The organism is [Bacillus] caldolyticus, assembly GCF_003595605.1.
Classification (GTDB): domain Bacteria; phylum Bacillota; class Bacilli; order Bacillales; family Anoxybacillaceae; genus Geobacillus; species Geobacillus thermoleovorans.
In genome coordinates this window covers 2,622,150-2,679,820 of the sequence record NZ_CP025074.1, presented here as the reverse complement: position 1 = coordinate 2,679,820, position 57,671 = coordinate 2,622,150, and the positions used below count along the sequence as shown (strand labels likewise).

The window sequence follows — 57,671 nt, the reverse complement described above, 5'->3', positions numbered from 1 at the left end:
TTCCGTCGCGTCGAGCGCGTCCTTCATGGCTTCTTCCAACAAATCAATGATCTCGTCCACGGTCGGCGAGCCGCTCACGACAAGATAAAACCCAGTTTGGCAGCCCATCGGCGAGATGTCGATAATGTCGAAATGATCATATTTCGCCGCATGTCGGCGCAGCGTATACGCCAACAAATGTTCGAGCGTATGAATCGCGGCCGGGTCCATCGCTTCTTTGTTCGGCTGGCAAAAGCGAATGTCAAACTTATTGACGACGCCGTCGCTGCCGACTTTGTGAACGCCGCAATGCCGAACGTACGGCGCTTTGACCGCGCAATGGTCCAATTCAAAGCTTTCCACCGGTGAAGGCATGTCAATCACTCCTAGGTTATTTATTCTCTTTTTTATCATAACCAAAACGAGGAACGTCCCGCATCTTTTTTGCCTCTCGTTCGGCTTGGCGTCTATGCCCAAAAAGCAAGGCTGGGTCGGCGCCCCCATTCCGAGCGAACGACAGTCGTTTTTCTTGAACAAAAGAACGGTTTGTTCTATTGTAATCATGATGATCACAGAAAGGAGAACTCCACATGGGCCAATGGCTGATTTGGTGCATCCGCTTTTATCAACGCTTCCTTTCTCCGCTCAAGCCGCCGACATGCCGCTTTTATCCGACCTGCTCGAACTACGGCATCGAAGCGATCCGGCGCTTTGGCGCGCTCAAAGGGGGATGGCTGACGGTCAAGCGCATTTTGAAGTGCCACCCGTTCCATCCGGGCGGTTTTGACCCCGTTCCTGAACCTTCTCGGCGTCTGAAAAAAACAAAATAGTCGTCTCTTTGCCACAAATTGTCCTTGACCGATCACGCCCAAAATCAACACAGCCTGTTTTCTTTTGCCCCCGCCGTTTGCTCAATACGGCGATCATGTTTGTCTTTACAAGTCGAACACATCTTTTGATGAGGAGCCACAAAATCACTTCCCTCTTGCCATTTGGTTCATTTTTTTTGTACAATCGATCTTGTTAAATCGTAATGATTACTATTTTCAAAAAATGAGGTGGGACAGATGAACAAAATTCCTGTCACGGTATTAAGCGGTTATTTAGGGGCTGGAAAAACAACCTTGCTTCATCATATTTTGCACAATCGCGAAGGGAAAAAAATTGCCGTCATTGTCAACGACATGAGCGAAATCAATGTGGATGCCGAGCTGATTCGGCAAAACGACTTTTTCCGCACCGAGGAAAAGCTTGTGCAAATCCAAAACGGCTGTATTTGCTGCACTTTGAGAGAGGATTTAATCAAAGCGGTCGATCAGCTCGTTGAAAACGGGGAGATCGACTATATTGTCATTGAATCTTCCGGAATTAGTGAGCCGATTCCCGTCGCTCAAACCTTTACTTATTTAGACGAAGAGCTGGGAATCGACTTGTCGAAAAAATGCCGTTTAGACACGATGGTGACGATGGTCGACGCCAATCGTTTTTGGGCGGACTTTTCCTCGGGCGAAACCTTGCTTGACCGTCAACAGGCCGTCGATGAAACGGACAGCCGCGAAATTGCGGATTTGCTCATTGAACAAATCGAATTCGCTAATGTCATCATTGTCAATAAAATCGATCTTGTCTCGCCAGAGGAAGTGCAAAAATTACAAACCGTGCTTCACAAGCTCAATCCGGAAGCCGTCATCATCCCGGCAACTTTCGGCCAAGTGCCGCTTGATTCCATTTTAAACACCCACTTATTTGATTTTGAAAAAGCGAGCCAATCAGCCGGCTGGATCAAAGAGCTGAATGAAGAGCACACACCCGAGACTGAACAATACGGCATCTCTTCCTTTGTTTATCGAAGAAAACGGCCGTTTCATCCGGAACGTTTGATGAATTGGCTTGAAAACTGGCCCACAGAAGTGGTTCGCGCGAAAGGCTTTCTTTGGCTTGCGCCTTGGAATGACGTATGCGTTCTCCTATCCCAAGCGGGAACATCCGTCTCCATCCAAGCGGCAGGCCGATGGATCGCCTCCTATCCAGAGGAAGATAGACAACTGTTCTTGCAAGAAGAGGAGACATGGCGGGAAAAATGGGATGAGACCTACGGCGATCGCATGACCGAACTCGTGTTAATCGGTATTGACATGAATGCGGATGACATCGCACGCTCGTTAGATCAATGCTTGCTGACCGATGAGGAGATGAAGGAAGATTGGACGCTGTTGCCCAATCCGTTTCCTTCATTGATTCCTTCGGCCTAAACGGTGATCCTTCATTTTCAAATCGTAATGATTACGATATAATAAATGCGGACATCTTTATTCCAGAAAGGAGTTCAACATGAGAGCAACGTCCATCATTTTGTCTTTCCTTTTGGCGACGAGCGCCTTGCTATACGGCTGTCAATCGAAGCCAGAGGCAAAAGAGGGCCAAACATCGAACGATCAGCTAACGATTTATACAACCGTCTATCCGCTTGAAGACTTTACGAAAAAAATCGGCGGCGACGCTGTGAACGTCAAAAGTGTTTACCCGCCGGGAGTGGAAGCCCATACGTTCGAACCGACAACCAGAACCGTGCAGCAGATTGCCGATGCGGACGCCTTCATTTACATTGGCCACGGGATGGAACCGTTCGCCGAAAAACTGCAGGAAACATTACAAAATGAGCACGTCCGATTTCTCGTTGCCACAAACGGCATCGAATTGCTTGAATCGAACCATGAACAGGAGCATGCGCATGGCGAAGGGCACAAAGACGAACACGGAGAGGGACATGAGGAAGAACATGGCCATGAACACGGAGACAAAGATCCTCACGTATGGCTTGACCCCATCCGATCCATTGCGATCGCCGAGAACATCCGCGATTTGCTGATTGAACTGAAACCTGACAAAAAAGACCTGTTTATGCAAAACTTTGAAACGTTAAAGATGAAACTCGAGCGCCTTGACGGGCAATTCCGTTCAACAGTGGAGAAAGCTCCCAGAAAAGAGATGCTCGTTTCCCATCAAGCCTACGGATATTGGGAAGACCGCTACGGAATCAAACAGCTGAGCGTTTCCGGGCTTTCTCCGAGCAACGAACCATCGCAAAAAGAGCTGACTCAGCTCATCCAGACAGCCAAACAGCATCACATCCGCTATGTCATTTTCGAACAAAATGTTCATCCCAAAACGGCGGAAGTGATTCAGAACGAAATCGGCGCCAAGCCGCTCCGTCTGCATAACTTGGAATCGCTGACCGATGAAGATCGAAAAGCCCACAAAGATTACTTTGCTCTTATGGCCGAGAATCTCCGCGTGCTGCAAAAAGCCCTTTATTAAAATACAACCGCCTGTCTCTTTCGATTCGTGGGCTTTCTCATTTTGTTTCCCGGCTTCGTCTATTTCTGGCGTTTGTTTATGCACGATAAGCGCTATGTACGGCCAAAATAACAAGGAAAAAGGTGTCCCCAACGAGCGTGGGACACCTTCCTTTATGACGTGCGATCTTCTGCCCTGCAGAAAGAAAAGCACCCTTTTCCTCACCCATCACTCTCACTATTGCAGCGAGCGGACATAGGCCGCAATGGCCGCAATTTCTCCCGGCGTCAATGTTTGCACTTCTTTCGTCCGATGGCGCCGGATTGCTTCCTCGATCGTTTTCGCGCTGCCGTCATGCAAATACGGGGCTGTCGCCCATACGCCGCGCAGCGTCGGCGTATCCCACTGTTTGGGCGTCCGCGGGTTTGTGAACCGGGCGCGGGCGTCGCCTTTGGAGGCGCGGTCCTTCGGATTGGCCGTGCCGATATCGTGCAAGTAGGCGGTATTGGCAGTCGTCAATTTCCCGTCCGGCCCGACCGCCTTGACGCTGTCGGTGAAATACTCGCCCTCATGGCAGCTTAAGCAATTCCCTTTCCCGTTAAACAGGCGCTCCCCTTCCTTCGCTTCCGCCGTCAAGCTGCCGTCCGCCTTTCGATACGGGCTTTTCGGCACGGGGAACGAACGCGGGTCGTTCAAGTAGGCGAGAATGGCGTCAAACATATGCTGGACTTTCGGCGGCAGCGGCTTGGACGGGTCGATCGCCGTCATGCCGCCCATCTCGCCTTGCACCGTATGAATGTAGTCGGTAAAATCGTCGCGCGAACCATCCCACATAAACAGCCCAGTTTTCGTCGCCAAAATATTGCTCGGCACGTTGCGCGGCCCTTTCGCCGTCATGAGCGTCAAGCCGTTGATGTCGCCGTCGCTATGGCACGAAGCGCAGCTCATCCAATTGTTTCCTGTAATGTTGATGGCAAACTCGTCGCTGTTGGCGCTGTAAAAGATCGTTTTTCCTTCACGCACGAGCGGGGAGAGCGAATCTTTCGCAATGAGGCGGATCGTGCCGCTCTCCTGCTTCGCTTTCGCATATGGGCTTTTTCCTCCGGTTTTGATCACGGCCAAATCATGGCTCATGGCGTTGTGGACGTAAAGCGTCTTCCCATCCGGCGAAATCGCGATCCCGCGCGGATTGTTGCCGTGGATGCGTCGCAAAATTTGCGTCGCCTTGCCGCCGCGGCGCAAGTCAAAGACGACGAGGTCCTCGCTTCCAGACATGACCGCGTACGCTTTGCCGCCGTCCGGGGAAAACGCCACATCGTACGGATTGGAGACGATGATCGTCTCGTTATGAACATCAGTGACATTGATCGCGGCAAACAGCTCTTTCCGCTCGTCCGGCAACTCAACGTCGTTCGTCACATCAATGACCGAGATGGCCGGAAACACCGTTTCCTCAAATTGGATCGGCGTATCGATGTTCGTCAATAAGTGCGGAATATACGCTTTTTTGCCGTCCGGGGCGATGACGATTTGCTCAAGCGTGTTCGGAATGCCTTGGCTCTTTTTTCGATCGGCTTTGTCCGGCGACGGGGCGAGGGCGATTTCCTTGACCGCCCGCCGTTTCTTTGTGTCAATCACGGTGACTTTAGCCGCCAAATATTGCGTCACGTACAGCTTCCTTCCGTCCGCTGTCAGCGCCAGCGCCCGCGGCCGATCGCCCGCTTGGATGTCTTTGGTCCGCTTCCCGCTCTCAGCGTCAAACACCGAGACCGTGCCCGAGCGGTAGTTGGCGACATATACTTCCTCCCCATCTGGACTGGTGACGATGCCGAACGGCTCGATCCCCGTTTTCCAACGGTCGACGACTGTCCGCTTGTCAAGCGATACGACGTCCACTTCATCATCGTACATGCAGGAAACATACAGCGTCCGTCCATCCGGGCTGAGCGCCAGCTGGCGCGGTTCGCGGCCGACGGGAATTTCCGCTTCCTTCGTTTTGGTTTTCGCGTTGATGATTGTCACTGTATCCACATCGATGTTGGCGGTGTAGACATAGCGCCCGTCGCTGCTTACGGCGATGTTGTCGCCGTGCGCCGGGGCGTGTCTGACCACTTTCGGCTGCTCATGCCATGCCTTTTCGTCCTGACAGCCGGCCAACAGCGCGGCGATCGCCGCGGCGAACCACCATTTTCGCATTTCAATATTCCCCCGTTTTTTCACGAAAATGATAACCATCCTCAATTTTACAAAGAAAAGCGGCGAATCTCAATCGTATTCGCCGCTTTCTTTCTGTTATTTGTTGCCGGATCCAACATTGACCTTGACCGTCCGCAACACCGGCGCCACGCCGTATGGGCCGCCGGCCGCCTGCACTTGCGGCACATGGTCGCGGTCAGTGTTGCCCAATTTTTTCCCTTTGATGTAGACATCTCCCGTATCCCAAAACTCGCTTGCCTGCATCCCTTCCTGAAGCGTCGGGCCATCGACGATCCGGTCGTAAAAGTCGACGTAGCGGGAGATGATCGTTTCGCGGTCAAGGGATTTCGCCGTCTCATCCGCTTGGTCGTTGTTCAAGTTTTGCAGCGCCACGCGGAACACCCCCGACAACGCGCCGGCGAGCCACGGGGTGTACTTGTCCTCTGTTTCTCCCGTATGGTACACGTGCCATTTTTGATCCCAAAAATGGCGGTCCATCGCCTCATAAACAAGGCGCGCCGCATCGCGGTACGCTTCGTCTTTCGTCGCCAAAAACGCCGCCGTCAGCCCGCGGATCGCACCAAGCTGGGCAAGAAGCGTCGGCTCGTCTTGATCCGGCCCTTGGCCGATCGTATAGCCGTTGGCGACAAGCCCGTCTTTTCGCATCAAGTTGTGCATGATAAAATCCGCTTGCCGGCGGATGAGCTCAAGCGCCCGCTTTCCTTCCGGCGTGCCAAGCCCTTTGGCGCTCTCTCCGCTCGCATAGCCGACCGGCATCCCGTCAATCGCCCGTTCGAAGATGCGGAGCGCTTCCATTGTATAGCCGGCTTGGAACGTATCGACCCGATTTCCTTGCGTTCGCCCGTCATGTTCTGTCACAAACGCGCCCGCTTTTTCATTGAAATGCATGGCATCGATGTTGCGGAACACTTGCAGCAGCACGTCGCGGTTGACGGAATACGGGTCGTCGGCCACACGGTCGTTGGCTGGATCGGCATCCACATTTTCTTTTGCCGCTTTCGGGAACGGTTTTCCGTCAAACACGGCCAAAAACGCGGGGTTTTGATTTTTGTTTTCCGGCCGCTGGTCGGTCATGCCGAAAAACTCCGCCGCCGGCCATAGCATGAGCCATTGGTCCTCAAGCAAGCTGCGGGGATCTTTGACGACCAACTTCGCGGCATCCGGCGCCAGCTCGCTTCCCCTTTCAGCCACTTCCACCGCGTGCGGCAAATAGACGAATCCTCCGCTTGGGTCGTAACGGCTGCCGGCTGCCTTCGTCAACGCCTGCTGCTTCGCATCATAAAATAAATGGTCACGGATAAAAGCCAGCTTGTTCCATATTTGTTCCGTCAAAATCATCCCTTGCATCCCGTCGGCGGAGCTGACGCCAAGAGCGACGTTCCCGCTTTGATCGTCGTTTGGCGTTTTCGCCTCCACCTCTTCATCGCTGTCTTTTTGATGAAAATTGCCCAAAAAGTCGCCGGCCCAAAGCGCTTGCTTCAAAAAGACACCGCCGTAAGCCGATGGCGTGAGCACTTTGTCCATTTTTCCGCGATCCCAGCGAAGCGATTGGAAATCGACTTGATAGACGGGAACGTATGTACCGTCGTCATTTTCCGCGTACACGTCCGTGTCAACCTTTTGCGCATAATGCGGATCGCCGCCGGCGTACTCGATGAAGGTCGGGAACATGTTGCGGAAAATTTCCTCGCGCGGATAGCCGACGCTGTCCGCAAGCTCATAAAAACGGTCGGCGAGTGCTTCATCGGCTGGCTTATGCCGCTGTTCGGCCCGTTGCTTGGCGATCGGGCCGTTTATGAGATGGAGCCCGAGCCCTGACTTTTCCGTCACCTCATACATGGCTTCTTCGGAATACTCGTATGACTCGATGCCGGCCGTATAGTCAAATTTCGTCGGCTCATCCGGCTTTCTCGCGTCAAGGGTGTCCAAATCAAGCCCGAGCCCTTCCGCCAACGGCTCTCCGGACAGCTCAAATTCGGAGTAGGCAAACATATTGCCGGCCGTATCAAAATGATCGTCCGCCACCGGCACGTGCAGGCGCGGCGCTTCCGCTGAACGGCCGTTCTCTTTCTCCCCGACGGCGGAACAGCCGGACGCCAAAAGCAGCGAGGCCGCCGCCGACGTGGCCATGACTTTCCAAGGCATGCGTTTCATGACTTGCTCCCCCATTTTATTTAAAAATAACGATTTTCATTTTCAACCTATTTCATTATACGCCGGCGATCCCCTTCATTCAAGCCGGAATCCGTTCCATCACATTCCACCCGAGAAAGACGCTTTTCATGCCTCTTTTCTCCTTCCCTTAAGCCGGAATCCACTCAATGCGGCGTCCGCCCGTCCATAAAAAGCAGCATTCCAGTTCGTTCGGACAACGTCCGATTGTTTTGCGGCATAAGGACGACGCCGTTTCTTTGCATCGCCGAATGGCTTCCTCTTCCTCACACCACAGCAGCACACGAACCCGGTCGCGGTAAACGATGTACAACTCCCGATCCGCTTCTTCGCCCAATCCGCCGTCCGCCAGCAGCAGCGGCTTGCATGCCGCCTCTTCCATCGAACCGAAAAACTGCAGCAAATGATCCGTCACCTTGGCCAGCACAAGTCCGTAATGCAACGGCGTCGGAAACATCGACAAAGGAAGGAGCGAACGGTGCTGATCAATCAACCGAAGCAAGCAAAGCGGCGACCGCAGCGAAGGAGCGGTGTCGCAATACGCTTGAATGACGCGGCGAAGAAACCGGCGCAGCGCATACGGCCAGACATCCAACGTCTCGTGATGGATAGGCACCATGGCTCGCCTCCTGTTTGTTCATGCATGTTTTTCCAGCTGCTCCAATACAGCGTTTATCGAGCTCCATGACCGTTTCGCAAAATAAATAGGCTTGTCTTTGCTTTTCGCCTTCTCTTTCACTTTCTTCGCCAAATTATGGTTCACGTAATCGATCATGACCAATATGGCGTCGACATGCTCCGGAATGTCACGTCTCACCATATTCACTTTTCGTCCATTGAGATGAATGATTTCCCGGAATCCGGAACGCTCCAATTTATCGGTAATATGGCCTAAATGATCGGCTCCGACAACAAGCAGTGATGCCATCACGAAAGCCTCCTTTGCTCGCTTCTTTCTTTTTTATTTTAATTGAGAATGATTTTCTATGTCAATTATAACAAGAGATATTTTCATCATTTTTTGGGGCGATGAGCCCCCGCTTCAACGATGGTAAAGAAGGAAACGCCATTTCTGCGCGAAGTCCTTCTTTTATATTTGGGGCGGCGTGGGAGAACAACCATGATGGAAGCCGCCGATTACCCCTGCTTCCGTTGATCATGGAAGCGGGAGTCTTCTCGGTTAGAGATGGATAAAATGCCTGCAAATGCGTCAAACTATAGAGGCGGGCGATTTCATCACGACAAGGGGGATGACCATGGCGAAAGATGTTCTTTGCGAAGTGCACAACTGCCGTTATTGGGCAGAAGGGAATCGCTGCAGCGCTGAAGCCATTTACGTGGTCAGCCATGCAGGAAAAATGGCGTCTGATTCAACGGAAACAGACTGCAAAACGTTTGTTCCGGCCCATAAAGCATGATGCGAGACCAACGAGGCGCTGCCCGGCCAACCGGGCGGCGCTTGCATCGTTCGAGGGGGATGACGATGGACAAACGCGCCAGCCTCATTCAAGCGCTGCAAACGGAAATGAAGCGGGCCGCTTTAGGAACATACCCAGCTTGCATCGACTCCTTCGCCCGTTTGTGGGATTATGAGTTCGGTTCGTTTGATCAACTCCCACCTGAGATTGAACGGCTCATCGCCCATCGGGCCGCTGAACTCGGGTGGATGGATGACGTTTGAGGGCCGTCCATTTCGGAACAAACGCCAGGTGGAGCAAAAAACGACGTTGGATGGCCATCCCTATGTTTCCATCTGCGCGATGGAAATCGGCCGTGCAAGGAATGACGTTTGACTGCCGTCCTCCAACAGGGGACAAAGCGGACGGATGAAGCTGGATCGCAGCGGTCTAAAAGCAAGGGCTTCGATTCGGCGAACGCCATGCCTCCCGGTCGGAACGCCGCGGGAATGGCAGCGGCAAAAAGGCAGGAACCTCGACTTAGGCGAGGCCCTGCCTTTTCTGCTTCCGAACAGGTGTTTCTACTCCTATCAAAAGGTTTGTTCCGTTTTTGGAATGAGCCTTTTCAGTTCGCGTCGCAGCAGTTTTTGCGCGGCGTTGCGCGGCAGTTCGTCGACGAAGTAAATGCGGGCCGGCACTTTATATTTCGCCAGCCGCTCGCGGCAAAACGCGCGAAGGGCCGCTTCGTCTGGCGACGCTCCGCGTTTCAGGCGGACGAACGCATACGGCACTTGCCCCCACGTTTCATTCTCGACGCCCGTCACCCCGGCTTCTTCCACATCGGGATGCGACAGCAGCACCGCCTCCACCTCAGCGGGATAGACGTTTTCGCCGCCGGAAATGATCAAGTCAGAACGGCGGTCAAGGACGTACAAAAATCCGTCTTCATCAAGATAGCCGATATCGCCGGTAAAAAACCAGCCGCCGCGGATCGCTTGCGCCGTCGCTTCCGGGCGTTGCCAATATCCTTTTGTCACATTCGGCCCTTTGACGACAATTTCCCCCGCTTCATGCGGCGCAGCCGGCTTTCCGTCTTTTAGGATGCAAAGCTCCGCCGGAAAAAGCGGCTTGCCGGCCGAACCGAGCTTCGTCAAACTGTATTCCGGCGCGAGTGTTGCGATTTGCGACGCCGTTTCCGTCATCCCGTATGTCTGGTACACCGGGATGCCCTTTTCTTTGCATGCCTCAAGCAGCGGGCGCGGCGCCGGCCCGCCCCCCAGCAGCATGCAGCGGAACGTATCGGGGTAGCGCGCTTCCCCGAGCTCGGCCACCATCCGCTGAAGCATGGCAGCCACGACCGACATGATCGTCACGTCGCCGCGCATGATCCATTCGTTCGCTTCCTTTGGGTCGAATGACGTTTGCAGCCGCATCGGCATGCCATAAATGACGCTGCGCATGGCGATCGACAGGCCGCTGATATGAAACAGCGGCACGGCGGCCAGCCAGCAGTCGCGCTCATGCAAGCCTAAATTGAGCGCCGAACCGACCGCGCTCCACCAATGGTTGCCGTACGTTTGCAAGACGCCTTTCGGAGTGCCGGTCGTCCCGGACGTATACATGATCGTGGCGACTTCCTCCAAATCGCACGTTTCTTTTAAGGAGACGTCCACTTCCGGAAGCGCGGCAACCGCGCCCACAGTCAGAACGCGTCCATCGCCGTCAAGGCTCCCGGCTAGCTCCTCATCGGCGATGGCAAGCCGCGCGCCGCTGTCATCAAGCTGCCAGCCAAGCTCATAGGACGTAAGGCGCACGTTTTGCAGCAGGACGCGGGCGCCGAGAAAAAACAACGCATGGATGATCTCGATCATCTCGATGCGATTTTTCATCAGCAAGGCGACAATATCTCCTTCCTTGACGCCTGCTTGAGCGAGGCGCCGCGCCCAGACGGCAGCCGCTTCATACAATTCGGCAAACGTTTTTGTCCGCCGCCCGTCGCTCACGGCGATTCGCTCCGGGGTTAAAAACGCCCGCTGCTTCAGCCAGTTTGGCATCGTTGTCATCTAGCGTCCTCCTTTCTTGCCCCCTCCTCCGCCGACGGCCAGCGAAAGGATTCCTCCCTTCGGAAAAGCGACAAAAAGCAGCTTGACGCGCCATCAAGCTGCTTCTTCGTTCTCATCACGGGAAGCGCGGGAATTGGCTGAAGTCCGGCTTCCGTTTTTCTTTGAACGCCCGCATTCCTTCCTTCGCCTCTTCGGTCGTGTAGAAGAGAAGCGTCGCGTCGCCGGCGAGCTGTTGGATGCCGGCCAAGCCGTCGGAGTCGGCGTTGAACGCCGCTTTTAAGAAGCGAATGGCCGTCGGGCTTTTTTCCAAAATTTCTTGCGCCCATTTGACCGTTTCTTCTTCAAGCTGCTCAAGCGGCACGACTTTGTTGACCAGCCCCATTTCGAGCGCTTCTTGCGCCGTGTACTGACGGCATAAATACCAAATTTCCCGCGCCTTTTTATGGCCGACGATGCGGGCCAAATAACCGGCGCCATAGCCGCCGTCAAAGCTTCCCACTTTCGGCCCGGTTTGGCCGAAGATGGCGTTGTCCGCGGCGATCGTCAAATCGCATACGACATGAAGCACATGCCCACCGCCGATGGCATAGCCGGCGACCATCGCAATGACCGGCTTCGGAATGACGCGGATGAGCCGCTGCAAATCAAGCACATTGAGGCGCGGAATTTCATCCTCGCCGACATAGCCGCCATGGCCGCGCACTTTTTGGTCCCCGCCCGAGCAAAACGCCTTGCCGCCGGCGCCGGTCAAAATGATGACGCCGATATTCGAATCATCGCGCGCTTTCGTAAACGCATCGATCATCTCGTTCACCGTTTTCGGCCGAAACGCGTTATGTACTTCCGGACGGTTGATCGTAATTTTGGCGATGCCGTTGTACGTTTCGTAAATAATATCCTCATAGTCGTACTGCTTCACCCATTCAAACGGCATTTACACTTCCCCCTTTGTCATGAATTCACTTACTATTTTAGCAAAAATGCCGGGCTGTTCCACGTGAATTGCATGTCCGGCTCCTTTTACACAGATAAGTTCGCTGTTGGGCAGCCGCTCGTGCATTTGGGCGGCGATGCGGCAAAACTTCTCATCGCGCTCCCCGCAAACAAGGAGCACAGGCATGGCAAGTTCGCCAAGCCGTTCCCAAAACGACGGCTGCACGCCGGTCCCCATCCCGCGCAAACTGTTGGCAAGCCCCGTTGCCGTATGGCGGAGCCGCTCGCGGCGAATCGCCGCTCGCACCGGATCCGGGAGCGTCTGCTGAGTGGCAAACAGCGGGATTTTTTCCCAATCATCGACAAAAGCACGGACGCCTTCCGTTTCGATCTTTCGCGCCAACGCCTCATCCGCTTCCCGCCGCGCGCGCCGCTCCTCCTCTGTCTCCAAGCCGGGCGAACTGCTTTCCAGCACTAAGCGGCGAACGCGGCGCGGATGCCAAACGGCGAACGCCAACGCGAGCCGGCCGCCCATCGAGTAGCCGAGCACGTTCACTTGTTCGACGCCCCATTCGTCAAGGAGCGCCGCCAAGTCAGCCGCCGCGTGTTCGATCCGATACCGTCGGGCGTCCTTTGGCGCCTCGGTCCGCCCATGGCCCAACAAGTCGACGGCCATCACACGGAAGTCCGGCCAAAACGGGGCGAGCGGCCGCCACGTGTCCGCGCTGCCCGTAAACCCGTGAAGCAACAGAAGCGGCTCTCCTTCTCCGTATTGTTCCACATGGTAACAAACCCCATTCACCATCATGGTCATGCCAATCCTCTTCATTCGAGACATTTCGCGATTTCCCGAGCAACCTCGTTCCACAACAATCGATGCATTCGGACATTTTCCGCGCGCGACGTGCGCACTTCAATGACATGAAGCCCGCCTGACGACAGCGATTCCGATACATGGCGGCGGAACTCCGCCCAATTGTGCGGCACCGTATGGCGGCCGCCGTACATCTCGACGGCGTGGGCAAACGACAAATCCGTCGGCGTGCCAAACAGCGTTTCAAACGCCCCTTTATGGCGCGCCTGCGGCAAAAACGAGAAAATGCCGCCGCCGTTGTTGTTCAACAACACAATGGTAGCTGACAACGAATGCATCTTCGCCGCCAACAAGCCATTTACATCGTGGTAAAACGACAAGTCGCCGATCACCAGCACAAGCGGGTTCGCGGCAACGCTTGCGCCCAAGGCGCTCGAGACGACTCCGTCAATGCCGTTGGCGCCGCGGTTGGCCAAAACGCGAAGCGGCTTGTCCGTCGCAAAGAGAAACGTATCCGCATCGCGAATCGGCATGCTGTTGCCGACAAACAGCGCCGCCCCGGCTGGAAGCAAATCGGCAAGCTCCGTGAACACTTTCCCTTCAAACCATTCTTCTTTTGGCAGATGGCGCTCAAGCGCCGCGCGGGCGATCGCGTTCATCTCTAGCCATATCGCCGACCACGCGCTTTTGTTTTCTTTCGGTTTCGCCCATTCAAGAAGCTGGCGGCAAAGAATCAGTTCATCACTCTGAACGAAGCTGTCCGCGGACAACGTTGGATCGCGCCAGCCGCCGTCGTCGACAACAATTTGACGAATCGCGCGATGGCGCTTGAGCCATAAAAAGAGCGGCTTCGACACCGGCATGGCGCCGAACCGAAGCACCACATCCGGCACAAGCTTGGAAGCGGCGGTTTCCTCCCGCAATATGGCGTCATAGCTGTCCAGCACGTACGTTTTGTCATGCGTACCGGCGCGCAACTGGGAAAGCGGATCAGCCAAAATCGGAAAATCAAGCGCCCGCGCCAACTCGGTGACCGCCTCGGCAAACCCAGGGCGATCGAGCGGCCCGCAGACGATCAACCCGCGTTCCGCCGCCGACAGCTGCTCATACAGCGCCGATACGCTTTCTTGCGGCAGCGCTGGGCGGCCGTGCCACACTTGCGGCGCTCTCGAAACAGACCGCACCCGCTCCCAAACCGCCTCATCGATATGCGGGACAAGCGGCTCGCGAAACGGCGCGTTCACATGCACAGGCCCGCACGGTGCACCGGCGGCCGTTTGGACGGCTCTTGCCGCCATCGTCCGCGCGTATCGCAACATATCATCCGCCTCTTCCGGCAGCGCCAAGTCCACAAACCACTTGGCGTAGCGTCCGTATAAGTGCAGCTGATCAATCGCCTGCGGCGCCCCGACATCGCGCAGTTCATGCGGCCGGTCGGCCGTCAGCACCACGAGCGGCACGCGCGAATAGTATGCCTCGACAACCGCGGGCCCATAGTTGGCCGCCGCCGTTCCGGACGTGCATACGAGCGCGACCGGACGCTGCTTCGCTTTCGCCAAGCCGAGGGCGAAAAACGCGGCCGACCGCTCATCGATATTCATATATAGTCGAAGGCCAGGGTGGGCCGCCATCGCCATCGCAAGCGGCGTCGAGCGCGAACCGGGGCTGATCACCGCCTCCGTCACCCCGGCCTGCGCCAATCCGTCCACCAATGCCGCTGCATAAACAGACAAGGCATCAGCCATCGTTCATCACTCCCAACGCCGATAACATCGGGGCCATTTTCACATTTGTCTCTTCATATTCGCTGTTTGGGTCGGAATCGGCGACAATGCCGCAGCCGGCAAACAGCATGGCTTCCTTCCCGGCGAGCAAGGCGGAGCGAATGGCGACCGCCCATTCCCCATTGCCTTCGCCATCCACCCAGCCGATCGGCGCTGCATACCATCCGCGGTCAAGCGGCTCAAGGGCGCGGATCACCTCCAGCGCTCGATCGCGCGGCGTTCCGCCGAGCGCGGGTGTCGGATGCATCATTTCCACTAAGCGGAGCACCGAGCGCTCGCGGCAGCCACGGCCGACAACCGGAGTGCATAAATGCTGGATGTGCGGCAGCTTGAGCAGCTGCGGTGCGGGCGGCATCTCGACCGTCTCGCAGACGGAAGAAAACAAGCGGCCGATCATTTGCACAACAAACTGATGTTCTTCGTTGTTTTTTCGATCTGCCCGCAGCCAAGCGCCAAGCCGCTCGTCTTCCTCCATATCGGCCCCGCGGCGCACCGATCCGGCGAGGCAAACCGACCGGCACATTTTCCCTTCTTTTTGGACAAGCTGCTCAGGGGAAGCCCCGATAAAACAGCGGCCGTCCTGTTCAAACGCAAAAATGTAAGCAAACGGCTGCTGCTCGCGAAGCCGCTGGAGTACGGCCGCGGCATCCACCGTTTTGGCAAACGCCAGGCGCCGAGCGCGGGCGAGCACCACCTTGTCCAACGCCCCCGCCCGAATCGAGGCGATCGCTTCGCGAACAGCCGCCAACCATCGTTCTTTCTCTTCTTCTTCGTCTGACACAAGGCGCGGAAGCCGCTTTGGAGCGGCCATGGGGTCGCTGATCCGCTCAAGCAAGCGCCCGACCCGCTCCCAGTCCCGTCCTCTTTTGTCCGTTGGGACGGTGACGGTCAACGTCGTTTTGCCGTTTCTTACGGCAAGAAGCGCGGCCGGCGCCACGAGCTTCCCGGCCGGAAAGCCGCGCCACATGTCGGTGCCCGGCCGATAGGGGTCAAACGAAAATCCGCCAAACAATAACGGCGGCGCATCGGCCGCGCCGTATGGCTCCATCTCCTTCTTCCATCGGCGCCGGCCCGCTTCCACGTCATCAAACCGGCTGTCGGCCTTCTCCGTTTCGATCGCATAAACGGAGCCGAGGCCGACCAATATCGTGCCTCCGGTTCGATCCGCCCAAAAAAACCGTTCGCGGAAGCCGCATGACGGCCCTTGCATAAAAAAAGAAACCGGATCAACGCCCTCCCACGGTTCCGCCCAGCTGACAAACGGCCGCCCTGCATTCACCGCCAATCTATGCAATTGTTGCTGCAGGTGATGTCGAAATCCAATCGCCACGTTCCTCACGCTTTCTGTCGTAAAATTCCCCCTCCATCCCCACTTCCCATTATAATATAATAGGAAATCATTTATCTATCGGGAAGGGTTGACATGCTTTCAACGTTTGCCTACACTTATTTTGGACATAAACGAATGACATTTTCACAGAATCTAAGGGGAATGAATATGCAATCATTCACACATATGGACCATCGCCCGCCGGCGCGCCGCGACTGGCGCGTCTTTTGGCGGCTGACGCGCCCGCATACGCTGACGGCGGCATTTGTGCCCGTATGCGTCGGCACGGTGCTGGCGCTTGGCGAAACATCGATCGATTGGCTGCTGTTTGCCGCGATGATGATCGCCTCTTTGTTGATTCAGGCGGCGACGAACATGTTCAACGAATACTACGATTATCAACGCGGCCTCGATTCACCGGAGTCGGTCGGCATCGGCGGCGCCATCGTCCGCGACGGCCTCAAGCCGAAAACGGTGCTGGCGTTGGCGTTTGGCTGTCTTGGGTTGGCTATGCTCATCGGCATCTACATTTGCGCCGAAAGCAGTTGGTGGCTCGCCGTTGTCGGAACGATTTGCATGGCGGCCGGTTATTTTTACACCGGAGGGCCGGTTCCGATCGCCTATACGCCGTTTGGCGAACTGGCGGCTGGGTTTTTTATGGGCTTTGTCATCATTTTGATTTCATTTTTCATCCAAACGGGCTATATCAGCGGCGGCGCCGTGCTCACCGCCATTCCGATCGCGATTTTGGTCGGCGCCATTTTGCTGGCGAACAATATTCGCGACTTGGACGGCGACCGTGAAAAAGGGCGAAAGACGCTCGCCATTTTGATTGGCCGCGATTGGGCCATCCGCCTGCTCGCTGCCATGTTCGCCGTTGCCTTTCTTTGGACGGCCGCGCTTGCGGTGTTTCAGATCGTGCCGTTTTGGGCGCTGCTCGCTTTATTGAGCATTCCAAAAGCAATCGCCGCGACGCGCGGATTTATCGGCAAAATCAAGCCGATCGAGATGATGCCGGCCATGAAGGCGACGGCGCAAACGAATACACAGTTCGGCTTTTTGCTCGCCGCTGGCTTGCTCATTGCCCATTGGCTGTAACACGGTCAACATGACCGTGTTTTTTTTTTTTGATTTTCGCCCATACTACACCATATAGACGCTACTGCGAAGGAAGGGATTGCGACTGATGCTGACGAACGAACAGCTTGCCGCCCTCCGCTCAAGACTGCTCGACATGAAACGGGAGACGGAAGACCGGCTGAAGCAAAACGACCATTTCGGCATGATCCGCAGCCACGCCCACGATGCGGTCGGTGAGCTGGCGAGCTACGACAACCATCCGGCCGATGAGGCGACAGAGCTGTATGAGCGGGAAAAAGATCTCGCCCTAAAGGAGCATGCCGAGCGCGAAGTTCGCGAGATTGAACGGGCGCTTGGCGCCATCGCCGACGGCACATACGGAACGTGCCGCGTATGCGGCCGGCCGATCCCATACGAACGGCTCGAGGCGCTGCCGACAACACTCTACTGCCGCGAGCACAGCCCGGATCAAACGGTGTCGCAAAAGCGGCCGCTTGAAGAGGGCGTGCTTATGCCGCCGTTTGGCAAATTCGATTTCGATGACCGCGCGGAATCGGTCGCTTACGACGCGGAAGATGCATGGCAGGAAGCAGCCCGCTACGGCACATCCGACACCCCTTCGGACCTTGGCAAAAACGTCGATTCCTACAGCGAAGTGTATGCCGAGTCGGAAGAGAACGTCGGCTATGTCGAAGACTTGGAAAATTTCGCGGCCGTCGATTTGCATGGCAGACACGTACGTGTGTACCCGACGCGGGAGCATGAGCTGCTGGAAAACATATTGGATGACGAAGGCATCATGTCGAACATCGGCGATTTGCCGGCGTATGAAAAAGACCCGTATACATCGACAGACAGCTACCGCCGGTACGATGAAAGACCGTCCCAGCAGCATTTTGGGGAAACAACTCCATGAAAAAGGCCATCGGCAAGATGGTCTTTTTTGTGAAACGGGCCGATGCCGTTTTCCGTAGTACAGAGCAGAACGTCATATGATCCGAATGGAGGCGAAATGATGAACGCACATGAGATCGATTACCGGCTGTACGGCGATGACATGCAGTTTGTCGAAATTGCCGCCCCGAGCGCCGGCGGACGGTCGGTCGGCGAAGGCAGCATCCTCGGCGGCATCGGCGACTGGCTCGACGGCGACGACTAAGCGAGAAAGGGCGCTCCGGCCAAACGGAACGCCCTTTTGCTTTTCTGCCTTCCCCCTCGAAATTCCCTAAAAGGACGATGATTGAGTCAACTACCCCCACTTCGCTAACGCTTGAAGTGGGGGCTTGCAACTCCCCAGAAGTGCGAGCGGACTTCGTCCTCCTTCCTTGACTTGGGGTTGCATTAGGGGCAGGTTGACAACTACCCAACGACGCAGGTCATGCCTGTGTCGTTCCTTCAACGATGTACTCTATTCCTTTTCGTTGAAGGTTCATAGCACCAATGCGGTCATCGTTTGAGGTGTATCCGCATGTTCGGCAACAAAAGGTGTGTGTACGCTTGTTTCGATTGGCTTTTTCCGTATGACCACACTTTGGACATGTCAAAGAGGTGTAATGCGGAGCAACCACCATCACTTTTGACCCATGCAAACGTGCCTTATACTCTAACATTTGACGGAACTGATAGAACGCCCACGATACGGTTTCATATCGGTCATGGATACGTACACGTTCTGTTTTTTCACGAATGCCTGTTAAATCTTCTAATACAAAAAGGGTACGTTCTCCATATTGACGAACGAGTGCCTTCGTGACAGCATGGTTCACATCCGTCATCCAACGGTTTTCTCGTTGTCCGATTGTTTTCAACTTCCGACGCGCAGAAGCCGTCCCTTTTTGCTGGAGGGTTTTTCGCATTCGTTTGTACTTGGCACGCATATGCTTGATTTTTCGTCCGTTAAAAAAGGTAGTTTTCCCTTGCGAATCATAAGCTGCTGCAAGAAAGTTAACCCCTACATCAACACCGACCACTTGGCGAATGTTGTGTTCATCTACGGTTGGAATTGTTTTGGTCATGGGGATGTGCAAAAAGAATTTGTTATGCTTGTAGACGAGTTTGGCTGTGCCAAACGTCCATGAGCCATCAAAATATTGTTCCATGCCTTTTGGTTCGAATGGCACTTTGATTCGTCCTTCTAGTGTATTGACAGAAAATAACCCTTGAACAATGGAGTAATCTCGATTCCAAACGAGGTCATATTCAGGCTTTTTAAAGCGAACCAATGTCCATTCATGACCATTGCTTTTTAGGGAACGGTATCTAGCGATCACCGTTTTAATCACAGATTGCGCCATTTGCGAACGCAAAGCGTAGTTTGATCGAAGTAGACGATAGGTCATGTCGTGTAACTTGGCTTGTGCAAGCACTTTTGTGTCAAAAATCACAACAGACACAGCGTTGCACGCTTGTCGATAAGCGGAAAGGGTGGCTTTCAATACTTCTGCTTGTTCCGCTGTTGGGTAAATTTTGATTTTGGCTGTTAACGTCATGTCCATTTGTCTCACCTCTCTTTCACTAAATATATTTTTTAGTGATACAAAAACACAAAAAAGCGATTCCTCCCCCACTTACTCCCTTTGGTCGTTGAAGTGGGGGTCTCCTCGCCAAAGACGATGAAACAAATACACTTCTAAATCTGTCGGATTCGCCGCAATCAAGCTGGATCGCATCCTTTCCGAAGCAAAATGATGGCCATACACAGCATTGATTCCTATTCGCCAACAGAAGGCTTTATTCCTTGAATGCTTCGTCTATATTTTTAGACAAATTCCAACAACCGCTGTTTCTGGCTGTCGAAATTTCATTTGCACACAGGTGGATTTTTATATTATAATATATACAAGTTGATAATTATTATAAATAATGGAGGTGCATTATGGCTCCAACACTGTACGATTTTCACCATCTCCCGCACGTCAAAACGCAAAATGAATCGAAAAAAGCGCTCTGGGTGACGCTTTTGTTGACCATGTTTTTCACCGCCGTCGAAATCATTGGCGGACTGATTTCCAACTCACTCGCCCTCTTGTCCGATTCGGCCCATATGGCATCCGATGTACTGGCGCTTGGCTTAAGCATGGTCGCCCTCTACATGGCGACGCGCCCGCCGAACCGTCGGTTTACGTTCGGCTTTTTGCGGTTTGAAATCATCACATCGTTTTTGAATGGGCTGACGTTGGCCGTCATTGCGCTGTGGATTTTATGGGAAGGCATTCAGCGTTTTCTCCATCCTGAACCGATCAACTTTCGCCTCATGCTCGGGATCGCAGCGATCGGCCTCGTCGTCAACTTGACGTTGACCATCGTCTTAAGCCGGAGCACGAAAGAGGAAGACAACTTGAACGTTCAGAGCGCCCTTTGGCATTTCATCGGCGACTTGATTAGCTCGATCGGCGTCATCGTTTCCGCGCTGCTCATTTACTTCACCGGCTGGACGGTGTTCGACCCGATCATCAGCTTAGTGATCGCCGCCATCATTTTCACAGGCGGGGCGAAAATTATGCGCGAATCGTATCTCATCTTAATGGAAGCCGTGCCAGATGGGTTCGACCTCGAACAAATCCGCGCCGATATTCGAAAGATCGAAGGGGTCGAAGACGTGCACGACATGCACTTATGGGCCATCTCGACCGACCATTACTCGCTGTCGGCTCATGTGTTTGTCAACGAACGCATCCAGCCGCTATGCGTCATCTTGGCGGTGAATGAAATGCTGAAGGAAAAATACGGCATTGAGCATGCCACGATCCAAGTCGAGCACGCCATGCTCCACGACCACGGAACCTATGGGAAGGCGTTTTTGGAGAAAAAGAAGCAGCCGCAATGATAAAGACCGCCCATGCCGAATCGGCAAGGCGGTCTTTCGTCATTTTGCCGTCTATTGCGCTCGGCCGCTATGAAAAAACCAGCGCAGAACGCGGTTTGGCGCCACGCCCTGTGTTTCTTTCCATCATTGCAGCTGATACGTTTCTTCCCGCATCGTTCCAAATTGTTCATACCGGATATGCCAGGACAACGCTTGTTCCAATACGTGCGGCGTATGGCCGCCGCGCTTGAGCGCTTCAGCGAAGTAATCGCGCAGCTGCGGACGGTAATCCGGATGGGCGCAATGTTCGATGATGAGCGGGGCGCGCTCGACAGGGGCGAGCCCGCGCAAATCGGCATATCCGTGTTCGGTGATGATGACATCGACATCATGCTCCGTATGGTCGACATGGGAGACGAACGGCACGATGCTCGAAATCGCCCCATGTTTGGCGCTCGATTTCGTCACAAAAATCGTCAGGCGCGCATGGCGGGCAAAGTCGCCCGAGCCGCCGATGCCGTTCATCATCTGGGTGCCGCGGACATGCGTCGAGTTCACATTTCCGTAAATATCGGCCTCAAGCGCCGTATTAATGGAAATGAGGCCGAGGCGGCGAATCAGTTCAGGATGATTGGAAATCTCCTGCGGCCGCAGCACGAGTTTGCCCCGGTACGCTTCCAAGTTGTGGTACACTTGTTTCATCTTGTTTTCCGACAAGGTGATCGAACATCCCGAGGCAAACCGCACTTTCCCTGCATCAAGCAAATCGAACATCGCATCTTGCAGCACTTCCGAATAGACTTCCAAGTCGCAAAATTCAGAATCCAATAGGCCGTAAAGAACCGCATTCGCGACAGAGCCGATCCCGGCCTGAATCGGCGCCAGCCGTTCGGACAGCCGCCCCGCCGCTACTTCGCGGCGAAGAAACTCGATCAAATGCCTGGCAATCGCCGCTGTTTCCGCATCCGGAGGCACAATCGTCGACGGTGAATCCGTTTGGTTCGTCACGACAATTCCAGCGATTTTCTCCAGATCAACAGGAATGCCGATCGTCCCGATCCGGTCGTCCACTTTCGTCAGCGGAATCGGGGCGCGCTCCCCTTGCTTCCCGACTTCATAAATGTCATGAAACCCGTAAAGCGCTTTCGGCTGGGCGACGTTCAATTCGACAATGACCCGTCTTGCTTTTTCCACAAAAATCGATGAGTTGCCGACAGACGTCGTCGGGATGATCATGCCGTCCTCCGTAATCGAAACCGCTTCCACAATAGCGTAATCAATCGGTTTCAGCACACCGGAACGGACGAGTTCCGCCGTATGCGACAAATGCTGGTCGACAAACAGCAGCTCCCTTTCGTTAATTTTCCGGCGCATCGCGGCGTCAGCTTGAAACGGCAGCCGTTTCCGGACAATGCCTGCTTCTGCCATCATCTTGTCAATATCCGATCCGAGCGAAGCCCCTGTATAGACGTCGACTTTCAGCGGCTGCCGCTTGGCCCGTTCAATAAGCGCCGTCGGCACCGCTTTTGCGTCCCCCGCGCGGGTAAAACCGCTCAATCCGAGGGTCATGCCATCTTCAATCCATGAGGCGGCCGTTTCCGCCGTCACAATCCGCTCCCGCAACGCCTGATGGCCGATCCGTTCGAAAACAAATGGTTCCAAAGCGATTTCCCCCTTTTGTTTTTCCCTCATTATAGCGGCTCGCAAGGGGAAAATCATTCGAATTGGAGCGAAAGGGCTTTCTTTTGCATCGAAGCAGCATTTTTCCTGCATCACGCAGAAAAACTTGCCGCTTCACAAAAATAACCGCCTGTATCGGCGGTGTCATCAAAAGCCGAGCCGTCTCCGGAAATGGCTGGCGTACGTTTGGCTGACCGGCACTTTGGAGCCGTCCTTCATCACAAGCAAAAACGTCGAGTGGGAATCCGGCTGAATTTCGGCGATATACTCAACATTGACAATATACGACCGATGGCAGCGGATAAACCGGTCAGCCGGCAAAGAAAATTCCAATTCGGTCAAATTGTATTTATGATGGCCTCCGACGTGCATCGATTTGACGAACGTTTTCCGGTTTTGCGCTTCCAAATAAACAACCGCGTCAAACGGCACCGGAACCCAGCGGTCCATCGTCCGTATCGTCAAATACGACGTCGCCAAAAGCGGCTTTTTCGGCCAGACAGCTGTCACGCATCCTTTTGGCACCCCGTCTTCCAAAATCGGAACCGACACGCCGAAATACGGAACGCCAAACACCCGGCTGTCTTTTTGCTCTTCAATTTTCCGGCGGATCACCAACGCCTTGTAGGTGACCGAATCCGGTTTGATTTCATCACCCGGACGGATTTTCAAATCAATTTGCCGGCTCGGCTGGTAGTAAATGTACCGCCGGTCGTCGGAAATCACAAGCGATGCTTCAACGGGAAACCATTCATTCACAACTTGGCGAATGGCCGAAACAAGCAGCGAATCCATATCCCCCACCTCTTGCAAACCGTTCCATACTTTTATTTTCAGCAGCACCGCCGCGTTTGTCAAATGGCAAATCGTTTCGGAGTCAGTCAAGACTTTGTGGAGAACATTTTTTCGGTTCACTACGGGCGTTGTCAATCACTAGTTAGCGAACCATTTTCAGGAATTAATATCGTAAGCGCTTTCGGACTCTCATCCCTCATCTTGAGGCGATGATACGATATTCCATTTTTTTACACCCAACCACCATCCCGGAGCGCCGACAACGCTTGATGGATCGGTGTCCCGGATGACCGCTGCAGACACGGTAGATTCTGACGCACCACATCTGCCCATAACCGTCCGGCCTTCCGTTTGGCCTGTTCGATCCGCTTGGACTTTGTTGAGGCCGAGGCCGCCGTTCGGGTCTCTTCTTCCTCCACCAACTGCCCATTTCTCCGCCAAATCCCGTCGATTCGGGCCGCCATCGCCCTCAGAAACGCCCGAAGCCCTTGGTCTTTCCAGCTGCGGCGGGATTTCACCCGATGCGCAAACCGGCTCATCACGCTCTCGGCGTGGCCCATCGGACGCATGCCGGTCGTCTCCACCCCTTGCTCCGACAGCCACTCCCGATAGTCCCGGATGCATCCCGGCATCGACTCGATCCGGCGGATCATGGCAGCCATCTGCTTCTCTTTCGCTTCGTCCTCCAACGTGCCGACCGCGCTGTTCAGCTCCACGAGAAGCCCCTCTTCGTCTTGTTTCGCCAGCTTCTTCCGCACCTCCCGCCAACGCGGATGGCCGGACAGACACTGACGCAGCTCCCGCGCCACATGAAATCGATCCAGCTGAAAGCACGCCCGCTTCCCAAAATACTCCCGGCAGGCCGTGATCCACGACGCCGCGTCGCCGTTGATGATCAACAGGTCCCGGCACGGATCATAGGCATATTCGTTCATCAGCCACTCTTCGAACCGTTCCCACACGTCTCCCTCCCCTTCATGGAGGTAGTGGCGCCGGTTCACGAGCTCGAGCTGCGAACCGTTTCGTTTCCATCCCTCGTGAACCGCCAGGATTTTCTCTTCTTTCGCCCGTTTCCCTTTCCCCTGGCGGGAAATAAACAGTCCATCCGCCTCCACAAACAGCACCCGGCCGTGCCGTTGGGAAACAGGGCGGTGCAGCGAGACAGGGGCCTCCAGCACCAGTTGGCGAATCGCCTCGTGGCTCATGACCGCATACCCCACGATCGACTCCAACGTACGGGCCGCTTTGCGGTAGGAAGAGCACTCTACGGCCAACTCGACCGCCGTTTCCTCGAGGCAAGGACTGATCGATCGGGCCCCATCAAAGCCTAATTCGGCATCCAGCAAGAAGGTATAGTTCCCCGTTTGCCGGTCATAGTAGTAGTTCCGTCGAAACGTCACTTCTCCAAACAGCGTTTGGATCGTAGTCGGCCGTTTGTCTTTCAGCTGATACCGGCGCTTGTCCCGCGCTTCCGCCAGTTGTTGATCAATCTCCTCCAAAAGGGCCGCCAACAAGACAGCGAACACCTTTTGAAGAGTTCTGACTAATTGTTCCTCCAGCTCTTTTAATAAAGGCCATTCTGTGGTAAGATGTTTCATGGACTCTCTCCCTCCTGTTTTCGGTTGATGTTGACAATCACCATCATAGCAGGGAGAGAGTCCTTTTTGCATGACATTTGCTTTTTTCTACCGCGCTTCGCTTGGTGGCCCCGACGAGCGTCGCGAACAAAAGTTCGCAACCCTCGTCGGGGATCATTTCGGAATGTCACCCACAAATATTTTACTCACACATCGTTTCGTTTCGCTGCCGTGGACAGCCGGTGAAAAACGAGTTTGGCGCCCCGTCTGGCCATGTCGGACCAGAAAGCCCCCCATCTGACAGCATTTCTCCAAAAGAACTGATCCGCCGGTTTTCGCTTTGATCGCCGCCGTTCGAGAAGGAATCGCCCGCTCTTTCGCGAATCCATATACATAACCGCCTTTCACGGCCGCCCCGCCAAACTGATCAAAAAGGAGGGTTCCGATGGAGATCGAGGTCATCTTGTCGTTTTTCGGCGTCGCCATATTGCTTACATTGGCGCCGGGTCCGGACATTTTATTCGTCATCGCCCAAAGCGTGTCGCAAGGCAAATGGGCGGGCATCGCCACCGCGCTCGGGCTTTGCACAGGGCTGCTTGTCCATATCAGCGCCGCTGTGCTTGGCGTCTCGGCCGTCATGTACCAATCCGCCTTGGTGTTTGCCATCGTCAAGTACGCGGGCGCCGCGTATTTGCTGTACCTAGCCTGGCAGGCGTTCCGTGAACAAGACGAAGGCCTCGCCTTTGGGCGGCAGACGCCGATGGCATACACCTCGCTGTACAAAAAAGGCATTGTCATGAACGTGCTCAACCCGAAAGTGTCTCTCTTCTTCTTGGCGCTCTTGCCGCAGTTTGTCGACGAAACAGCCGGCCATGTGCCGGGGCAGATGCTTCTATTAGGCGCCATCTTTCTCGTGCAGGCGCTCGTTGTCTTCACCTTGGTGAGCATCGGCGCGGAAAAGCTGCGCCAATGGCTCTCGGCCCACACCGCCATCACCAAGCGAATCCATTGGCTCAAAGGCGCCATCTTCGCGCTGATCGGCATTCAAATCGCCGTCAGCGAACGGTCGTAGCGGCAAGAAAAAAGAGGGCGGCTGCCCTCTTTTCTGCTCATCTCCACAACAGCGCCGCGCCTCCCAATATGAGAAGCAGGGAGAGGAACAGCACCCACGTTGACCAAAGATCGATCATTTCAAAAAACAAGGCTATTCTCCGCTCACGCCCTCCTTCTTCTTGTATGCTTCCCCACTGCTGCTTAATGATCACGATCCCAAACGGAAACATCCCGATTCCCGCCACAAGGAGAATCACCGCTATTCCTTTGTCATCCGCCCCCATTTCTCCAACCAACCTCCTCACGAATCACCGCCCGCGCTTTCATTCGGCTGAGAATCGTGCGTTCCGACGCCGCCCGCCCTCGCTCACGACGCTTTCGTTTGCAGCAGCTTCACGCCAAGCCCGATAAACACGATCCCTGTCAGCCGATTCACCCAAAGCGCCGCTTTCGCATGTTGGCGCACCCGTTTCGTCGCCAGCGCAGCCACATAGACGACGCCAAGCCCCCACAGCGTGCTCGTCACCACGAACGAAACGCCGAGCAGCAGAAACGGGAGCGGACCGTACGGCTGAGCCGTTTGAATGAATTGCGGCAAAAAGGAAAGGAAAAACAACGCCACTTTCGGATTCATCACATTCGTCGTCACGCCTTGCCAATAAATCTTTTTCAGCTTCATCGGCGCCAGTTCCTCGGACTCCAACGCTGGCGGCGTCGACTGCCGCATCATTTTGATGCCAAGATACACCAAATACGCTGCGCCAGCGATTTTCACAGCCGTAAATAAGACAACCGACTGCTGCAAAATCACCGCCAAGCCAAACGCAGCGAGCAACGTATGAATGAACACCCCCGTCGAAATGCCCAACACCGAATACACGCCCGCTTTTCTCCCTTGCGCCACACTGCGCCCCATAATATACATCGTATCCACTCCCGGAGTGGCATGCATCAAAATCGACGCCAGCAAATACATCCCGTAACTTGTAATGCCTAACACATGTCTCCCTCCTGACCAAGCTAGCAAACAATCATCCATGGACAGTGGCACTGCTTTCGGGCAATGTTACAAAAGGTGGGTGGCTTCACCACCGATACAGTGACAAAATCGTTCCGTTTTCCAAAACGAATGATCCCAAGAACCTCGATGTCCACCGGCCTTCGAAAAAGCAGATGATGGGTAGCGCCCGGTCGGACAAGCAGCGCTTCCCCAATCGAACATCTTTTTTCCTTCCATGACCGCCCGCTCAACGAAAGCGGCTGTTTTTCACTGTCCTTGTTAGAAGCGAACTGCCCACCACCTACGCTTCGCTTAGAGGCAGGGGCTTCAAGCGACTTGTGCGTGTTCGCTGAACGGTAAGCCACAAACAAGAACCCTTTACGCTTCCCTTCGTTCCAAAGGTGTCGGTTTGAACCATAGACGATCATATTCATCGGCGATGGCCAACCGAAATTCATCTCCCACCTACTCATTGATCGATCGCTCTTCACATTCCTTGAGGTGGGAGACTTCTTTCGGAAATGACGTTAACGTAAAAGATCTTCTTCTCATCGTCAGTCAAAAAGGCGATATTTTCGAAATGGAAAAAATGGCAGTAGCGCCAGAAATACTTTTAGTCACATTTTCGTGTCACCTAAAAGGCCGGTAAAAAACGGCTGTCACGAGCAAATCAGCGGCATTTCGCCGAAAAAGAAGATTGATTCCGCAAGGTTGTTCTAATTAAGAAACAGCTGGAACTAGCAGTATTTTATACGAAATCACCTGCCTCCTAAATCACCTGCTATTTTTCCAACCTCTTCTTAACGTCCAGATTTTTCTAGCTCTTTCGAATGGTTTGTTTTCGTTTCTTTCCAAGACAACAGCGTAAGTTCGTATTGGGCAAACCCGTTGGACAATGTCGCCACATAGCGGATGCGGCTGTCTGGCGGCAAATATTTTTGTGCTTCCGGTGACGATTCAAAGGAAACGGTCACCGATGCTTTCCCTTTCACTGGCGCAAAGGTCCAGTTGCCGTCCACGGACGGGTTGATCGTTCCGCTTTCGCGAATATAATCGATGATCACTTGCCGGTTTTCATCCGGCGCGGCCAAAATCGTGTTTTTCCCGCCCGGATTGATGATCCGGTTCGTCGTCGCCCGATAGTTGTTCGTCGCAACGATAAATTCCATCTTCGCCGTCACCGGTTTGCCTTGGAATCGCAAGTTTTTAATGCGGTTTGCTTTCGGGTTGATCACATTTTGGTTTTTGTCGTATTTCGCCGGCTCGGTAACATCGATCTCATACGTCACGCCATCAATAATGTCGAAGTTGTACGTCGGGAAGTCGTTGTTGACAAGCGGCTGAATGCCTGTCTTGTTCGGGTCGATTTGGTTGAATTGTCCCGTCGACCACTCAAGCCATTCTTTCAACTCGGCTCCCGTAATTTTCAGCGCATACACCGTGTTTGGATACAAGTACAAATCGGCGACGTTTTTAATGGCGATTTCCCCTGCCGGAATATCCGTGTAATAGCTCGGTCCACCGCGCCCGCCGGCCTTGAACGGAGCGCCGGCTGACAGCACCGGAAGGCCTTCATACTGCGTCCCTTTTAACATTTTTTCCACATACCACTTTTGGGCGTTCGTGACGATTTGCACGGACGGATCATCTTGAACGAGTGCAAAATAGCTGTTGATCGGGCTCGTAGTTTTTCCCACTGGGCTGCGGACGTACTGGATCGTCGCTTCGTGCTCCGCCTGAATGGCCTGCTCAACGGCCGAATCGCTGTCAACCAACGGCGTTTTCGTCGCCTTGTCATACACCGGGCGAAGCTGGGCTTTTGCCTGTGTTACTTTCCATTTCCCATCCACTTGCTCAACCGTCAAGTCAATGACCCCAAGCGTATCGCCCCACGAACCTGGCATCGTCACCGGAACGCCATTGATCGTCCCGTTTTCATTGTTGATACCGTTCCCATCCAGAAAATCAGGCGTCGTTCCCGGAAGCGCCGGAAATTTTTTATGCTGGTGGCCGGTCAGCACGGCGTCGACCCCCGGAATTTGCGTCAAATAATAGGAGGCATTTTCCATATTCGGGCTGTTTCCGCCGGTTTCAATGCCCGAGTGCGACAGCACGACGATCAAATCGGCCCCTTCGGCTTTCATTTTTGGAATATACTTTTGCGCCGACTGCACAATGTCTTTCGCTATCACTTTCCCTTGCAAATTCGCTTTGTCCCAATCCATAATCTGCGGCGGCACAAAGCCGATGACACCGATCTTCAGCGTATGTGCCTCCCCGTCTTCATCAACGACTTCTTTCTCTAAAATGTGATACGGCGTGAAATAGTTGACATCGTTATCTGGATTTTGATCATGGTCATCGCGGTACACATTCGCGTTCACGATCGGCAGCTTGGCATCATCATACACCTCATCGAGGAAATCCAAGCCATAGTTGAACTCATGGTTTCCCACTGTCGCCGCATCATATTTCAACAAATGCAACAGTTTCACGGCTGGATGCACTTCGCCATCTTGCAGCGGCTTCACTTTCGCCACATAGTCGCCAAGCGGCGTTCCTTGAATCAAATCTCCGTTGTCAAACAGAAGCGTATTCGGCTGCTCAGCGCGCGCCTGCTCGATCAATCGCGCCGTTTTTGACAGCCCGAACTCATTCGTCGGACTATCTTTGAAATAATCATAGTTGACGAGATTCATATGTACGTCGGTGGTCTCCAAAATGCGCAGCTTGACGACATCCCGATCCTCCGCGCCTACCGCTGTCGGCCCAAACGAAGGAGCCAGCAGCCCCAACGCCAACAACACGCTCGCCGCCGCGTATTTCTTCCGTTTTTTCAATGCCCGTCCCCCCACTCATCAAATCATTGTCATCTGTATTATACTATAAAAGATCCAAAATTTTCGGGAAATGTTTCGCTGAAAGTTTAGCAAAGGGGGATATAAATGGTCCGTCAAGGACATATAAATGTTGTGCAGAGGGGTGGAGCAAAATGGATCACTTCATCGAGCAGATCCAGACACTATCGAAAAGGGTGAACAGATTAAAAAATACTATAGCGACAGAGGAAGCTACGAAAACATCGATCATTATGCCTTTCTTTCAAGTTCTAGGGTACGATATTTTCAATCCGGAAGAGTTTTTACCGGAGTTTACAGCTGACGTGGGAATCAAAAAAGGGGAAAAAGTCGACTACGCCATTATGATCGATGGAAAACCGGTTATTCTCATTGAAGCTAAGGCCGCCAATCAAAAGCTGGATAAACACGATTCGCAGCTGTTTAGATATTTTGGTGCAACCTCAGCTAAGTTCGCTATTTTGACTAACGGCATCTTATACAGATTTTATACCGATCTCGATGAACAGAACAAAATGGATTCAGTGCCATTTTTCGAGTTTAACCTCGCTGAACCGAGAGAAAATCAAATTGTCGAGCTGGCGAAATTCCGAAAAAGCAGTTTCGATGTCGACAGCATTTTCAGCGCCGCATCCGAATTAAAATACCTAAATGAAATTAAACAGTTCCTGAATAATCAGTGGGAAAACCCGTCCGATGAGTTTGTTGCATTCATCATCAGCGATATTTATCCCGGAAAGAAAACTAAAAACTCACATTTCGCACCCTAACAAGGTCAAAACAAAGGATTTTTTATTTAGTTTTTCAGAATAACTTTTTGACCAACACAACGAGCGATGGCAATCCTTTTTTTACCATCGCTGGTCGTTCCGTATGACGTTACACGTAAATGCTCTCATCCAGCCCCAACCCCTGCAGAATCCTTCGCTGATCAGGGGTAAGGGAGCGGTCCAGTGAGCGTTGGATGCGCCCATCCGGCAGCTTGAACAGGACGACGTTCACATATTGAAACAGCTGAAAAATCGCCTGTCCCGTCGGCCGGGTCAGCTTGCGGCCTCCAGGACCCTTCAACGGGTGTTCTGGAGTAATAAACTGACGCACTCGGCGCTGAAAAACGCGGTAAATAGCCAAGGCCAACAGAAACAAATAGCCTAATACTGCGACCCGTTCTGGTTTTTTGACGTAAATCTCATCCGTGAAAAACGGATCTTTCAAAAAAGCGAAGTTCATTTCCACCGAGATCTGCCCTTTATACAGCTTCAAGATCTCTTGGGCATCCATGGGTTGGCCCTTCCATTCCTTCGGAACGGTCGTGACAAGGACAAACCGGGACGCTTTCCGTCTCGCCTGTTCCCACGCGTCTTGGTCGAATTCGACGTCAAGGTGCAAGAAATACAGCGTCTCCACCTCGGGTTCCGCCCCTTTTTTCGGCCGTCCGCGCCGTTTTTTCGGGCGTACGATCTCTTCGACCGCGGCCTCAACCCGATGAAACCGGGGGCGAAGGGACGCCTTGAGGGACGCCAAGGCTTGTTCGGCATCTTCCCGGCAGGAGAAAGGGTGGCGCTCCCAATGGGCTTGTTCCTCGCGAAGAAGCTCCGCTTCTTTGGTTCGTTCTTTTTCGAGCGTCTTTCCTTTTCGCTGGTCGAGCGCACTCGATTCGACGACGATCAGCCGAACGGGGTGGCCTTCATAGGTGGAGGATGTTTCCCATACCCGGTACGTGGCGCCGTTTCTCTCCGCCAGGGTAAAGGGTTCGCTCCACGGGATGTGAGGCGAATCGGCCTCCGCTAATGCCCGTTTCACGATCCGAAGCGACGAAGGGCCTCGGGTGATCAAAAAGGCGTTGGCCGCTTTGGTTTGCGCCAGAGTGTCTTTTGTCATCGCGGCGGAATCGGCCACGTAAATCCATTCGTCTTCCATCTTGGCTTGTTTGAGCTGTTCGTGGACACGGGACAGCACCTCCGGATTCCACGTTTTGTCAGGCAGGTTGCCGTCGTGCACATCGCCGTAAAACGGGATGCCGTCCTCGTTGCCGACCAGTCCGAAGCCGATCTGTTTTTGCCAACGATGATGGCGGTTATAGCCATGTGTGATCTGCAAAGCCTCTAATGAGGCCGATTCATACGCGCCGTAAACCGTCTTGTCCGTCGTATCGGCGTGAAAGGCTCGGAGGGAAAGGCCTTCTTTGCGATAAATGTGAATCAAGCAAGTGCTGATCACCTTGTGAATGTCGGCCTCATACAAGCGGTCGAGATGACGAGCCAAGGCATCGTCGTTCAACCAGGAAGGATGGAGACCGGGACGGATGAGTTTCTCTAGATCGATCTCCTGAGCCCATCGTTCCACGTGAACGAGGGCTTGCCGGCCGTCAAACAGATTGTAGATGATGGCCTGAACGGCATCGCTGACTCGAGTCTGGCACTGTGGATCAACGGGAACGAGATGGTCAATCAATTGGGGCAGGCCCAGTTTCTTGAATAGGGCACTTATTATATTCAAATAATCATTACGATAGACCTTTTTGACTTGAACGTTCATGAGAGAAAAACTCCTTCACTTTCCTTGTGTGTCAAGGATTCATTCGACATCGGAACGAAAAAATCCTCCCGATTTTCGTTGGGAGGGTGCGAAATGTGAGTAAAAACGTGATCGAAAAGTTTCAAGGACTTGTGAAAAAGGCACTGAAACAGTTTCTAAACGACCAAGTCAACGATAAACTTAAGGCTGCCTTAGCCAACAGTGACGAAGAAGAGACCGCCCAAGCGAAAGAAGAGAAAGCGCCAGATGTTCCCGAAGATCCAAAAGAGGAACACAATGCGCCGCAGATCGTCACTACAGAGGAGGAGCTTGAGGGGTATGTATTAGTGCGGCTGCTCCTAAGGGAGATTCTTGATCCCGAACGTATCTATTATCGCGATAACTTGAGCTACTTCAATGTTTTACTGGACAATAACATCCGAAGATGGATTTGCCGTCTCGGACTCAATACAAGCAACAAGTACATTCAGTTCAATGATGAAGGGAGAACAACAGTATATATCGAAACGGTGGCCGATATTGAAAAACATAGGGATAAACTAATAAAAGTAGCACAGAAGTTCCTCTAAACATTGGAAAGCCTTGCTCCATAACAAAGAAGGAACACCCATGTTTCAAAGGAGGATCTCCAAACCTCCAAGGTGGCTATTTCCACTTTCTGCGCCCGCATAGCGCGCTCGAAGGCCGGGTGCCGGTCGTCATCCCGGAGCTCGCCGAGCTATCGCATATGTCGGCCCAGTGAACGAAGCTGATCGCCATGGCACAAGCGTTTCTCCAACAAGAGACAACCTGACCTTTTTGTCCTCCCGAGCCCGTCGAAGAGAAAACCTGCCGGATTCGGCGAAGCGAACCCTTGACCAACCGAACGCCGCCAAAGGTAACATTCGATAAAGGCAAGGGCGGTTTTTCGATTGCCTTCTTTTTATCCCCGTCGCCCTTGATGACTCTTTCCCACCTTTGGCGGGTGTTGGCCAAAGGCGAATCCAGCCTTGAGCATCCCTTCGATGCTCAATGGGATGGTCTGTGTGGAGTTTTCATAACACTTTTGATGCCACCCGTCCCCCTATTTGACAAAGCGGGCCATCAAAATCAAATCCCAATACGTCCCGTCATCGATTTTTGCAGCTTTTTTCTTCACGCCTTCTTCCACAAATCCAAACTTTTGATACAATCGAATCGCGTTCGTGTTGTCAGCGACGACTTCGAGGCAAACTTTTTCAATCAAAGGATTTTCTTTTGCCCAATCAAGGAGCGCTGCAAGCAACGCCGTGCCGATCCCCTGGCCTCGAAAGCCGTTTTTCACGCTCATGCCGAAAGACCCTTGGTGCTTGGTTCGCCGCTTATTTCCATTATGAAAATCTAAAAACCCGATCATCTCTCCGTCATGCTCGGCCAACAGCGCCAACTTTCCAGGATCGTCCGCCATTTGTTGCAGCCATTGCCTTTGCCGCTCGCTTGTCGTCACCACTTCCGCTTCCGTCGTCAACAAATACGGCGCTTCCGCCGCCACCGCCTTCACAAACGCAACGACACGCTCGGCATCCTCAGGTGATGCCGTCCGTACGACAATCGGCCGGCCGCTTGCCGTCATCAACCGCCTTGGTTGAATGCTCCCCATGGCTATCCTCCCACTAGAAATGTTGATGTATCAAGGCTTTTCGGCCCCTCAGGGGTGTCCAAAGTGTGAGTAAAATATTTGTGGGTGACATTCCGAAATGATCCCCGACGAGGGTTGCGAACTTTTGTTCGCGACGCTCGTCGGGGCCACCAAGCGAAGCGCGGTAGAAAAAAGCAAATGTCATGCAAAAAGGACTCTCTCCCTGCTATGATGGTGATTGTCAACATCAACCGAAAACAGGAGGGAGAGAGTCCATGAAACATCTTACCACAGAATGGCCTTTATTAAAAGAGCTGGAGGAACAATTAGTCAGAACTCTTCAAAAGGTGTTCGCTGTCTTGTTGGCGGCCCTTTTGGAGGAGATTGATCAACAACTGGCGGAAGCGCGGGACAAGCGCCGGTATCAGCTGAAAGACAAACGGCCGACTACGATCCAAACGCTGTTTGGAGAAGTGACGTTTCGACGGAACTACTACTATGACCGGCAAACGGGGAACTATACCTTCTTGCTGGATGCCGAATTAGGCTTTGATGGGGCCCGATCGATCAGTCCTTGCCTCGAGGAAACGGCGGTCGAGTTGGCCGTAGAGTGCTCTTCCTACCGCAAAGCGGCCCGTACGTTGGAGTCGATCGTGGGGTATGCGGTCATGAGCCACGAGGCGATTCGCCAACTGGTGCTGGAGGCCCCTGTCTCGCTGCACCGCCCTGTTTCCCAACGGCACGGCCGGGTGCTGTTTGTGGAGGCGGATGGACTGTTTATTTCCCGCCAGGGGAAAGGGAAACGGGCGAAAGAAGAGAAAATCCTGGCGGTTCACGAGGGATGGAAACGAAACGGTTCGCAGCTCGAGCTCGTGAACCGGCGCCACTACCTCCATGAAGGGGAGGGAGACGTGTGGGAACGGTTCGAAGAGTGGCTGATGAACGAATATGCCTATGATCCGTGCCGGGACCTGTTGATCATCAACGGCGACGCGGCGTCGTGGATCACGGCCTGCCGGGAGTATTTTGGGAAGCGGGCGTGCTTTCAGCTGGATCGATTTCATGTGGCGCGGGAGCTGCGTCAGTGTCTGTCCGGCCATCCGCGTTGGCGGGAGGTGCGGAAGAAGCTGGCGAAACAAGACGAAGAGGGGCTTCTCGTGGAGCTGAACAGCGCGGTCGGCACGTTGGAGGACGAAGCGAAAGAGAAGCAGATGGCTGCCATGATCCGCCGGATCGAGTCGATGCCGGGATGCATCCGGGACTATCGGGAGTGGCTGTCGGAGCAAGGGGTGGAGACGACCGGCATGCGTCCGATGGGCCACGCCGAGAGCGTGATGAGCCGGTTTGCGCATCGGGTGAAATCCCGCCGCAGCTGGAAAGACCAAGGGCTTCGGGCGTTTCTGAGGGCGATGGCGGCCCGAATCGACGGGATTTGGCGGAGAAATGGGCAGTTGGTGGAGGAAGAAGAGACCCGAACGGCGGCCTCGGCCTCAACAAAGTCCAAGCGGATCGAACAGGCCAAACGGAAGGCCGGACGGTTATGGGCAGATGTGGTGCGTCAGAATCTACCGTGTCTGCAGCGGTCATCCGGGACACCGATCCATCAAGCGTTGTCGGCGCTCCGGGATGGTGGTTGGGTGTAAAAAAATGGAATATCGTATCATCGCCTCAAGATGAGGGATGAGAGTCCGAAAGCGCTTACGATATTAATTCCTGAAAATGGTTCGCTAACTAGTGATTGACAACGCCCGTAGTGAACCGAAAAAATGTTCTCCACAAAGTCTTGACTGACTCGTGTCCAAAAAATATTTTTCGACAACAGGCGTGTTGATTATCCAATAAAATCCAAAGGGTATAGAAAAAAGAGCACCTTTCCTGTAGAATGTGAGTAGCGACACAAACAAACCCAGGAGGTGCTCTCTATGAACAAGCATACCACACTCCCGAATTTGATGCAAAAACTTGTTTCGGATGAAGAGATTCAACGGATTGCCGAAGCGGTTGGGGATCGTGATTCGTCTCGAACCTTTCCGTTGCGCGAGTTGATTCACTTCTTCCTGCTGGCCGCCATGCATCAATGGAAAAGCTTTCGCCACGGAGCCGATGTGGGGCCTCTGTATGGATTGCCGCGATTCCATTATTCAACTGTATCCAAGAAAGCGAAAGAAGTTCCCTATGACATCATGAAACGCTTGTTGGCGTTGATCATTTCCAAGTGCAACCGCCAAACCCGCCGTTCGCTTCGGTTTCCCAAACCGCTTCGGGTGGTGGATTCGACGACCGTCACGGTCGGGAAAAACCGCCTGCCATGGGCGCCGTATCACGGCGAACGCGCCGGAGTGAAGCTGCACGTCGCGTATTCGCCGGAATCCTCGTTGCCGGCAGACGTGGTGGAAACGACCGGGCTGCGTCACGATGGCCCAGTGGGAGAACAGTTGACGAACCCTCAACAAGTGCTCGTGGAAGACCGGGCGTATTTCAAAATCGAACGCCTCGATCGATTTGTAGAGCAGCATCAGCTCTTTGTCATTCGGATGAAGGACAACATCGAACTTCATCAGAAAAAAAGCTTGAAACGCCTTCCGAGCGCATCTTCATCGGTTCAAGCCGACTTCACGTGCCAGTTGGGGACGAAACAATGCCGCTCCACCAAGCGTCACCGGGTGGTGATCTTTCGAGATGCGAATGGCCGCGACATTCGGGTCGTGACGAACCTCTTCCATGCGTCTGCGGAAACCATTGCCGACATGTACCAACAACGTTGGACTGTTGAGGTCTTTTTCCGTTGGGTGAAGCAATATCTGAATGTCCCGACCTTGTTTGGCACGACGGAAAATGCGGTATACAACCAACTGTTTGCGGCGTTCATCGCGTATGTGTTGCTGCGATGGCTGTATGATCAAACCAAAAAACAGACGAACGTCTCTCTTTCCTTCATTTCGTTCGTTCGCCGTTTTTTCTCTGGGCAGCTTCCTCTCGATTGGAAATCCGGGATGGCCGCTGCTTTGTTTGAGTATGCCCAAATTTATGGAAGACGTATGTCTAATTTTGGATAATCAACACTCGTGATATAGTTCAATACATTGTTCCAAATTATCTGTTGTAATTGGTACAACTGTTTCTGCCACTAAAAATTCCTCCTCCCAATATAGTTCTTCAACTACCCTGCCCTTAGCCAAACATTAAACAAGTTTCACCACAGATGATGGAAGTTAATTCATTCTTCCATGGGAGACAACCATACCGCATCTATGCATCACCATCAGAAGAATGAAAATGTGAAATATATTATGTCTATACTGCTCTTATAGCTGAAGTCAGAGGTCGATTACAAACTGATACTTCGAGTTCGTATGGGAGTGTTGCCTTTTTGGATTCAGAAATTTTCAGGATAGTAGATAGTAAAACAGGAAACTTTGTTAATTAAATAAAAACCTCAATCTCTTTTACAAAAACAGCTTTACCTGTAATTTCTACTTCATATGAATCCTCACTTTTCATCACATTTACTTCTACTCTTCCATCTCTTCCAATTTCCTGACCTTGTTCAATTAAAAGGTTTAGGTTTAATACGTTATTATCTGCGATATATTTTGCATAATATGCGCCCATTACCCCAGAAGCAGTTCCTGTTACTGGGTCTTCAATCGTGCCAGAGAAAGGCGAAGAAAAATGTCGAGCATGCATATGTGCATTTGAATCATAAGTTTCTAAACAAAAAGGGTGGACAGAAGCCATTGGCATTTCTTTCAATATACTTGGGAAGAGCTTATTATTGGGTTTCATTCTTTTGAAAGCACTTAGGGTTTTTATTGGAATTAATAAAGTCCAAGTACCTGTACTTCCGTATAAAATCGGTAAGTTCGGTTCTATATCGTCTTTTTTCAGCCCTATGGAAAAGGCTAAATCTTCAACTGAACCATTAAATTCTTTAAATTGTGGAGATGCTTGTTTCATCGTTATGTCTATTTCGTTTTGTGAATTTCGATTTATTCTTATTGGCAGAACTCCTGCTTTGGTTTCTATTGTTAAATCACTCTTTTCTTTTAGTAATTCTTTTGTTTTTAATGCATAAATAGCAGCCATTGTTGCATGACCACATAGATTCATTTCATGTCCAGGTGTAAAATAACGAATTCTAACGTCCGCTTTATCAGATTTAAGAGGGAAAGCTGTTTCATTAAAGCCTACTTTTAACGCTATTTCTTGCATTTCCTTTTCAGTGAATTGGTCTCCATCTAAAACTACACCTGCTGGATTCCCCATATTTGGCTCATTACTGAATGCATCGTAATGATAAACTTTGACTTTACTCATTTTCATTACCTCCAGAATAAGATTAATCATTTCAAGGTTTTCTGCTTGATAGTCTCTCTTAATGCTGTCCTTTACTTCAACAAAAAAAGCATTACTTCCTGCTTTTTGAAGTAATGCTCCTATTAATCTTTTGGTGAATATCACCATTTTAATTCCTTAAAAAATGGTTGGACATATTGACAAGAATTTTCTTTATTTAATGTCTGTATCCACCTGAAAATTAACTCAGCTGCTTCAAATGCTTCCATATCTGCATCTGATGAACCAGAATCCGTTTTTAATCGACCTGGATGAATCACACTTACATGAATGCCTTTACTATTTAGTTCATTGTGTAAACATATTGACAGCATATTTTGAGCAGCTTTTGCTATTCGATATGAGTAAGAAAAGTGTCTATCTTTAAACTCGCCAGAAGCCATCTTTGATAAAGAACCGAGTCTGGAAGAAACATTGATTATTCTTGGATTTGAGGAATTAAAAAGAAAAGGAAGAGTAGCTTGAACGGTTCGTATAATACCTAAGCAGTGAATATTGAATAAATCATATACCTCACTGGTATTTACCTTGTCTATTTGGTACTCAACCCCTGGAATTCCCGCATTGTTAATTAGTATGTCAATCTTATTTGTATATTTTTTAATAGTTAATTCTATATTTTTTTTACACGAATCTAAGCCAACATCTCCTTCAATTGGATAACATCTTTCACTAAACTCTTCCCTAATTCTTTGAAGTGCAGTATTATTTCTTATCAAAGGAAACACAACATAATTATTCGCGTGAAATACTTTTAGTAACTCATAACCTAAACCTCTGTTTGCCCCAGTAATTAAAACATGCCCACTCATTTTTTAACTCCTTTCGAGTGTATAATCTTCATTCGAATAAAAATACTAAATCTCTATTATACCTTTCTTCACTAAACTGACTATTAGCCACCCATGCCACATTTTGCGGCAACACATTTATGGAAGTTAATTCGTTCTTTCATGGGAATTGAATAAGGGATTATTCTTTTTAAACTCATTCCATTCCTCACGAAGAATACCCATCCGAATAGAATCATAATATTCGCCATTATAGTAGCGGCATTTTCTCATTCTCCCTTCTAATCGCATTCCCAATTTTTCCGCACATCTTATCATTCGTGGATTTCCAGACCAAGTCGTCAGCCCCACTCTCTCGATGTTTAGATTTTTAAAGAGATAGTCAATCCATAAAGACAATGCTTCGGTTCCAAATCCACCATTCCAATGTTCAGGAGAATATATGACAATTCCCATTTCAAGCCATCGTGTACGCTTATCCTCCCAATAATAACTAACCATACCTATAATTTGACCTTGATATTCCATAATCATTTGACTTGGTACATCCGTAAAATTCATTTTTTCTTCCATTCTCTTAGAAAACTTTTCAAACGTACAATATTCAAGCGGATAATAAGGAGCATCGTACTTTTTCCATTCTGGATTCTCCACACCATATATCAGGTTATATAGAATTGGCAAATCATCGTGCGTTGGTGTCCGCAGAGATATTCTTTTTCCTCTCAGCAATAACTTTTGTGACATATATCCACCCCCTATCTTACAGAATTCAACAATCCATGCTATTATCCCTTTTCTAATGGCTATGTTAAATTCCACTGTTGATTTTTGACTAAAAGAAAAAGTGTAAATTAGCACATTATTTCAGAATCCCTTTTTCAAATTATTTCAGGCGGATTCGGAAATAATGTGCAAAATTTTTGCGGATTGTTCCGGATTTTGCACATTCTTTCGGAACGTTTGCACGCTCTTTCAGATGAAGATTTCCAGCGCGCCTGATGGACCGATGGAAAAGAGAAAGCACAAAAGAGGCCGATTCGGCCCCTTTCGTGCTAATACCCCATTTCCTCTGCGGCCATGCGCACCACTTCTTCGTCAATGGCGTCCTTTTTCAGCTGATACCCGTATAACAGGCACGTCGTGGCCAACGTGTTGATGACACGAGGCCAACCACGTGATTGCAGGGCAATCGCCTCTAACGCCGATGGGGTGAAGATCGGATGCTTCGCCCCGGCCTGTTTCATCCGATGCTCGATGTAGCCCGCCACCTCTTCCTTCTCCAGCGGCCCCATCCGGCATCGCATGATGATCCGCTGATCGAGAGGGCGGTGCTGATTGAGCCGCAGCTTCCCCTGTAAATGGGGCAGCCCGGCCAACATCAAGACAAATGGGTTGGTCGAATCCATCTCAAAGTTGAACAAGATGGCGATGTCCTGTAAAAATGCATCCTTTGCTAAATGCATCTCGTCCAAAATGAACACCGGCGTGATCCGTCGTTCATGATGCAATCGCTCGATCGCCTGCTGGATTTGGCGGAAGAGGTCTACCTTGCGGTACTTCGGTTCCTCTCCTAATCCCAAGGCCAGTCCACGGTAAAAATCCATCACGCCTCCGGTCGATAACGGGAAGTAGACCACATGATACAACGAAGGGGACAACGATTCCTTCCACGCCCGAAGGGCGAACGTCTTGCCCGCCCCCGGCTCCCCAATCAACAGCCCGATTCCCCGCGTTCGTTTCACGTACTCCAGCGCCCGCAGCGCTTCTTGAAACGCCGCCCCTTGATACGCCTCGGACGGATCTGTTTCTTTCGCAAACGGCTCCCGCGAGAGGGAATAAAACGTTTTATACATCCTGTTCGCCCTCCTTCGCCGAAACCGCCGCAAACGGCGACCGGTGACGCTTCACATAGGCATTGTCCTCCAAACGCACCCGAATGGCTTCCGCCACCCGTTTGCCATCTTCGTACACATAGACGCCTCGTTCGTCATAGCGGAGCTCAATCGATTGCCCAATGAACCGAGGCGGCACTTCGTATAGCTGTTTATTCAAGGTGATCGTGCCATCGGCTTTCACCTTGCGGTGCTCCCGTTTCAGAAAAATCGCATCCAGCCAATCGATGTCTTCGATCCACACCACTCGTTCCACTTGGGACTGAAACACCTCATGCGGTGTTTTCCCTTCCAGCGAGGCGTGAGGCTTTCGATGATACTCTTCTTCAAGCCACTTCCAAAAACGCTCGTTCAACTCATCAAGCGATTTCGGTGGATTCAGCTCCAACAGTGGATAAAACCGTGTCTGTACGGTGCGGAAGAACCGTTCGATTTTTCCCTTGCTTTGCGGGTCATACGGCTGAGTGTGGATGAGTGTAATCCCCATCTCGGCGCACGCATACTGCAGCACCTCGGACCGATAAATTTTCCCGTTGTCCGAGTAAATGCGTTTTGGCTTCCCGCAACGAAGCACCGCTTCCTTTGTGACGATCCGCAGCCCGTCAAATTTCTCCGAAGGGAAAAATTGGGCATACGGCACCAACCGCGAGCAGTCATCAATATACGCGATCAAAAACGTTTTCTGGGCTTTCCCATGGACTCGAATTGTGGGTCCATGGGATAAGTCCCCTTGCCATAGCTCATTGATCTGGTCATACGCAAAACGCTTTCGCTCCGGCATCGGCAAGATTTCTTTTCCCACCAGGTTGTGTTTTTTCAACAATCGGTATATAGTAAAGTATGAAAGGGTGGTGGGAATGTCCCCCTGCTTGGTGAGTTGTTCGTAGAATAGGGTCACGGGCATGGTGGGATGTTCCTTTCTCAATGCTAGAATATGATCCTCATCATCGGGGGACAGACGTCTGGAGCGGCCGCGGTCCGAACGGCGCTTCGGCTTCAAGGCGTCAAAGCCCCCTTTTTTGTATCGGGCGCACCAATCCAGAATCGTCTTCGCCGCAATGGGTTTGTCCCCTTGATGAGGAATCGAATGCACTCGCCCGCCCACCTCATTCAAATACGCCTTGGGCTCCACCTGGCCATTCACCAACGGAGCGATCAGCCCGTACCGAAACAGCGCGATGTCGTGTCTCATTGATTCATCCATCCGGATCTCCTCCCTGTCTCCCTGTGATGTTGGACCGTCTCGGTCCCTCTGCCTCCTATCTTACGAAACGGCTCGAGATTCGTCGAGAGGAAGGGTTTGTGGGAACACCAATCATATCCATTTTTGTTGTTAGGAGGAATATTAGGAAACCATTTGATCCGCAAACGGATGCCACCTCTCGTTTGTCCACAGGTCTTGGATGATCGAGCCCACCCCCCGTCCCTCCAAGGTCTGCATCCACCAGACCGCCCGTTCCGTTCTTGTGTTCCCTACAGGGCCGATGATCCCCCACCTTCTCGCCGCCGCGTAATGCAAGCGGGAGAGATTCCGTAAAAATCGTCGGACATAAAATAAGATGACCTCCTTGGTGGGAAAAACAACCTGTTTGGTCTTCGCTCCTTGCCTTGGCGTTTCGAACCATGCTTTGACCGCTTGCCAAATAACCGATCGTGTATATTGAACATACGGGAGGAGGAAAGAAGGCAGCACACTCACGGTTTTGCGACACTCTTGACAGCGATATCGTGCGATCCAAAGGTGATACTCCCCCTCTGCCGTCAACGCATAGCGTTGGTAGTATCCGTGACGATGCAAGGGGCGGCGGGATGAACAGTGGGGGCATTGGTTCACGTCGGGAAAATCGTTCCCTTTCCCACGATCCGTATACGTTTGAATGTCAATGCCAAAGTCGTGAAACTGGATCACACTTCCTCCCCCTCATTGAAACGAATGGAAATCTTTGTCCGAAACAATTCACAAAAAATTTAGCACATTCCTTCAGAAAAGGGGAGAGGGCTTTCTGAAAGAATGTGCAAAAAAATGGGCGTTTTGTGCTGAAATAAAATGATAATTTACAAAAAAGACCACTGTATGCGGTCTTTGGTTGTTCTTATTCAATTAAAGCACCCGTTAGCACAATAAGAAAAAATATTATATATTCCCTTTCATTCTGATTACCTTTCCATCAAATTCAGAACATAGTTCTTCCATTCCATTCTTTTTGTAGAATTTCATTGATTGTGTGTTATTTGGTGATACTCTCAGATGATATTCAGTTACTTTATTATTTCTAAAGAAATTTTTTGCGTAATTGTGTAATTCCTGTCCTATTCCTTTTCCTCGCTTTTCAGGTATTAGGTAATATAAGTGAACATACCCAATGTTTCTTCCTTCGTATTTTCGAATAGATAATTCGAGTTGTCCTATAAATCGCCCATTCTCTTCAACCATAACAAAGCCTTCTGGGAATTGATTAACTTGTCTTTTAGCCAATTAAGATACTCGGCTTCATTAAAATCTGAAATATCACCAAAACTCACTAAAAACGAATCTTTGCGAAAACGTACAACTTCATCACAATGTTTTTCTATATCGATTGTTTTAAACCTTAACACTGTTTTATCCTCCCTCTAGAAATGTTGATTTATCAAGGCTTTTCGGCCCCTCAGGGGTGTCCAAAAAATATTTTTCGACAAAATCCCTTACATCCTTTTTCAGTTTTGTGGATATCTTACAGACCTAGGGTGCGCTTCGCGGCCACGGCTGGGGATATTTTCCTTCCGTGGGGAGAAGCGTATTCGATGCACCCTTTGGATCTCCGCGTCGCTGATGAGGACGAACCCTCCCATGTCTCCGGGCGTCTTCGCGCCAACATTCCCTCGTTCGGTCTCGTCATCAGGCGGAGGCCGGCCAAGCTCCTTTGGGGACTCAAGGTCGAATGGATAAAATCACGCCAGCTTCTCCGGTGTCATCTGGTTGTCCAACGATTCTTCCGTTCGCAGGGGGAGGCCTTAGGCCGCCCGTTGCACCTGGGACAAGACGTCCTGTTTCATTCGCTCCGCGTCAAAGGCTTGTTTCTTCGTACAAATCGCAAACAGCACATTCAACAGCTTCCGGCATAATGCGACGATGGACTGCTTTCCGGTCAGCGGATTGACGGATCGGGTCGTGTAATATTCATGCAGCTCGCGAAACGCCTCGTTGTGCCGGATCAGCGGAATCATCGCCCGAAACAGCACCGATCGCAGCCGTTTCCGTCCCCGTTTGGAGATGTGCTTTTGCCCTTTGCGCTGGCCGGAGGAGTTCTCCTTGAGCGTCAGGCCCGCCAACTTCACCAATTGACGCGGGTCCCGATAGTGGGCGAAGCTGCCGATCTCCGCCAGCAGATCGATAATCGTGGCGTCTCTCAACCCGTCGACCGTTTTCAGCCATTGATACTCCATCGTCGTTTGAACCAATGCCTTCAACTCGGCGTCCAGTGCGGCGATCTCAGCCTCCAATTGGCGGTATCGGCGGACGAGCGCGGCGATCTCAAACCGGGCCATCGTCGTCCCTTCCGTCACCCCAATCGAGTCCTTCGCGGCGTTGATCAACGCCTGAATTTTCGCTTTCTGCGGGCATTTCAGCCCGTCGCTTTGCCGGTACGCCTCCAGAAGCTCCTCGGCGGTCCGATCCGCCATATCGGCCGGAAGCGGCGTCCACTCCAGCACCGCCAGCGCTGTTTTCCCCAGGTCGCGAAACACGGTCCAAAACTCTGGAAAATACCGATCCGTCCAACGGATGATCGCGTTTTTCACCGCCGCCTGTTCCTTCCGGAGCTTCTCTTTGAGCGTGCTCCCGACGCGCAAATCCGCTTCGATCTCGTGCAGCAGTCGGGGGACGAGGAATCGCCCGTCTTTCGCCAGTCTGGCGATGACCAGGGCGTCTTTGGCGTCGTGTTTCGTCGGCAGGTTGTCATCGAGTTCTTTCGACCGGCACACATGCGCCGGGTTGACCATGACTAACGGGATCCCGTTTTCCTCGAGGAAGTAGGCCAGGTTCAACCAGTAGTGCCCGGTCGGCTCCACGGCGACGATCACCTGCGGCTTTCCGAACGTGTTTATTGCAAAATAAAAATGCAGAGATCTGCAGAGAATTTGGCTTAGGCCAACTTTACATGGAGAGGGGGGCGTGATAGCCTTTTTAGGCATAGCCAGCCCTTGATATTGCTGGCTTCCTGGCTTTTTCATCACGCCCCCAGAGGCTCCATGTCAAGTTGTAATTCTCTGCACTTTTCGTTGCGAAACTCTGTATTTTTTCTTTGCAGAAAACACGAACGCTTGCATCGCCTCCTGAATCGCTTCATACAGCTGGCGAAAGCCCTCTTTCGACTGGAAGATCGGGAACGATTTGCGAAGCACACGCCCTCGGTCATCCACGAAGCAGGCGTAGTGGGTTCGTTTCGCGATATCGATGCCCACCACAAGCGTTTGTTCGATGACTTGATCAATTTTATAGTTTTGTGTACAATTCATCTGAAGTCCTCCTTGGTATGGTGAGTGATGTGGTTGACACCCCTGCATCATACCAAGAGGGCTTTTTTTGATCAAGTCCCCGGAAAAGCTCCTAACGGGAATGCTCCTTTTTAATGGTTGGTTGCACTTTCATTTTAAGGGGATCCTCATGCAAGGGCTATTTTTATGCTTGTTTGAGTTTATCTAGCACCACGGGTTAATAAAAGTGTTGGCATAAAGTATTGCCAACACTTTCCTTCAGCATATTGTCGAAGGCTTCGGTATTGATTAAGAGATTGTTTTGCTTAAAAATTGTTTTTTATTTGAAAACTTGTTCTGTTATCAATTTAAATAAAGTATGTTGTTAATTCAATAACATTAATCCCAGTATCGTTCCATTAATGATACCGACCAAGCAGGCTGCCTTACTTCGCCTTTGGGTAAGAACTCCTTCATAACCGGTTTAATATCAATAATAGGAGTACCATCTATTGCATCTAATCCTCTTACTTTCAATGTTCGCCCTTTATGTTCTAACAATTCAACGGTTGTTAAACCTAATTTATTCGGTCGATTTTTGCCTCTTTGAGCGAAAATTCCGACCTTTGGATATTCTTTATTATTTCTTGGATGCCTTGCTCCATATTGAATTTTGTCATCTGTAACTCGGTCAAAATAAAAAATAATATCTAAATGCGAAAACTCACTGATACCTTGTAAAGCTGAATCATCGATTTCATCTGATAATTCAATTATTGAAATAACACTACCCCAATTATCATCTTCAACATCTTTGCGGTTATTTTTAACAAATGCGATTGGTGTAATGGTATATTGCATCATATCCCCTCCTCGTTTAACTATTAAACTGCCCGTAGCACCCATGAATCGAGCTTCACCACAGATGATGAAAGGTAATTGGGTCTTCCATAGAAGAAAACTATGCTATATAAATGCACCTTGAAAAGTTAACCTTTGCATCACGCTGCACACCCCAAGCGTCGAAGCACCTCTTCCGGTTGTTGATCTATACCCGTGGTGCTAGTTGAGCTTTAGCGCTCAACTAGCCCAAGTGTAACCAGGGAATAAGCTAACAATATACCGTCTAGTGCCACTTCAAATCCGATAATCGAATTGGCTCGGATCCCCGTGATGCGATAGTGGTCAACCAGAACCGAGAACACCGTCTCGATCACTTTGCGTTTTTGTTGGATCCACTGCTCCCATGTCTCAGACGCACGATGTTTCTGGTTTTTTCGAGACGGAGTCCAAAGCGCCATTTGGTATTCTTCGTACAGCCTTTTTTGCAAGTCACGGCTAATGAATCCTTTGTCCCCAAAGTTATAGGGATGAGGAATTTGGGTCATCACGCTTTCGGCTGCGATTCGATCGTGGCAAGATGCTTCCGTCACCACATACCCCATTGGCAGCCCTTGATCGGTCACTTGAAGGTGCAGCTTCAACCCGTAGTACCATTGCTTTTTGGAAGCGCAATACCCGATGTCGGCGATCTCTTGAAACCGTTTGACGCGATGCATTCTTGCCGTATGGCACAATGGGAGCGGCAAGCTGTCCACGACGGCATAGGCATGATGTTGGCCACGTTTTGCTCATGGCGGATCCATTTGATAGCGAAGCCAAGCGCCCGGCAGCGGCGGTTATACCGGGAACGTTCGAGAAACGAGCCGTTTGTGAACAAATTTCCCGTGACAAAACGATGCCACGCCCGTTCAGAAGTAAAACCGAGCAGCTTTCCTAAAAGATGAATGGCGATGATGACAGCGTCCTCTTGCTTGACCAAATGGCGATTTCGACGATGAAGATGCACCTGAATGCATGAAAGTTGAGCAGAAACAAAAACGAAAATGGCGGCATATTGCTTTTGAATCTTGGCTCGATCTGTAGTAAAATGAAAGTGCTCTTGCATGGGGATTCTCCTTTCGAATGGCAGGTCGCACTTTCATTCTACAGGAGATCCGCCAGCAAGGGCTATTTTTATGCTTGCTCAAGTTTATCTAGTACCACGGGTATCATATATATATTGTTTAAGATTCGTATTAAACCAGATTTAGGAGGTAGAGGTATTATGCTGAGTAATATTATTGACATGTTAGATTATATTAAGAAACAGTTACCATGGTTAGAAATCCAGGAATATGATATTAATAATGAAGGATGGGACAATGCTGTTCTGATAATCAATAAAGAATGGATTTTTCGCTTTCCGAGAAGTGAAGACACAGCACAGCATTTACTAAACGAAAAGCTTTTGTTGGATTTTTTACAGACTGAAATATCTTATTTAAGCATAAAATTACCAAAATACCGATTAATTTTTAAAGATAATAGGCCTATCTGTTGCTATTACTCACTAATTAACGGTGTTCCTCTGTCTCCTTCTATTCTTTACGAGTTGGACGATCAGACTCAAAATCAGATAGCCTTTCAGATAAGCAGCTTTTTAACAATGTTACATAAAGTTGATTTAGAGGAAATACATTCTATAGAACTTAAAGATAACCAAGGATATACTTACTGGAAAGAGCACTGGGAGAACATAAAAAAACTGGTATATCCATACCTTACAGAACAAGAATGTCAAAAAATAACTAACATGTTTGAGTCTTTTCTAAACCAAATATCAATAAATCCTTTACCTAAAACTATTATTCATGGTGATTTGACTCATAAACATATACTGTTTGATATTAATAAAAAACAAATTAGTGGCATTATTGACTTTGGAGATATTCAATTAGGTGACCCCGCTTATGATTTATCTGGACTATATTGGGACTATGGAGAACAATTCTTTAATAAGATTCTTAACTATTACAGTTATCCTTTTAAAGACCTTAATTATCCAATCGATAAGCGTGTTACATCATTTTATGGAAAAAGATTGATATTCCATGATCTCCTTTATGCAATTGAAAAAAAATCAGTGAAAGATTTTAACAACGGACTCAAATTGCTAAAGCAGTCTCTTGTATAAGTTAAGATCCTTTGAAGTCTAGTGTAAATTAGCACATTATTTCAGAATCCCTTTTTCAAATTATTTCAGGCGGATTCGGAAATAATGTGCAAAATTTTTGCGGATTGTTCCGGATTTTGCACATTCTTATCGGAACGTTTGCACGCTCTTTCAGATGAAGATTTCCAGCGCGCCTGATGGACCGATGGAAAAGAGAAAGCACAAAAGAGGCCGATTCGGCCCCTTTCGTGCTAATACCCCATTTCCTCTGCGGCCATGCGCACCACTTCTTCGTCAATGGCGTCCTTTTTCAGCTGATACCCGTATAACAGGCACGTCGTGGCCAACGTGTTGATCACCCGAGGCCATCCCCGCGACTGCAGGGCAATCTCCTCTAACGCCGATGGAGTGAAGATCGGATGCTTCGCCCCGGCCTGTTTCATCCGATGCTCGATGTAGCCCGCCACCTCTTCCCTCTCCAGCGGCCCCATCCGGTATCGCATGATGATCCGTTGGTCGAGAGGGTGGTGCTGATTGAGCCGCAGCTTCCCCTGTAAATGGGGCAGCCCGGCCAACATCAAGACAAATGGGTTGGTCGAATCCATCTCAAAGTTGAACAAGATGGCGATGTCCTGTAAAAATGCATCCTTTGCTAAATGCATCTCGTCCAAAATGAACACCGGCGTGATCCGTCGTTCATGATACAATCGCTCGATCGCCTGCTGGATTTGGCGGAAGAGATCTACCTTGCGGTACTTCGGTTCCTCTCCTAATCCCAAGGCCAGTCCACGGTAAAAATCCATCACGCCTCCGGTGGATAACGGAAAGTAGACGACATGATACAATGATGGATTCAATGACTCTTTCAGCGCCCGAAGGGCGAACGTCTTGCCCGCCCCCGGCTCTCCGATTAACAGCCCGATCCCCCGGGTTCGTTTCACGTACTCCAGCGCCCGCAACGCTTCCTGAAACGGCGCCCCTTGATACGCCTCGGACGGGTCTGTTTCTTTCGCAAACGGCTCCCGCGAAAGGGAGTAAAACGATTTATACACCGTGTTCTCCCTCCTTCGCCGGAATCGCCGCAAACGGGGACCGATGGCGTTTTACATAGGCGTTGTCCTCCAAACGAACCCGAACGGCCTCCGCCACCTTCCTTCCATCTTCGTACACATAGACGCCCCGTTCGTCATAGCGGAGTTCAATCGATTGCCCAATGAACCGGGGCGGCACTTCGTATAGCTGTTTATTCAGGGTGATCGTGCCATCGGCTTTCACCTTGCGGTGCTCCCGTTTCAGAAAAATCGCGTCCAGCCAATCGATGTCTTCGATCCACACCACTCGTTCCACTTGGGACTGAAACACCTCATGCGGCGTTTTTCCGTCCAGTGAGGCGTGCGGTTTTCGATGATACTCTTCTTCAAGCCACTTCCAAAAACGCTCGTTCAACTCGTCAAGCGACTTCGGCGGATTCAGCTCTAACAGCGGATAAAACCGTGTCTGTACGGTGTGGAAGAACCGTTCGATTTTCCCTTTGCTTTGCGGGTCATACGGCTGGGTGTGGATGAGCGTAATCCCCATCTCGGCGCACGCATACTGCAGCACCTCGGACCGATACATTTTCCCGTTGTCCGAGTAAATGCGCTTCGGCTTCCCGCAACGAAGCACCGCTTCCTTCGTGACGATCCGCAGCCCGTCAAACTTCTCCGAAGGGAAACTATACGTACGGCACAAACCGCGAGCAGTCATCGATATAGGCGATCAAAAACGTTTTCTGGGCTTTCCCATTGACTCGAATCGTTGGTCCATGGGATAAGTCCCCTTGCCAAAGCTCATTGATCTGGTCATACGCAAAACGCTTTCGCTCCGGCATGGGCAAGATTTCTTTTCCCACCAGGTTGTGTTTTTTCAACAATCGGTATATAGTAAAGTAAGAGGTATGGTTTTCTGGGATTTCCCCCTGCTCGATCAGGTGTTCGTAGAACACCGTCACGGGCATGGTGGGATGTTCTTTTCTTAGGGCTAAAATATGATCCTCATCATCGGGCGACAGACGCCTTGAGTGGCCGCGGTCCGAACGGCGCTTCGGCTTTAAGGCGTCAAAGCCCCCTTTTTTGTATCGGGTGCACCAATCGAGGATCGTCTTGGCTGCGATTCGTTTGTCGCCCTGGTGGGGAACATGGTGCACTCGCTCGCTCACCTCTTTCAGATACGTCTTCGGTTCCACCTGCCCATTCACCAACGGAGCGATTAGCCCGTACCGAAACAGGGCAATGTCGTGTCTCATCGACTCATCCATTCGAATCTCCTCCTTGTCTCACTTGGAATCAGGACCGTTCCGGTCCGTCTGCCCTTATCGTACCGGATCGCTTTTTCTCCGTCGATAGGAAAGGTTTGTGGGAACCTCAACTATTTCCAATTTAGGATATGTATGTAAAATCAGGATCCCATTTGATTCGCAAAAGGGTGTCGGAATCCGTCCTCCCACATGTCTCTGATGACCGAATCAAGACCGTGTTTCTCCAACGTCCGGATCCACCAGGAAGCCCGTTCCTTTTCTTTTTTCACGATAGGGCCTATGATCCTCCACCGCCTCGCAAAAAAGCTATGATGGCTTGATAGGTTTCGGCAGAACCGTCGGACATAAAAGATGATGCCGTCCTTTGTCAGGAGGAACGGAGCCCGGTTCGTCCCCTCGATCAATCCCAACTGCTCTTTCACGACTTGCCATATGGCGGACAACGTATACTGAAAATACGGGAGGAGAAAGGAAGGCAGCACACTCACCGTCTTTAAGCATTCCCGACAGCGATACCGGACAATCCAAATGCGATCATCACCATGTGGGGTCAATGCGTTTCGCTCATAGTAACCGTGGCGGTGCAACGGGCGCTTGGCCCGGCAATGCGGACACTTTTTCAGAAGAGGGAAGTCGTTTTCTTTTCCACGCTCTGCATACGTTTGGACGTCAATGCCAAAGTCATGAAATTGAATCACGTCCTCCTCCCCCTCCTATGAACCGATGGATTTTCTCTTCCGAAATAATTCACAAAAAATTTAGCACATTCTTTCAGAAAAGGGGAGAGGGCTTTCTGAAGGAATGTGCAAAAAAATGGCTCTTTTGTTCCGAAATAAAGTGATAATTTACATTAACTGTTGAAATCTTTAATTTAATAAGAACATCAGAGACCTCAATACAATGGTCTCTTTGCTTTTAGTCAAAAATCAACAATTAGCAATAACAGACAACCAATAAAAATTGGCACATCGACGAATGAAATAACAAAAAAGTTATCCACAGTTATTTCAGGATAGAGCCTAAGCTTAATCGTCCTTTCTTAAAATTTTCCTCATCAGTCCGATTATGATTTTATTGATTTCTATAGCTTCATTATCAAGCTCTGTGAATTTTTGTTCATCAATATAGCCGAGCCGTTTTGCAATTTTCTTAGTTCGCAATCCTCAATAAATATCTCTAACAATTCCTCAAATGTGTATTCAATTTCTGCGTTGTCATCAGATATTAGCAATAACTCCTCACGACTTAGCTCTCCTCTTCTTCCTCTCTTGCTCTTTCTCTGCAATTCTCTCTCATTTTCTATTCTTCCCACTTTCCATTTCACCTCACCGAACACGATTGTACGCACACGATTTTCTTCTCTCGAATCGTATTCGGTAAATAAAAAACAAGGGATTCCACTTACGTGAAACCCCTTGTCCCTAAAGCCTTTTCCCTATTTCGATGCCGATGGTGGGAGTCGAACCCACACGGGGGGTTACCCCACACGATTTTGAGTCGTGCGCGTCTGCCAATTCCGCCACATCGGCGCGACATGTATTATTCTATCACATTACTTCATGTCTGTCAACACTTTTTATATTCATTAGATGGAGGCGGCACCCGGATTCGAACCGGGGGTAAAGGTTTTGCAGACCTCTGCCTTACCACTTGGCTATGCCGCCTTGATCGAGAGCGGAAGACGGGACTCGAACCCGCGACCCCCACCTTGGCAAGGTGGTGTTCTACCACTGAACTACTTCCGCATCATTGGCTGGGGTAGCTGGATTCGAACCAACGCATCACGGAGTCAAAGTCCGTTGCCTTACCGCTTGGCTATACCCCAATGCCGGAAAGTGAAGGGCGACTAGTGGGAATCGAACCCACGCATGCCAGAGCCACAATCTGGTGCGTTAACCACTTCGCCATAGTCGCCATAATGATAATCAAAATGGCAGGGGCAGTAGGAATCGAACCCACACCGGAGGTTTTGGAGACCTCTGTTCTACCATTAAACTATGCCCCTTTAATCATGGTGGAGGGGGACGGATTCGAACCGCCGAACCCAAAGGGAGCGGATTTACAGTCCGCCGCGTTTAGCCACTTCGCTACCCCTCCAAAGAATGGTGCCGACTGCAGGACTTGAACCCGCAACCTACTGATTACGATTCAGTTGCTCTACCAATTGAGCTAAGTCGGCATAAAACAAATGCAAGAAGGTGGCTCATTGTTGTGCTCTGTGCCTCTTCCTCTACAAGCTGATTCGAGGAAGCAGGATGCGTCGAGGCAACTCGAAGCCGACTCGACGAAGCAAGTGCTCGTCTCTACCAATTGAGCTAAGTCGGCATAATTATGATATAAATCGTGGCTCATTGTTCATTTGTTGTGTCCCTTCCTCTACCAGCCAATTCGAAGAAGCTGGGTGCGTCGGGACAACTCGCAATCGATTCGATGAAGCGGATGCTCGTCTCTGCCAATAGAGCTAAGTCAGCTTGCTATCAATTATATGGTGGCTCGGGACGGAATCGAACCGCCGACACAAGGATTTTCAGTCCTTTGCTCTACCGACTGAGCTACCGAGCCATATATTATTTTTTAACTCGCTCGTTGAATTGCTCTGTGCCTCTTCCTCTACCAGCTGATTCAAAGACGCTCGATGCGTCGAGGCAACTCGAAGCGAATTCGATGAAGCGGATGCTCGTCTCTACCGAATGAGCTACCGAGCCATACCATATTTTTCGTGATTTTGGAACAATGGCGGTCCCGACGGGACTCGAACCCGCGATCTCCTGCGTGACAGGCAGGCATGTTAACCACTACACTACGGGACCAATTTTGGTTGCGGGGGCAGGATTTGAACCTGCGACCTTCGGGTTATGAGCCCGACGAGCTACCGGACTGCTCCACCCCGCGATGATAAGAAAGTAAGTTGATGTTCACAATGCTTTTGGTGTTGTTGTCCGTTGCCTCTTCCTCTACAAGCTGATTCAAAGATGCTGGATGCGTCGGGACAACTCGCGATGAATGAGAAAGCAAGTCAGCTTTTATATTAAGATGGTGGAGGATGACGGGATCGAACCGCCGACCCCTTGCTTGTAAGGCAAGTGCTCTCCCAGCTGAGCTAATCCTCCACAAAGAAGTGACCCGTACGGGATTCGAACCCGTGTTACCGCCGTGAAAGGGCGGTGTCTTAACCACTTGACCAACGGGCCATGCTGATGGATCATGGCGGAGAGCAAGGGATTCGAACCCTTGAGGCGCTATTCACGCCTACACGATTTCCAATCGTGCTCCTTCGACCACTCGGACAGCTCTCCACGATGGCTCCGCAGGCAGGATTCGAACCTGCGACCAATCGGTTAACAGCCGATTGCTCTACCACTGAGCTACTGCGGAATCATAACGACGGTCAATTCTCCCAACAAGATGTCCTGCCTCTTCCTCTGCCAGCCGATTCAAAGAAGCTGGATGCGTCGAGGCAACTCGCAGTTCATCCGATGATGCAAATGCTCGTCACTGAGCTGCTGCGAAATGACATCTCTTTAGACATTTACTATTATAATGATTCGCGCTGAGCTGTCAAGAGTTTTTTCATTCCTTCAAAACTAGATAACCGTTGGAAGAAGCCGCTCGCCTGCGCTTTTCTTGGTTAAGCCCTCGATCGATTAGTATCCGTCAGCTCCACGTGTCGCCACGCTTCCACCTCGGACCTATCGACCTCGTCATCTTCGAGGGATCTTACCCGCTTTGCGCGGTGGGAAATCTCATCTTGAGGGGGGCTTCACGCTTAGATGCTTTCAGCGCTTATCCCGTCCGCACATAGCTACCCAGCGGTGCCCCTGGCGGGACAACTGGTACACCAGCGGTGCGTCCATCCCGGTCCTCTCGTACTAAGGACAGCTCCTCTCAAATTTCCTGCGCCCGCGACGGATAGGGACCGAACTGTCTCACGACGTTCTGAACCCAGCTCGCGTACCGCTTTAATGGGCGAACAGCCCAACCCTTGGGACCGACTACAGCCCCAGGATGCGATGAGCCGACATCGAGGTGCCAAACCTCCCCGTCGATGTGGACTCTTGGGGGAGATCAGCCTGTTATCCCCGGGGTAGCTTTTATCCGTTGAGCGATGGCCCTTCCATGCGGAACCACCGGATCACTAAGCCCGACTTTCGTCCCTGCTCGACCTGTCCGTCTCGCAGTCAAGCTCCCTTGTGCCTTTGCACTCTCCGAATGATTTCCAACCATTCTGAGGGAACCTTTGGGCGCCTCCGTTACCTTTTGGGAGGCGACCGCCCCAGTCAAACTGCCCACCTGACACTGTCTCCCACCCCGCTAAGGGGTGCGGGTTAGAATTTCAATACCGCCAGGGTGGTATCCCACCGCCGCCTCCACCGAAGCTGGCGCTCCGGCTTCCCAGGCTCCCACCTATCCTGTACAAGCGATACCAAAATTCCATATCAGGCTGCAGTAAAGCTCCACGGGGTCTTTCCGTCCTGTCGCGGGTAACCTGCATCTTCACAGGTAGTATAATTTCACCGGGTCTCTCGTTGAGACAGCGCCCAAGTCGTTACACCTTTCGTGCGGGTCGGAACTTACCCGACAAGGAATTTCGCTACCTTAGGACCGTTATAGTTACGGCCGCCGTTTACTGGGGCTTCGGTTCGCACCTTCGCTTCCGCTAAGCGCTCCCCTTAACCTTCCAGCACCGGGCAGGTGTCAGCCCCTATACGTCGCCTTTCGGCTTCGCAGAGACCTGTGTTTTTGATAAACAGTCGCTTGGGCCTTTTCACTGCGGCTCTTCAGGGCTCTTCACCCCAAAGAGCACCCCTTCTCCCGAAGTTACGGGGTCATTTTGCCGAGTTCCTTAACGAGAGTTCTCCCGCGCGCCTTAGGATTCTCTCCTCGCCTACCTGTGTCGGTTTGCGGTACGGGCACCTCTTCCCTCGCTAGAGGCTTTTCTTGGCAGTGTGAAATCGGGGACTTCCGGATGACTCCGTCGCCGTCACCGCTTGGCCTTACAATCCGCGGATTTGCCTACGGATCAGCCTTGCGGCTTGGACAGGCTCTTCCAGCCGCCTGCTCGCCCTATCCTCCTGCGTCCCCCCATCGCTCAAACGGGAAGAAGGTGGTACAGGAATCTCAACCTGTTGTCCATCACCTACGCCTTTCGGCCTCGGCTTAGGTCCCGACTAACCCTGAGCGGACGAACCTTCCTCAGGAACCCTTAGGCTTTCGGCGCAGAGGATTCTCACCTCTGTTTTCGCTACTCATACCGGCATTCTCACTTCTAAGCGCTCCACCAGTCCTTCCGGTCTGGCTTCTCTGCCCTTAGAACGCTCCCCTACCGATGACCAACGGTCATCCCGCAGCTTCGGCGGCACGTTTAGCCCCGGTACATTTTCGGCGCAGAGTCACTCGACCAGTGAGCTATTACGCACTCTTTAAATGGTGGCTGCTTCTAAGCCAACATCCTGGTTGTCTTTGCAACTCCACATCCTTTTCCACTGAACGTGCACTTCGGGGCCTTAGCTGGCGGTCTGGGCTGTTCCCCTCTCGACCACGGATCTTATCACTCGCGGTCTGACTCCCGGGCATAAGTCGTTGGCATTCGGAGTTTGACTGGGTTCGGTAACCCGATTTGGGCCCCTAGCCCAATCAGTGCTCTACCTCCAAGACTCCTAAACCCGAGGCTAGCCCTAAAGCTATTTCGGGGAGAACCAGCTATCTCCAAGTTCGATTGGCATTTCACCCCTACCCACACCTCATCCCCGCACTTTTCAACGTGCGTGGGTTCGGGCCTCCAGCCGGTGTTACCCGGCCTTCACCCTGGACATGGGTAGATCACCTGGTTTCGGGTCGACGACGACGTACTCACACGCCCTGTTCAGACTCGCTTTCGCTGCGGCTCCGCCTCTTCGGCTTAACCTCGCACGCCATCGTCACTCGCCGGTTCATTCTACAAAAGGCACGCCATCACCCATCAACGGGCTCTGACTACTTGTAGGCACACGGTTTCAGGTTCTCTTTCACTCCCCTCCCGGGGTGCTTTTCACCTTTCCCTCACGGTACTGGTGCACTATCGGTCACTAGGGAGTATTTAGCCTTGGGAGATGGTCCTCCCTGCTTCCGACGGGATTCCTCGTGTCCCGCCGTACTCAGGATCCGCTCGGGAGGGAACGAAGTTTCGACTACAGGGCTGTCACCTTCTCTGGCCGGCCGTTCCAGACCGGTTCGTCTACCCCGTCCCTTTCTCACTCCCATCGTGAGCGGTCCTACAACCCCAAGAGGACACGCCTCTTGGTTTGGGCTGTTCCCGTTTCGCTCGCCGCTACTCAGGGAATCGCGGTTGCTTTCTTCTCCTCCGGGTACTAAGATGTTTCAGTTCCCCGGGTGTGCCCTCCATGCCCTATGGATTCAGGCATGGATACTGCCCCATTACGGACAGTGGGTTCCCCCATTCGGACATCTCCGGATCAACGCTTGCTTACAGCTCCCCGAAGCGTTTCGGCGTTTGCCCCGTCCTTCATCGGCTCCTAGTGCCAAGGCATCCACCGTGCGCCCTTTCCAGCTTAACCTATTGCGCTCTCGGCTTCTTCCTTTGCTTTTCCGGTTATCTAGTTTTCAAGGAACGAGACTGCTTCTTGAATTTGCTTCTCTGCAGTCTTGCATCGAGGAATCCCACTTCCTCGAATCTGCTAGAAGACGCAGATGCAAAGTTGCTGCCTTGAACCTGCTTCTTCGCTGGTTTGCGTCGAGGAATTCGGCTTCTCCGAATCCACTTGTAGACGCAGACGCAAACGAGACTGCTTCTTGAATTTGCTTCTCTGCAGTCTTGTGCCGAGGAATCTTGCTTCCCTGAACCTGCTAGCAGACGCAGGCACAGACGCAAAGCAACTACGTTGAAACAGCTTCCTTGCAGCTTTGCGTCGAGGAAT

Annotated in this window: 45 protein-coding genes, 15 tRNA genes, 1 rRNA gene and 5 pseudogenes (1 of these 66 only partly in view); 15 read left to right on the top strand and 51 right to left on the bottom strand. The window is 51.5% G+C overall.

Translation table 11 applies throughout. The features are described from left to right. A protein-coding gene (locus CWI35_RS13950; RefSeq protein WP_023633424.1) for an S-ribosylhomocysteine lyase crosses the window boundary here: on the bottom strand, positions 1 to 354 show its 5' portion. Its footprint begins 123 nt before the window's first position; only the first 354 of its 477 coding nucleotides appear in the window; the start codon lies at positions 352 to 354; its stop codon lies off the left edge, out of view. A gap of 215 nt (positions 355 to 569) precedes the next feature. On the opposite strand from CWI35_RS13950, the gene yidD reads away from it, so the two are divergent. From yidD to CWI35_RS13935, 3 genes are all read left to right on the top strand, one after another. Continuing rightward, positions 570 to 809 (top strand): membrane protein insertion efficiency factor YidD, encoded by a 240-nt coding sequence (gene yidD, locus CWI35_RS13945; RefSeq protein ID WP_062898891.1) that lies wholly within the window; start codon positions 570 to 572, stop codon positions 807 to 809. A 237-nt stretch (positions 810 to 1,046) separates the two neighbouring features. After that, positions 1,047 to 2,231, top strand: coding sequence for a GTP-binding protein (locus CWI35_RS13940; protein ID WP_119877858.1), 1,185 nt, complete (start codon positions 1,047 to 1,049; stop codon positions 2,229 to 2,231). Positions 2,232 to 2,310: 79 nt separating this feature from the next. After that, positions 2,311 to 3,297: a metal ABC transporter substrate-binding protein gene (locus CWI35_RS13935; protein ID WP_062898893.1), complete on the top strand. Its 987-nt coding sequence runs from the start codon at positions 2,311 to 2,313 to the stop codon at positions 3,295 to 3,297. A gap of 216 nt (positions 3,298 to 3,513) precedes the next feature. Here CWI35_RS13935 and CWI35_RS13930 read toward each other — a convergent pair whose 3' ends face one another. From CWI35_RS13930 to CWI35_RS13915, 4 genes are all read right to left on the bottom strand, one after another. Further along, a complete protein-coding gene (locus CWI35_RS13930) occupies positions 3,514 to 5,472 on the bottom strand; it encodes a beta-propeller fold lactonase family protein (RefSeq protein ID WP_119878016.1) in 1,959 nt (652 codons plus the stop codon). Between the two features lie 96 nt (positions 5,473 to 5,568). Then, the gene (locus CWI35_RS13925) at positions 5,569 to 7,647 is read right to left on the bottom strand and encodes a hypothetical protein (protein ID WP_011232339.1); all 2,079 of its coding nucleotides are present in this window, start codon (positions 7,645 to 7,647) and stop codon (positions 5,569 to 5,571) included. Positions 7,648 to 7,795: 148 nt separating this feature from the next. Then, positions 7,796 to 8,284, bottom strand: a complete 489-nt coding sequence (locus CWI35_RS13920; RefSeq protein ID WP_013524470.1) for a hypothetical protein — start codon at positions 8,282 to 8,284, stop codon at positions 7,796 to 7,798. An 18-nt stretch (positions 8,285 to 8,302) separates the two neighbouring features. Next, a complete protein-coding gene (locus CWI35_RS13915) occupies positions 8,303 to 8,593 on the bottom strand; it encodes a DUF2325 domain-containing protein (protein ID WP_011232341.1) in 291 nt (96 codons plus the stop codon). 328 nt (positions 8,594 to 8,921) lie between these two features. On the opposite strand from CWI35_RS13915, the gene CWI35_RS13910 reads away from it, so the two are divergent. Together CWI35_RS13910 and CWI35_RS13905 are read left to right on the top strand one after the other, a co-directional pair. After that, positions 8,922 to 9,083 carry a DUF1540 domain-containing protein gene (locus tag CWI35_RS13910; RefSeq protein WP_011232342.1) on the top strand — a complete coding sequence of 54 codons (162 nt, stop codon included), beginning with the start codon at positions 8,922 to 8,924 and terminating at the stop codon, positions 9,081 to 9,083. A gap of 65 nt (positions 9,084 to 9,148) precedes the next feature. Continuing rightward, positions 9,149 to 9,346, top strand: coding sequence for a hypothetical protein (locus tag CWI35_RS13905; protein WP_011232343.1), 198 nt, complete (start codon positions 9,149 to 9,151; stop codon positions 9,344 to 9,346). Between the two features lie 306 nt (positions 9,347 to 9,652). On the opposite strand, the gene CWI35_RS13900 is transcribed toward CWI35_RS13905, so the two are convergent. The 5 genes from CWI35_RS13900 to CWI35_RS13880 all read right to left on the bottom strand — a co-directional run bounded on the left by CWI35_RS13900 (position 9,653) and on the right by CWI35_RS13880 (position 15,986). Then, positions 9,653 to 11,125 (bottom strand): o-succinylbenzoate--CoA ligase, encoded by a 1,473-nt coding sequence (locus CWI35_RS13900; RefSeq protein ID WP_011232344.1) that lies wholly within the window; start codon positions 11,123 to 11,125, stop codon positions 9,653 to 9,655. A 115-nt stretch (positions 11,126 to 11,240) separates the two neighbouring features. Further along, complete coding sequence (menB, locus tag CWI35_RS13895; RefSeq protein WP_011232345.1) at positions 11,241 to 12,059, bottom strand: 1,4-dihydroxy-2-naphthoyl-CoA synthase; 819 nt, start codon at positions 12,057 to 12,059, stop codon at positions 11,241 to 11,243. After that, on the bottom strand, positions 12,060 to 12,872 hold the full coding sequence (menH, locus tag CWI35_RS13890; RefSeq protein ID WP_020278047.1) for a 2-succinyl-6-hydroxy-2,4-cyclohexadiene-1-carboxylate synthase: 813 nt from the start codon (positions 12,870 to 12,872) through the stop codon (positions 12,060 to 12,062). 11 nt (positions 12,873 to 12,883) lie between these two features. Beyond that, the gene (gene menD, locus CWI35_RS13885) at positions 12,884 to 14,617 is read right to left on the bottom strand and encodes a 2-succinyl-5-enolpyruvyl-6-hydroxy-3-cyclohexene-1-carboxylic-acid synthase (protein ID WP_014196609.1); all 1,734 of its coding nucleotides are present in this window, start codon (positions 14,615 to 14,617) and stop codon (positions 12,884 to 12,886) included. Continuing rightward, the gene (locus CWI35_RS13880) at positions 14,610 to 15,986 is read right to left on the bottom strand and encodes an isochorismate synthase (RefSeq protein ID WP_011232348.1); all 1,377 of its coding nucleotides are present in this window, start codon (positions 15,984 to 15,986) and stop codon (positions 14,610 to 14,612) included. Before CWI35_RS13880 ends, menD begins: the two co-directional genes overlap by 8 nt. A 168-nt stretch (positions 15,987 to 16,154) precedes the next feature. Between CWI35_RS13880 and CWI35_RS13875 the strand changes: the two genes are divergently transcribed. From CWI35_RS13875 to CWI35_RS18320, 3 genes are all read left to right on the top strand, one after another. Beyond that, the gene (locus CWI35_RS13875) at positions 16,155 to 17,084 is read left to right on the top strand and encodes a 1,4-dihydroxy-2-naphthoate polyprenyltransferase (RefSeq protein ID WP_011232349.1); all 930 of its coding nucleotides are present in this window, start codon (positions 16,155 to 16,157) and stop codon (positions 17,082 to 17,084) included. A gap of 88 nt (positions 17,085 to 17,172) precedes the next feature. Beyond that, a complete protein-coding gene (locus CWI35_RS13870) occupies positions 17,173 to 17,982 on the top strand; it encodes a yteA family sporulation protein (protein ID WP_014196611.1) in 810 nt (269 codons plus the stop codon). Between the two features lie 99 nt (positions 17,983 to 18,081). Continuing rightward, positions 18,082 to 18,225 carry a hypothetical protein gene (locus tag CWI35_RS18320; RefSeq protein ID WP_021322715.1) on the top strand — a complete coding sequence of 48 codons (144 nt, stop codon included), beginning with the start codon at positions 18,082 to 18,084 and terminating at the stop codon, positions 18,223 to 18,225. A 217-nt stretch (positions 18,226 to 18,442) separates the two neighbouring features. Here CWI35_RS18320 and CWI35_RS13865 read toward each other — a convergent pair whose 3' ends face one another. Beyond that, complete coding sequence (locus tag CWI35_RS13865; RefSeq protein WP_033016725.1) at positions 18,443 to 19,561, bottom strand: RNA-guided endonuclease InsQ/TnpB family protein; 1,119 nt, start codon at positions 19,559 to 19,561, stop codon at positions 18,443 to 18,445. A 380-nt stretch (positions 19,562 to 19,941) separates the two neighbouring features. Here CWI35_RS13865 and CWI35_RS13860 point away from each other — a divergent pair, with 380 nt between their 5' ends. Continuing rightward, positions 19,942 to 20,892, top strand: a complete 951-nt coding sequence (locus CWI35_RS13860; protein WP_069304483.1) for a cation diffusion facilitator family transporter — start codon at positions 19,942 to 19,944, stop codon at positions 20,890 to 20,892. A gap of 123 nt (positions 20,893 to 21,015) precedes the next feature. Here the strand turns inward: CWI35_RS13860 and CWI35_RS13855 are convergent, their stop codons facing one another. From CWI35_RS13855 to CWI35_RS13845, 3 genes are all read right to left on the bottom strand, one after another. Next, positions 21,016 to 22,533: a succinyl-CoA:acetate CoA-transferase ScpC gene (locus CWI35_RS13855; RefSeq protein WP_069304484.1), complete on the bottom strand. Its 1,518-nt coding sequence runs from the start codon at positions 22,531 to 22,533 to the stop codon at positions 21,016 to 21,018. Between the two features lie 165 nt (positions 22,534 to 22,698). Then, positions 22,699 to 23,346, bottom strand: a complete 648-nt coding sequence (locus CWI35_RS13850; RefSeq protein WP_020961021.1) for a LytTR family DNA-binding domain-containing protein — start codon at positions 23,344 to 23,346, stop codon at positions 22,699 to 22,701. Between the two features lie 230 nt (positions 23,347 to 23,576). Then, positions 23,577 to 24,944, bottom strand: coding sequence for an ISLre2-like element ISGsp3 family transposase (locus tag CWI35_RS13845; RefSeq protein WP_015374689.1), 1,368 nt, complete (start codon positions 24,942 to 24,944; stop codon positions 23,577 to 23,579). 424 nt (positions 24,945 to 25,368) lie between these two features. Between CWI35_RS13845 and CWI35_RS13835 the strand changes: the two genes are divergently transcribed. Beyond that, the gene (locus CWI35_RS13835) at positions 25,369 to 25,995 is read left to right on the top strand and encodes a LysE family translocator (RefSeq protein WP_033009727.1); all 627 of its coding nucleotides are present in this window, start codon (positions 25,369 to 25,371) and stop codon (positions 25,993 to 25,995) included. Positions 25,996 to 26,032: 37 nt separating this feature from the next. Here CWI35_RS13835 and CWI35_RS13830 read toward each other — a convergent pair whose 3' ends face one another. From CWI35_RS13830 to CWI35_RS13815, 3 genes are all read right to left on the bottom strand, one after another. Beyond that, a complete protein-coding gene (locus CWI35_RS13830; RefSeq protein ID WP_162924028.1) occupies positions 26,033 to 26,281 on the bottom strand; it encodes a hypothetical protein in 249 nt (82 codons plus the stop codon). A 62-nt stretch (positions 26,282 to 26,343) separates the two neighbouring features. Continuing rightward, positions 26,344 to 26,976: a LysE family translocator gene (locus CWI35_RS13825; protein ID WP_069304485.1), complete on the bottom strand. Its 633-nt coding sequence runs from the start codon at positions 26,974 to 26,976 to the stop codon at positions 26,344 to 26,346. 800 nt (positions 26,977 to 27,776) lie between these two features. Further along, a complete protein-coding gene (locus CWI35_RS13815) occupies positions 27,777 to 29,816 on the bottom strand; it encodes a bifunctional 2',3'-cyclic-nucleotide 2'-phosphodiesterase/3'-nucleotidase (RefSeq protein ID WP_069304487.1) in 2,040 nt (679 codons plus the stop codon). A gap of 152 nt (positions 29,817 to 29,968) precedes the next feature. Here CWI35_RS13815 and CWI35_RS13810 point away from each other — a divergent pair. Further along, positions 29,969 to 30,583 (top strand): annotated as a pseudogene (locus tag CWI35_RS13810) (type I restriction endonuclease); the annotation flags it as partial. A 130-nt stretch (positions 30,584 to 30,713) separates the two neighbouring features. On the opposite strand, the gene CWI35_RS13805 reads toward CWI35_RS13810, so the two are convergent. Next, positions 30,714 to 32,372 carry an IS1634 family transposase gene (locus tag CWI35_RS13805; protein ID WP_011229657.1) on the bottom strand — a complete coding sequence of 553 codons (1,659 nt, stop codon included), beginning with the start codon at positions 32,370 to 32,372 and terminating at the stop codon, positions 30,714 to 30,716. A 95-nt stretch (positions 32,373 to 32,467) separates the two neighbouring features. On the opposite strand from CWI35_RS13805, the gene CWI35_RS13800 reads away from it, so the two are divergent. Next, the gene (locus tag CWI35_RS13800) at positions 32,468 to 32,941 is read left to right on the top strand and encodes a hypothetical protein (RefSeq protein WP_119877856.1); all 474 of its coding nucleotides are present in this window, start codon (positions 32,468 to 32,470) and stop codon (positions 32,939 to 32,941) included. Positions 32,942 to 33,435: 494 nt separating this feature from the next. Here CWI35_RS13800 and CWI35_RS13790 read toward each other — a convergent pair whose 3' ends face one another. Next, a complete protein-coding gene (locus CWI35_RS13790; RefSeq protein WP_069304488.1) occupies positions 33,436 to 33,990 on the bottom strand; it encodes a GNAT family N-acetyltransferase in 555 nt (184 codons plus the stop codon). A 254-nt stretch (positions 33,991 to 34,244) separates the two neighbouring features. Here CWI35_RS13790 and CWI35_RS13785 point away from each other — a divergent pair, with 254 nt between their 5' ends. Continuing rightward, positions 34,245 to 35,612 (top strand): ISLre2-like element ISGsp3 family transposase, encoded by a 1,368-nt coding sequence (locus CWI35_RS13785; protein WP_015374689.1) that lies wholly within the window; start codon positions 34,245 to 34,247, stop codon positions 35,610 to 35,612. A 279-nt stretch (positions 35,613 to 35,891) separates the two neighbouring features. After that, complete coding sequence (locus CWI35_RS13780) at positions 35,892 to 37,025, top strand: IS4 family transposase (protein WP_119877855.1); 1,134 nt, start codon at positions 35,892 to 35,894, stop codon at positions 37,023 to 37,025. Positions 37,026 to 37,392: 367 nt separating this feature from the next. Here the strand turns inward: CWI35_RS13780 and CWI35_RS13775 are convergent, their stop codons facing one another. The 12 genes and pseudogenes from CWI35_RS13775 to CWI35_RS13715 form a co-directional block, all read right to left on the bottom strand. After that, positions 37,393 to 38,286 carry a PhzF family phenazine biosynthesis isomerase gene (locus CWI35_RS13775; protein ID WP_069304627.1) on the bottom strand — a complete coding sequence of 298 codons (894 nt, stop codon included), beginning with the start codon at positions 38,284 to 38,286 and terminating at the stop codon, positions 37,393 to 37,395. Positions 38,287 to 38,426: 140 nt separating this feature from the next. Continuing rightward, positions 38,427 to 39,137: an SDR family NAD(P)-dependent oxidoreductase gene (locus tag CWI35_RS13770; RefSeq protein WP_069304490.1), complete on the bottom strand. Its 711-nt coding sequence runs from the start codon at positions 39,135 to 39,137 to the stop codon at positions 38,427 to 38,429. A 126-nt stretch (positions 39,138 to 39,263) separates the two neighbouring features. Then, positions 39,264 to 39,863, bottom strand: coding sequence for a GNAT family N-acetyltransferase (locus tag CWI35_RS13765; protein WP_069304491.1), 600 nt, complete (start codon positions 39,861 to 39,863; stop codon positions 39,264 to 39,266). Between the two features lie 308 nt (positions 39,864 to 40,171). Next, positions 40,172 to 40,972: an ExeA family protein gene (locus CWI35_RS13755; RefSeq protein WP_119877840.1), complete on the bottom strand. Its 801-nt coding sequence runs from the start codon at positions 40,970 to 40,972 to the stop codon at positions 40,172 to 40,174. Beyond that, the gene (locus CWI35_RS13750; RefSeq protein WP_042382153.1) at positions 40,965 to 42,215 is read right to left on the bottom strand and encodes an IS481 family transposase; all 1,251 of its coding nucleotides are present in this window, start codon (positions 42,213 to 42,215) and stop codon (positions 40,965 to 40,967) included. Before CWI35_RS13750 ends, CWI35_RS13755 begins: the two co-directional genes overlap by 8 nt. A gap of 141 nt (positions 42,216 to 42,356) precedes the next feature. Further along, positions 42,357 to 42,920 (bottom strand): DUF6431 domain-containing protein, encoded by a 564-nt coding sequence (locus tag CWI35_RS18625; RefSeq protein ID WP_119877839.1) that lies wholly within the window; start codon positions 42,918 to 42,920, stop codon positions 42,357 to 42,359. Positions 42,921 to 43,145: 225 nt separating this feature from the next. Next, positions 43,146 to 43,445, bottom strand: a complete 300-nt coding sequence (locus CWI35_RS18770; RefSeq protein ID WP_331710633.1) for a GNAT family N-acetyltransferase — start codon at positions 43,443 to 43,445, stop codon at positions 43,146 to 43,148. Beyond that, positions 43,418 to 43,609, bottom strand: coding sequence for a hypothetical protein (locus CWI35_RS18765; RefSeq protein ID WP_331710634.1), 192 nt, complete (start codon positions 43,607 to 43,609; stop codon positions 43,418 to 43,420). Before CWI35_RS18765 ends, CWI35_RS18770 begins: the two co-directional genes overlap by 28 nt. A gap of 396 nt (positions 43,610 to 44,005) precedes the next feature. After that, positions 44,006 to 45,100, bottom strand: a pseudogene (locus CWI35_RS13730) (IS110 family transposase); the annotation flags it as partial. Positions 45,101 to 45,310: 210 nt separating this feature from the next. Beyond that, a pseudogene (locus CWI35_RS13725) lies at positions 45,311 to 45,508 on the bottom strand (IS110 family transposase); the annotation flags it as partial. A gap of 357 nt (positions 45,509 to 45,865) precedes the next feature. Further along, positions 45,866 to 46,327, bottom strand: coding sequence for a tRNA (N6-threonylcarbamoyladenosine(37)-N6)-methyltransferase TrmO (tsaA, locus tag CWI35_RS13720; RefSeq protein WP_013524492.1), 462 nt, complete (start codon positions 46,325 to 46,327; stop codon positions 45,866 to 45,868). Positions 46,328 to 46,539: 212 nt separating this feature from the next. Then, positions 46,540 to 47,414 (bottom strand): annotated as a pseudogene (locus CWI35_RS13715) (IS982 family transposase). On the opposite strand from CWI35_RS13715, the gene CWI35_RS13710 reads away from it, so the two are divergent. Further along, positions 47,331 to 48,482: an aminoglycoside phosphotransferase family protein gene (locus CWI35_RS13710; RefSeq protein WP_231925962.1), complete on the top strand. Its 1,152-nt coding sequence runs from the start codon at positions 47,331 to 47,333 to the stop codon at positions 48,480 to 48,482. The pseudogene CWI35_RS13715 and the gene CWI35_RS13710 overlap by 84 nt on opposite strands. 230 nt (positions 48,483 to 48,712) lie before the next feature. Here the strand turns inward: CWI35_RS13710 and CWI35_RS13700 are convergent, their stop codons facing one another. From CWI35_RS13700 to CWI35_RS13605, 20 genes and pseudogenes are all read right to left on the bottom strand, one after another. Next, complete coding sequence (locus CWI35_RS13700) at positions 48,713 to 49,513, bottom strand: ExeA family protein (RefSeq protein WP_119877854.1); 801 nt, start codon at positions 49,511 to 49,513, stop codon at positions 48,713 to 48,715. Then, positions 49,506 to 50,757, bottom strand: a pseudogene (locus CWI35_RS13695) (IS481 family transposase). The gene CWI35_RS13700 and the pseudogene CWI35_RS13695 overlap by 8 nt, the downstream one beginning before the upstream one ends. Positions 50,758 to 50,897: 140 nt before the next feature. Then, positions 50,898 to 51,455, bottom strand: a complete 558-nt coding sequence (locus tag CWI35_RS13690; protein ID WP_119877853.1) for a DUF6431 domain-containing protein — start codon at positions 51,453 to 51,455, stop codon at positions 50,898 to 50,900. Between the two features lie 383 nt (positions 51,456 to 51,838). Next, complete coding sequence (locus tag CWI35_RS13685; RefSeq protein ID WP_033011735.1) at positions 51,839 to 52,069, bottom strand: hypothetical protein; 231 nt, start codon at positions 52,067 to 52,069, stop codon at positions 51,839 to 51,841. Positions 52,070 to 52,201: 132 nt separating this feature from the next. Continuing rightward, positions 52,202 to 52,286, bottom strand: a tRNA-Leu gene (locus CWI35_RS13680). A gap of 61 nt (positions 52,287 to 52,347) precedes the next feature. Further along, positions 52,348 to 52,421 (bottom strand) — tRNA-Cys (locus CWI35_RS13675). A 9-nt stretch (positions 52,422 to 52,430) separates the two neighbouring features. After that, positions 52,431 to 52,502 (bottom strand) — tRNA-Gly (locus CWI35_RS13670). Between the two features lie 5 nt (positions 52,503 to 52,507). After that, positions 52,508 to 52,582, bottom strand: a tRNA-Gln gene (locus CWI35_RS13665). A 16-nt stretch (positions 52,583 to 52,598) separates the two neighbouring features. Beyond that, positions 52,599 to 52,671, bottom strand: a tRNA-His gene (locus CWI35_RS13660). Positions 52,672 to 52,688: 17 nt separating this feature from the next. Continuing rightward, positions 52,689 to 52,762: transfer RNA gene (locus CWI35_RS13655), tRNA-Trp, on the bottom strand. Between the two features lie 7 nt (positions 52,763 to 52,769). Beyond that, positions 52,770 to 52,854: transfer RNA gene (locus tag CWI35_RS13650), tRNA-Tyr, on the bottom strand. Between the two features lie 6 nt (positions 52,855 to 52,860). Further along, positions 52,861 to 52,936 (bottom strand) — tRNA-Thr (locus CWI35_RS13645). A 307-nt stretch (positions 52,937 to 53,243) separates the two neighbouring features. After that, positions 53,244 to 53,319, bottom strand: a tRNA-Phe gene (locus CWI35_RS13640). Between the two features lie 172 nt (positions 53,320 to 53,491). After that, positions 53,492 to 53,567: transfer RNA gene (locus CWI35_RS13635), tRNA-Asp, on the bottom strand. Between the two features lie 5 nt (positions 53,568 to 53,572). Continuing rightward, a tRNA-Met gene (locus tag CWI35_RS13630) sits at positions 53,573 to 53,649 on the bottom strand. A 142-nt stretch (positions 53,650 to 53,791) separates the two neighbouring features. Beyond that, positions 53,792 to 53,867 (bottom strand) — tRNA-Val (locus CWI35_RS13625). Positions 53,868 to 53,876: 9 nt separating this feature from the next. Then, positions 53,877 to 53,948: transfer RNA gene (locus CWI35_RS13620), tRNA-Glu, on the bottom strand. 14 nt (positions 53,949 to 53,962) lie between these two features. After that, positions 53,963 to 54,053: transfer RNA gene (locus CWI35_RS13615), tRNA-Ser, on the bottom strand. Positions 54,054 to 54,057: 4 nt separating this feature from the next. Beyond that, a tRNA-Asn gene (locus tag CWI35_RS13610) sits at positions 54,058 to 54,132 on the bottom strand. A gap of 249 nt (positions 54,133 to 54,381) precedes the next feature. After that, a 23S ribosomal RNA gene (locus CWI35_RS13605) occupies positions 54,382 to 57,311 on the bottom strand. Positions 57,312 to 57,671 lie beyond the last annotated feature (360 nt).

Bases quoted from the DNA above. Each gene is read 5' to 3' on its own strand.
- CWI35_RS13870 (WP_014196611.1), top strand. From the start codon at position 17,173: ATGCTGACGAACGAACAGCTTGCCGCCCTCCGCTCAAGACTGCTCGAC.
- tsaA (WP_013524492.1), bottom strand. From the start codon at position 46,327: ATGCAATATACCATTACACCAATCGCATTTGTTAAAAATAACCGCAAA.
- CWI35_RS13930 (WP_119878016.1), bottom strand. From the start codon at position 5,472: ATGCGAAAATGGTGGTTCGCCGCGGCGATCGCCGCGCTGTTGGCCGGC.
- CWI35_RS13770 (WP_069304490.1), bottom strand. From the start codon at position 39,137: ATGAGTGGGCATGTTTTAATTACTGGGGCAAACAGAGGTTTAGGTTAT.
- CWI35_RS13915 (WP_011232341.1), bottom strand. From the start codon at position 8,593: ATGGCATCACTGCTTGTTGTCGGAGCCGATCATTTAGGCCATATTACC.
- CWI35_RS13935 (WP_062898893.1), top strand. From the start codon at position 2,311: ATGAGAGCAACGTCCATCATTTTGTCTTTCCTTTTGGCGACGAGCGCC.
- CWI35_RS13860 (WP_069304483.1), top strand. From the start codon at position 19,942: ATGGCTCCAACACTGTACGATTTTCACCATCTCCCGCACGTCAAAACG.
- CWI35_RS13925 (WP_011232339.1), bottom strand. From the start codon at position 7,647: ATGAAACGCATGCCTTGGAAAGTCATGGCCACGTCGGCGGCGGCCTCG.
- CWI35_RS18320 (WP_021322715.1), top strand. From the start codon at position 18,082: ATGAACGCACATGAGATCGATTACCGGCTGTACGGCGATGACATGCAG.
- CWI35_RS13835 (WP_033009727.1), top strand. From the start codon at position 25,369: ATGGAGATCGAGGTCATCTTGTCGTTTTTCGGCGTCGCCATATTGCTT.
- CWI35_RS13775 (WP_069304627.1), bottom strand. From the start codon at position 38,286: ATGAGTAAAGTCAAAGTTTATCATTACGATGCATTCAGTAATGAGCCA.
- CWI35_RS13900 (WP_011232344.1), bottom strand. From the start codon at position 11,125: ATGACAACGATGCCAAACTGGCTGAAGCAGCGGGCGTTTTTAACCCCG.
- CWI35_RS13780 (WP_119877855.1), top strand. From the start codon at position 35,892: ATGAACAAGCATACCACACTCCCGAATTTGATGCAAAAACTTGTTTCG.
- CWI35_RS13790 (WP_069304488.1), bottom strand. From the start codon at position 33,990: ATGGGGAGCATTCAACCAAGGCGGTTGATGACGGCAAGCGGCCGGCCG.
- CWI35_RS13755 (WP_119877840.1), bottom strand. From the start codon at position 40,972: ATGTATAAAACGTTTTATTCCCTCTCGCGGGAGCCGTTTGCGAAAGAA.
- menB (WP_011232345.1), bottom strand. From the start codon at position 12,059: ATGCCGTTTGAATGGGTGAAGCAGTACGACTATGAGGATATTATTTAC.
- CWI35_RS13940 (WP_119877858.1), top strand. From the start codon at position 1,047: ATGAACAAAATTCCTGTCACGGTATTAAGCGGTTATTTAGGGGCTGGA.
- CWI35_RS13875 (WP_011232349.1), top strand. From the start codon at position 16,155: ATGCAATCATTCACACATATGGACCATCGCCCGCCGGCGCGCCGCGAC.
- menH (WP_020278047.1), bottom strand. From the start codon at position 12,872: ATGACCATGATGGTGAATGGGGTTTGTTACCATGTGGAACAATACGGA.
- CWI35_RS13845 (WP_015374689.1), bottom strand. From the start codon at position 24,944: ATGAAACATCTTACCACAGAATGGCCTTTATTAAAAGAGCTGGAGGAA.
- CWI35_RS13850 (WP_020961021.1), bottom strand. From the start codon at position 23,346: ATGGATTCGCTGCTTGTTTCGGCCATTCGCCAAGTTGTGAATGAATGG.
- CWI35_RS18770 (WP_331710633.1), bottom strand. From the start codon at position 43,445: ATGGTTGAAGAGAATGGGCGATTTATAGGACAACTCGAATTATCTATT.
- CWI35_RS13920 (WP_013524470.1), bottom strand. From the start codon at position 8,284: ATGGTGCCTATCCATCACGAGACGTTGGATGTCTGGCCGTATGCGCTG.
- CWI35_RS13805 (WP_011229657.1), bottom strand. From the start codon at position 32,372: ATGAACGTTCAAGTCAAAAAGGTCTATCGTAATGATTATTTGAATATA.
- CWI35_RS13785 (WP_015374689.1), top strand. From the start codon at position 34,245: ATGAAACATCTTACCACAGAATGGCCTTTATTAAAAGAGCTGGAGGAA.
- CWI35_RS13905 (WP_011232343.1), top strand. From the start codon at position 9,149: ATGGACAAACGCGCCAGCCTCATTCAAGCGCTGCAAACGGAAATGAAG.
- CWI35_RS13865 (WP_033016725.1), bottom strand. From the start codon at position 19,561: ATGGACATGACGTTAACAGCCAAAATCAAAATTTACCCAACAGCGGAA.
- CWI35_RS13765 (WP_069304491.1), bottom strand. From the start codon at position 39,863: ATGTCACAAAAGTTATTGCTGAGAGGAAAAAGAATATCTCTGCGGACA.
- CWI35_RS13910 (WP_011232342.1), top strand. From the start codon at position 8,922: ATGGCGAAAGATGTTCTTTGCGAAGTGCACAACTGCCGTTATTGGGCA.
- menD (WP_014196609.1), bottom strand. From the start codon at position 14,617: ATGGCTGATGCCTTGTCTGTTTATGCAGCGGCATTGGTGGACGGATTG.
- CWI35_RS13750 (WP_042382153.1), bottom strand. From the start codon at position 42,215: ATGGATGAATCAATGAGACACGACATCGCGCTGTTTCGGTACGGGCTG.
- yidD (WP_062898891.1), top strand. From the start codon at position 570: ATGGGCCAATGGCTGATTTGGTGCATCCGCTTTTATCAACGCTTCCTT.